A 43,071-nucleotide genomic window follows, 5' to 3' on the forward strand; every position below is an offset into this window, starting at 1 on the left:
GTTCCCCGCGCCCCTAGGTACCTAGGGGCGCGGGGAACTGCGCAACGGGGGTTCGGGGGCGGAGCCCCCGAGGAAGCGACGGGCCTCAGCCCAGGCGCTTCACCAGGGCCCGGTACTCGTCCCACAGTTCCGACGGCGTGTGGTCGCCGAACGTGTTCAGGTGGTCCGGCACCAGCGCCGCCTCCTCCCGCCACACCTCGGGATCGACGGTGAGGAGGAAGTCCAGCTCGGCCTCCGAGAGGCCGAGCCCCTCCGTGTCGAGCGCACCCTTCGCCGGCAGCACCCCGATCGGCGTCTCGACGCCCTCGGCCCGCCCGTCCAGCCGGTCCACGATCCACTTCAGGACCCGGCTGTTCTCACCGAAGCCGGGCCACACGAACTTCCCCGCGTCGTCCTTGCGGAACCAGTTCACGTAGTAGATCTTCGGGAGCTTCGCCTGGTCCTTGCCCTTGGCGACGTCGATCCAGTGCCCCATGTAGTCGCCCATGTTGTAGCCGCAGAACGGCAGCATGGCGAACGGGTCGCGGCGCAGCTCGCCGACCTTGCCCTCGGCGGCGGCGGTCTTCTCGGAGGCGACGTTCGCGCCGAGGAAGACGCCGTGGTTCCAGTCGAAGGACTCCGTCACCAGCGGGACGGCCGTGGCGCGGCGCCCGCCGAAGAGGATCGCGGAGATCGGCACGCCCCGCGGGTCCTCCCACTCGGGGGCGATGATCGGGCACTGCGCGGCGGGCACGGTGAAGCGGGCGTTGGGGTGCGCGGCCGGGGTGCCGGACTCCGGCGTCCAGTCGTTGCCCTTCCAGTCGGTCAGGTGGGCCGGGGTCTCCTCCGTCATGCCCTCCCACCAGACGTCGTTGTCGTCGGTGAGGGCGACGTTGGTGAAGACGGAGTTGCCCCACAGCGTCTTCATGGCGTTGGCGTTGGTGTGCTCGCCGGTGCCGGGCGCGACGCCGAAGAAGCCGGCCTCGGGGTTGATGGCGTACAGGCGGCCGTCCTCGCCGAAGCGCATCCAGGCGATGTCGTCGCCGATGGTCTCGACGGTCCAGCCGCGGACCGTCGGCTCCAGCATCGCGAGGTTCGTCTTGCCGCAGGCGCTCGGGAACGCGGCGGCCACGTACTTCGCCTCCCCCTGCGGGGGCGTGAGCTTCAGGATGAGCATGTGCTCGGCCAGCCAGCCCTCGTCGCGGGCCATGACGGAGGCGATGCGCAGGGCGTAGCACTTCTTGCCGAGCAGGGCGTTGCCGCCGTAGCCGGAGCCGTACGACCAGATCTCGCGGGTCTCCGGGAAGTGGGAGATGTACTTCGTGGGGTTGCAGGGCCACGGCACGTCGGCCTCGCCCTCCTCCAGCGGCGCCCCGAGCGTGTGCACGGCACGCACGAAGAATCCGTCGGAGCCCAGTTCGTCGAGGACCGGCTGACCCATCCGGGTCATGGTGCGCATGGAGACGGCCACGTACGCCGAGTCGGTGATCTCGACGCCGATGGCGGACAGGTCCGAGCCGAGCGGGCCCATGCAGAACGGGACGACGTACATCGTGCGCCCGCGCATCGAGCCGCGGAAGATCCCGCCGCTCCCCTCCTTGCCCCGGAAGACCTCGCGCATCTCCGCGGGGTCCTTCCAGTGGTTGGTCGGGCCCGCGTCCTCCTCCTTCTCGGAGCAGATGAACGTGCGGTCCTCGACCCGGGCGACATCGGTCGGGTCGGAGGCCGCGTAGTAGGAGTTCGGGCGCTTGATCGGGTCGAGCTTCCGGAAGGTGCCCTTGCGGACGAGCTCCTCGCTCAGTCGCTCGTACTCGGCCTCCGAGCCGTCGCACCAGACCACACGGTCCGGCTGCGTCAGTTCGGCGATCTCGTTGACCCACGAGACCAGTTCCTGGTGGGTGGTGGGGACGGTGGACGAAGGGGGAGCCGCGATGTCGCGCGCCACGATCGCTCCTAGATGAGGGGTTTTTTGTTTTTGTGCCCCGTGGGGGCTGCGACCCGGATGCTTCTCGTGACCGATCCCACCGGCCATTCCGGTGTATTTCGATCTCCCTGGCGCTCATCCGGTGCCGACCGCACTCATTTGATCATCCGACGGGTGCGCGCATATGTCCAGAGGGCCTCACACCTGAGCGGCGTGAGCATCACCACTCGGCATGCTTCTCACCGGGGGACCGGCGCGTAACCTACGGTTCCGTAGGTACGATGGATCCCATGACTGCGCCCAGTTCCGACGCCTCTACGGACACCCCTGTCGTCGACCGTGTCGCCGAAGCGCTCTCCCTGCCGCACCCGGTGAAACCGCACCTGCGCGGATGGCTGCACGCCGGCATGTTCCCGGTGGTCCTCGTCTCCGGCCTCGCGCTGACGGCCCTCGCCGGCTCGGCCCGCGCCCGCGGCGCCTGCGCGATCTTCGTGCTCACGGCCTGCCTGCTGTTCGGGGTCAGCGCGATCTACCACCGCGGGACGTGGAGCCCTCGCATGGACGGCGTGCTCCGCAGACTCGACCACGCGAACATCTTCCTGATCATCGCGGGCTCGTACACCCCACTGACGATGCTGCTCCTCCCGCAGGACAAGGGCCGCTGGCTGCTCTGGGGCATCTGGAGCGCCGCCCTCGCGGGCATCGCGTTCCGCGTCTTCTGGATCGGCGCCCCGCGCTGGCTGTACACCCCCTGCTACATCGCGATGGGCTGGGCGGCCGTCTTCTTCCTGCCCGACTTCATGCGGGCCGGCGGTGTCGCCGTACTGGTCCTGGTGATCGTGGGCGGGCTGCTCTACAGCGCGGGCGGCGTGATCTACGCGCTCAAGCGGCCCGACCCGTCGCCGCGCTGGTTCGGCTTCCACGAGGTCTTCCACTCGCTCACGCTCGCGGCGTTCATCGCGCACTACATCGGCATCTCGATCGTGGCCTACCGGCACGGATGACCGCGCCCGGCGAGGACGGCGGGAAACCCGGAGGCCGCGGGCCCGGCCCCCGTGCCATCCTGACGCGGTGAACGGACCGGAGATCCACATCGAATTCGCCCCCGGGCTACGGGTGTTCGTCCCGCACGGACGCCGGGCGGGGGCCACGCCGGTCACCACCGACGGCGTCTCCACGCTCGGGCACGTCGTGGAGTCGCTCGGGGTCCCGCTGACCGAGGTCGGGGAGCTGGTGGTGAACGGCGGCGCGGTGGCCGTGTCGCACGTGCCCGCGGCGGACGAGACCGTCGAGGTGCGCGCCGTCGAGCGGCCCCAGCCGGTGCCGGGCGCGCCGCTGCGGTTCCTGCTCGACGTCCACCTCGGCACGCTGGCGCGCCGGCTGCGGCTGCTCGGCGTCGACGCCGCGTACGAGTCGCTGGACATCGGCGACCCGGCGCTCGCGGCGCGCTCCGCCGCCGAGCGGCGGGTGATGCTCAGCCGGGACCGGGGGCTGCTGCGGCGGCGGGAGCTGTGGGCGGGCGCGTTCATCTACAGCACGCGTCCCGAGGAGCAGCTGCGGGACGTGCTCGGGCGGTTCGCCCCGCGGCTCGCGCCGTGGAGCCGGTGCACGGCCTGCAACGGGATGCTGCGACCGGCCACGAAGGAGGAGGTCGCGGGGCAGCTGGCGAGCGGGGCGCGCCGGTCGTACGACGTGTTCGCACAGTGCGGGGAGTGCGGGCGGGCGTACTGGCGGGGCGCCCACCACGCCCAACTGGAGGGAATCGTAGGCCGAGCCCTGGCCGAATTCGACCGCGCCTGAGCGGGGGCTGGTGGCGCAGTTCCCCGCGCCCCTAGGTACCTAGGGGCGCGGGGAACTGCGCAGTCTTTTGCCTTTAGGGGCGCGGGGAACGGCGCAATCTTTTAGGGGCGCGGGGAACTGCGCGATCAGCCACGACGCACCCGCACCTGCACCCGCAACAGATCGGGGTCGGTCGTCGGGACGTCGCACGRGAAGTTGCGGCAGACATAGGCCGTAGGGGCCCCACCGACCAGCACCCGGTCCGCGAGCAACGGCAGCTCCCCGCTGTCCGGGGTACCGACGGCGACGACCGCCCCCGGCGCCGTACCCAGCAGCGCCACCCGGTGGAGCTCCCGGGTGGCGGGATCCTCGGGCGCCCCCACGACGGCCACCTCCCGCGGCCCGTCCAGCTGCGCCTCCGCCGTCGCCAGCCCCCAGCCGATGAAGCGCGGGGCACGCGGCCCCAGCGCCTTCACCACACCCAGCGCCCGCTCCGCCGTGCGCCGGTGCGCCTCGGAGCCGGTCTGGGCCGCGTACCCCAGCAGCGCCCCGGCCGCGGCGCTCCACCCGGAGGGCGTCGCGTTGTCGGTCGGGTCCTGGGGCCGGCGGATGAGCTTCTCCGCGTCGGCCGCCGTGTCGTACAGCGCCCCCGACCCCTCGTCGGTGAACTGCGCCAGGACGTGGTCGAGCAGGAAGCCGGCGAACTCCAGCCAGACGCCCTCACCGGTCACCGAGGCCAGCGCGAGGAACCCCTCGGCGACGTCCGCGTAGTCCTCCAGCACGCCCGCGTGCGCGCCCGCCCGGCCGTCCTTGCTGGTGCGGGCGAGGCGCGCGTGCTCGTCCAGGTGCAGGCGCACCAGGAGGTCGGCCGCCCCGAGCGCCGCGTCGACCAGGTCGGGCCGGTCGAAGTACGCGCCGGTCTCGGCCAGCGCGGCGATCGCGAGGCCGTTCCAGGCGGCGACCACCTTGTCGTCGCGGCCGGGGGCGGGCCGCCGGTCCCGCGCCGCCTTCAGCCGGACCTTGATCGACTCGATGCGGGCGGCGTCGAACACGCCCTCGTCCTGCGGCAGTTGCAGGACGGAGGCGCCCTCCTCGAAGGTGCCCTCCGGCGTCACGCCGAAGTGGTCGGCGGCGAGCTGCGCGTCCTCGTCGCCGAGCACCTCGCGCAGCTGCTGCGGCGTCCACACGTAGTACGCGCCCTCGACGTGCCGGCCCGTGCCGTCGTCGCTGTCGGCGTCGAGCGCGGAGGCGAACCCGCCCTGCTCCGTGCGCAGTTCGCGGACCATGAAGTCGGCCGTCTCCAGGGCGACCCGGCGGGCCAGGTCCGAACCGGTGGACCGCCACAGGTGCGCGTACACCCGGCACAGCAGCGCGTTGTCGTAGAGCATCTTCTCGAAGTGCGGCACGACCCACTCGCGGTCGACCGAGTAGCGGGCGAACCCGCCGCCGAGCTGGTCGTAGATGCCGCCGCGGGCCATCCGCTCGCAGGTGTCGGCGGCCATCTGCAGCGCGCCCTCGGCGCCGGTGCGCGCGTGGTGGCGCAGCAGGAACTCCAGCACCATGGACGGCGGGAACTTGGGCGCCCCGCCGAAGCCGCCGTGCGCCGCGTCGTAGTCGCGGGTGAGCCCGAGCAGCGCCTGCGCGAGCTCGCCCTCGCCCGGCACCTGCGCGTCGCCGAAGCCGAACTCCCGTCCGGCGAGGTCGCGCACGATCTTCCCGGCCACCTCGGCGACCTCGTCGCGCCGGTCGGTCCAGGCGCTGTGCACGCCCTCCAGGACCTGCCGGAAGGAGGGGCTGCCGTGCCGCGGCTCGGGCGGGAAGTAGGTGCCGAAGTAGAACGGCTCGGCGTCGGCGGTGAGGAAGACGGTCATGGGCCAGCCGCCGTGGCCGGTGGCCGCCTGCACGGCCTCCATGTAGACGGCGTCGACGTCGGGCCGCTCCTCGCGGTCCACCTTGACGCTGACGAAGTGCGCGTTGAGGTAGTCGGCGGTCTCCTGGTCCTCGAACGACTCGTGGGCCATGACGTGGCACCAGTGGCAGCTGGAGTACCCCACGCTCAGCAGGACCGGCCGGCCCGTTCTGCGGGCCTCCTCGAAGGCCTCCTCCGACCAGGGCCACCAGTCGACGGGGTTGTCGGCGTGCTGCAGGAGGTAGGGGGACGTCTCGTCGGCCAGTCGGTTCGGCATGGGGTCCATCCTGCCGCAGTACCCACGGGGCGACGCGCATCACGGGGACACGTGGCGATCACCGGGTTCCGGCACGGGTGGAACGTGGGTAGGTCCTGGGTCCGGGCTGTTCGGACGGGCGTGCACATGCCAGTGGTGGCGCGGGTGGGTCTCTCGCCTTCCCCGCTCATCCGCAGGACACTCGACCGGGAAAGCCGTTGTCGGCGGAGGGGGACGCGATATGCGGGACGGCCATCGGGCGGAGGCCGAGCGGCTGTTGGTGCGGGCCGTCGAGGAGGAGGTCCGCCGTTCCGGCGGCCGGGTCGACGGGAGCGTCCTGCTGTCGCGGGCCCGGGCCTCGCTGGACACCATGGCGCGCACGGCCGACGAGGAGTACGACGCCTACACGAAGGCCCTGGACGAGGCCGAGGCGGGCCGGCTGTCCTTCGGGCAGCGCTACGCGCGCGAGGGCGCCGGGACCCCCCTGCTCGTGGCGGCCGCCGCGGCCCTCGCGGCCGTCGTGGCGGACCTCGCGCTCGGCACCGGGACGGGCGCAGCGGTGGGCGCCGGTGCGGTCGTCGGCGCGGTCGGCGCCGCGACGACGGTGGCCAAGGTGACCGCCTCCCACCTGCCGGCCGCGAGCCGCCGCGCGGGCGCCCTCGGCCAGCCGGGCGGCCCCGAACAGCTGCGCCTGGCCTGGCTCACCGCCCTGGAGGTCCGCGGCATCCGGCCGTTCTTCGACCAGCAGCGCGTCTACAACGCCGCCACCGGGGCGAAGAAGGGCGCGCCGCAGCTGCGGCGCACGGACAAGAGCGCGGCGGCCCGGCGGCGCAGCGTCCTGGAGCAGTCCTTCGGCCAACTCCCGGAGACCGACGACCTGTTCGCCGGACGCCGCCAGGAGCTGCGGCAGATCACGCAGTGGGTGCACGCGGCCCGCGCGAGCACGGAGACCCGGCCGACGGTGGTCGTCCTGCACGGGGCGCCCGGCTCCGGCCGCAGCACGCTCGCCGTCCGCGCCGCGCACGAGCTGAAGGACCAGTTCCGCGGCGCGTGCGTGGTGGACCTGCGCGGCGACAGCCCGGAGGAGGCGCCGCTGAGCACCCGCGACGCGCTGCTGCACCTGCTGAACCGGCTGGGCGCGCCCCGCGAGCAGTTGCTGTTCCGGGAGCGCTCCTCGCAGGACCAGCAGGTCAGACGGCTCGCCGAGCTGTACCACCAGCACCTGACCGGCCTGCCCGTGACGATCGTGCTGGACGACGCGGCCGACGTCGAGCAGGTGCGCACGCTGGTGCCCGAGCGCTCCGACAGCCTCGTCGTCGTCACCGCCCGCAAACCCCTGGACCTGCCCGCCGACCTGCCCGCCTGGGTGCACCAGCTCGCAGTGGAGCCGCTGGCGGCGCCGGGCGCCGAGGAGCTGCTGAAGGCCTGCGCGCAGGACGACTCCGCGCCGTACGACGCCGAGGCCTCGGACGAGATCAGGGAGCTGTGCGGCGGGCTCCCGCTGGCGCTGCGCGTGGCGGGCTCGTCGCTGGGCCCGCGCACCCCGCGCCGGCTCGCGAACGACCTGGCCGCGTACGGTCCGGTCGAGCCCGTCGAGCGGGCGCTGTGGCTGCGCTACACCGACCAGTCCGAGCCGGCCCGCCGGCTGCTGCGGCGGCTCGCGCTGGCGGGCCGCGCCTCGCTGGGCGCCGCCGCCGCGGCCGCCCTGCTCGCGGCGGACGAGCCGGAGGCGACCCGGCACCTGCAGGCCCTGTCCCGCGCGGGCCTGCTCGACCACGTGCGCGGCAGCCGCTACCGCCTGCACGACGCCGTACGCGCCTTCGCCCAGGCCCGTCTGCTCGACGAGGAGGAACCCGCCGAGCGCACCGCCGCGCAGGAACGTCTCATCGTGAACTACGGGGAGCTGGCCGACGCGGTGATCCGCCTGGTCGACGGCAAGACGTCGACGCGCGCCGACCAGTTCGGCCCGCACGGGTTCGCCTCGCTGGAGTCGGCCCTGCGCTGGCTGGACGACGAGTCGAGCTTCATCACGGCGGCCCTGCGGCACGCGGAGGGTGTGAACCAGGAGGCGGTGCTGAACCTCCTGGGCGCCCTGTGCGACTACTGCCTGCTGCGCGGCGACCTCTACCGCCTGGGGGAGATCAGCGAGCTGACGCAGGCCGTCGACCAGGGGCTGCTGGTGCGCTCGGTCCAGTGGCGCACGGGCATCGCGGCCCGCCAGCTCGGCGAACTCGACAAGGCCCGTACGACGCTGACGTCCGTGGTCGACCTCTACTTCGAGGCCCATCACGACGCGGGCGCGGCCCGGGCGCTGGGCTCGCTGGGGATCACCCTGCACCACCAGGGCAACCTCACCGGGGCGGCGGCGAAGCTGCAGGAGGCGCTGGACCTGCAGGCCTCCCCCGACCTCGCGGCGGACCGCGCCTGGACGATGCACGCGCTGGCGGCCGTCGAGCGGGACCGGGCCAGGCTCGGCGAGGCCCTGGACCTGCTCACCCGGGCCCTGGAGCTGCACCGCGAGGGCGAGTCCGTGCACGGCGAGGCGTGGGCGCACTTCCAGCTCGGCCAGCTGGGGCTGCGCATGGGCGACGTACCGCGCGCCGAGACCGAGCTGCGCGAGGCCCTGGCCCTGTACGGGCGCACGCGCGACGCGCGCGGCGAGGCCTGGGCGCTGACCCAGCTGGCCCGGGCCCGGATGGTCGACGGCGACCCGACCTCGGCCGTGGACGGTCTGCGCGCGGCGGCCGTGCGCCACCGCGAGAACGAGGACTCCCGGGGCGAGGCCTGGACGGTGTACTACCTGGGCCAGGCGCTGGAGGAGACGGGCGACCTGGACCAGGCCGTCCGTGAACTGGAGCGCTCCCGGACGATGTTCTCCCGCATCCGCGACGTGTACGGGCTGGCGTGCGCCCGCCACCACTCGGCGCGGGTGACCCGCGACCAGCGGGCGGCGCAGACGGGCTCCCTGCGCAACTCCGGCTTCGCCCGCCAGCTCCTGGTGGACGCGCGGGCCGACTTCCAGCGCATCGGCGTCGCCCACGGGGAGGCCTGGACCTGCCTGGAGCTGGCGGTGGTGGACGCGGGCAACGCCCGTACGCAGCCGGCCCTGACCCTGTGCGACGAGGCCGCCGCGCTGTTCGCCTCCTACGGCGACCGCCGCGGCGAGGACTGGGCCCGCTTCCTGCGCTGCACGCTGCTGCCGTACGCCTCCCCCGGCGGCGTCGAGGTCGGCACGGTCGTCGCCCAGGAGGAGCTGTCCCAGCTCGCGCGCACCGGCCACCCGGCCCGCGACGGGAAGCTCGACGACTGCATCGAGGCGTACCAGCTGTTCCTGGAGCGGGGCGCGGACCTGGAGTCCGGCTGGCAGGCCTGGCGCCTGGGCATGGTCCCGAACCGCCACGCACGCGAGGTGATGGGGGTGGCGGTCGCGGCACCGCGGACGTAGGGACGACCCGGTCCGGGCGATGCCCCGGGCATCACCTGAACCGGGCGGTCGCGCGCCCGGGGCTCAGCCCTTCGCGGGCGAGGCCTTCCCGGTGGGGGCGGGCTCCTTGGGGTCCGCCTCCTCCTTGAAGTCGACCTTGCCCATGTGCCGGTTCATGCTCTTCATCAGACCCCATACCGCCAGGGCCATCACCGCGAAGACGATGAAGCCGAGGACACCGGGGGTGACCTTGTTCTCGTCGACCTCCTTGGCGAGGGGGACGAGGTGCGTCAGTGCCAGGCTTGCGCTCATGTCAGACATTGTCCCGGATGCCCGCGAAGAGGTCGTCCTCGGGGAGGGAGGTGTCGACGAGGGACTTCGCCAGCTCGTACTCCTCGGTCGGCCAGACCTCCTTCTGGAGCTCCAGCGGGACGCGGAACCAGCCGCCGTCGGGGTCGATCTGCGTGGCGTGCGCGATGAGGGCCTTGTCACGGATCTCGAAGAAGTCCGCGCAGGGCACGTGCGTGGTCAGCGTGCGCTCGGCGCGCTCGAACTCGTCCCACCGCTTGAGCCAGTCCCCGTACGGCGACTCCATCCCCCGGTCCAGCAGGGCCCGGTGCAGCGCCTCGGTGCGGGGGCGGTTGAAGCCCTGGTTGTAGTAGAGCTTCTGCGGCCGGAAGGCCGGGCCGAACTCCGGCTCCGGGTACTTCTCGGTGTCGGCCGCGCCCTCGAACGCCACCATCGAGATCTTGTGGGTCATGATGTGGTCTGGGTGCGGGTACCCGCCGTTCTCGTCGTAGGTGGTGATCACCTGCGGACGGAAGGAGCGGATCTTCCGGACCAGCTCGCCGGCGGCCTTGTCGACGTCCTCCAGGGCGAAGCAGCCCTCGGGCAGCGGCGGCAGCGGGTCGCCCTCGGGCAGGCCCGAGTCCACGAAACCGAGCCACTCCTGCTGGACGCCCAGGATCTCGCGGGCCTCGTCCATCTCCTTCTTGCGCACCTCGTGGATGTGCTCCTCGACGTACGTGTCGCCCTGCAGTTTGGGGTTGAGGATGGAGCCGCGCTCCCCGCCCGTGCAGGTCACGACCAGCACGTCCACCCCCTCGGACACGTACTTCGCCATGGTGGCCGCGCCCTTCGACGACTCGTCGTCGGGGTGGGCGTGCACGGCCATCAGTCGCAGCTGGTCAGTCAAGACTCAATCCTCAGTAAGTCGGCGCCCTGGTGTGAAACGGGGCGGTCGTCACTTCTATAGTGACCGAATGGGCGGGTGAAAAATTCCGGGCCCCGGCTCCGCCCCCCGCCCCGGAAAGGACGACCATGAGTTCGGTGCAGTTGCCCGAGGGCCGCTACGGCCGCTCCGCGGACGAGCGCGCCGACCGCAAACTCAAGATCGTCGGTTCCGTGCTCGGGGTGGCTCTGCTCGCCCTGGTCGGTTTCTTCGCCCTCCACTACGTGGGCGGGAACAAGATCAGCGCCGAGGTCATCAGCTTCGAGCTCTCCGACTCCGCGGTGAAGGTGCACCTGGAGGTCCGCAAGGACTCGGGCGTCACGGGCTACTGCACGGTCCGCTCCCAGGCCGAGGACGGCGCCGAGGTCGGCCGCGCGGACTTCCGCTTCGACCAGGACGCGACCCGGGTGGACAAGGTCCTCACGCTGCGCACCACGGCCCCCGGCACCACCGCCGAGCTGCTCGGCTGCCACGCGGACTGACCGCGCACGGGGCGGGGCCGCGCACCGGCCGCGTACGGACGGGGCCGGTGGGGCGGGGCTTGCGTGACACCGACGGACATCGCTCCGACTCCTCATCCCTGACCTGCGCCGATGTAATTCTGGTGCCTTATGTCCTCCCCCTGGGGCCCGCGAATTGTTAGGCTCGTGGTTTCGCCCACCCGAGAAGGAACATTCTTCTGGGTAGGGCGATGCTTTGTATTCCCAGTACCTACGAGGAGCACCTGTGACCCAGACCAGCGAGAACGTCACCTGGCTGACCCAGGAGGCATACAACCAGCTCAAGGCCGAGCTGGAGTACCTGTCTGGTCCTGCGCGCACGGAGATCACAGCCAAGATCGCGGCCGCGCGCGAGGAGGGGGACCTGCGCGAGAACGGCGGGTACCACGCCGCCAAGGAGGAGCAGGGCAAGCAGGAGCTCCGGGTGCGCCAGCTGACCCAGCTCCTGGAGAACGCCAAGGTGGGCGAGGCTCCGGCGGCCGACGGCGCGGTGGCGCCCGGCATGGTCGTCACCATCGCCTTCGACGGCGACGAGGACGACACGCTCACGTTCCTGCTCGCCTCGCGTGAATACGCGAGCACCGACATCGAGACGTACTCGCCGCAGTCCCCGCTGGGCTCCGGCGTGAACGGCAAGAAGGTCGGCGAGGACGCCCAGTACGAGCTGCCGAACGGCAAGCTCGCCACGGTGAAGGTGCTCGAAGCCAAGCCGTACGCCGCGTAACCCCGTCCGCCGCGTCGCCCCGGCGAGCCCCCGGTGCCTGTGGCGCCGGGGGCTCTGCCGTGTCCGCTCAGCCGTCCGCCTGGCGGTACTTGCGCACCGCCAGGGTCCGGAAGAGGACGACGATCAGCACGGACCAGAGCACCGAGGCCCACACGGGATGCTGCATGGGCCAGGCACTGGAGTCCACCACCCCCGGGTTGCCGAACAGCACGCGGCACGCCTGCACCGTGGCGCTGAACGGGTTCCACTCGGCGATGTGCCGCAGCCAGGGGGTCATCTGACTGGAGTCCACGAAGGCGTTCGACACGAAGGTCACCGGGAACAGCCAGATGATCCCGCCCGAGGTCGCGGCCTCCGGGGTGCGCACCGACAGCCCGATCAGCGCGCCGATCCAGGTGAAGGCGTACCCCAGGAGCAGCAGCAGCCCGAAGCCGGCGATGATCCTGCCCGCGTTGGTCGGCTCCGCGGAGCCGGTGCGCCAGCCCACGAGCAGCGCGACGACCGCGAGGACGAGCAGGGTGATGGCGGTCTGCACCAGGTCGGCGACGGTCCGCCCGGTGAGCACCGCGCCGCGGGCCATCGGCAGGGAGCGGAACCGGTCGACGAGCCCCTTCTGCATGTCGTCCGCGATGCCGGCGGCGGAACCCGCCGTGGCGAACGTGACGGTCTGCGCGAAGATGCCCGCCATCAGGAAGTCCTTGTAGACGTCCGGGTCGGTGCTGTTCCCGATCTTCATCGAGCCGCCGAAGACGTACGTGAACAGCACCACGAACATCACCGGCTGGATGATCCCGAACAGGATCATCTCCGGGATCCGGGTCATCCGGATCAGGTTGCGCTTGGCGACGACCAGGGAGTCCCGGACGGACTGCCCGAGGGAGCCTCCCGGGATCGCGGTGCGCCCCGTCTCGGTCACGGCACTCACTTGGCTGCCTCCTTCTTGCGCTTGCGGCCCTTGGCGGCCTGGTCCTCGGTGGCGGCGCCCTCGCCGTTCTCCGTGTCCTTCGCCTCGGCGACGTGGCCGGTCAGGGAGAGGAAGACGTCGTCGAGGGTGGGGCGGCGCAGACCGATGTCGTCGATCTCGATGCCACGGGTGTCCAGCTCGCGGATGACCTCCGCCAGGAGCTTCGCGCCGCCGGTGACGGGCACGGTCAGACGGCGGGTGTGCTCCTCGACGGTGGTCTCGCCCTTGCCGAAGCCGCGCAGGACCTCGGTGGCGGTCGCGATGTGCTCGCGCTCGTGGACGACGACCTCCACGCGCTCGCCGCCGGTCTGCGCCTTGAGCTGGTCGGAGGTGCCGCGGGCGATGACCTTGCCGTGGTCGACGACGCAGATGTCGTGCGCGAGGTGGTCGGCCTCTTCGAGGTACTGCGTGGTCAGCAGCAGCGTCGTGCCGCCGGAGACCAGCTGCTTGATGACCTCCCACAGCTGCTGGCGGTTGCGCGGGTCGAGGCCGGTCGTCGGCTCGTCCATGAACATGACCGGCGGTGAGACGACGAGCGCCGCCGCCAGGTCCAGGCGGCGGCGCATGCCTCCGGAGTACGTCTTGGTCGTGCGGTCGGCGGCCTCGGTGAGGTTGAACTGTTCGAGCAGCTCGACCGCCCTGGCCTTCGCCTGCTTCGCCCGCATCTGGTAGAGCTGGCCGACCATGTGGAGGTTCTCGCGGCCGGTCAGGTATTCGTCGACCGCGGCGAACTGGCCGGACAGACCGATCGAGCGCCGTACCTCGTTCGGGTTCTTCAGTACGTCGATTCCCGCGACGACCGCCCTGCCGCTGTCGGGACGCAGCAGGGTGGTGAGGCAGCGGACCGCGGTGGTCTTGCCCGCTCCGTTCGGTCCGAGGAGGCCGAGGACCGTGCCCTCCGGGACATCGAGATCGACGCCGTCCAGAGCCCTTACGTCGCCGAAGGTCTTCACCAGACCTTCGGCGTAGATGGCGCCTGGCATGTGAGTCTCCCAAGTGGTTGGGGATCCAGCGGAAAAGTGGTGGGTGGGCGACCATGTTCGCCCGCTTCGCGCCGCCCGGCGAGCGAATATCGCTCCCCGCCGGGGCAGCCTGTGACGAGACACACACCATAACGCGATGTATCGCGTTTCCTCAAGTGGTTCTCCCGGCCGGTTCCGCCGCGTGCCGCTCCGCGCCGCACGGGCCGACGCGCCCGCCTTCAGTCGATGACCGTGTAACCCGCCTGCCGCAGCGCCGAGTTGACCTCGGCGCAGTGCTCGGGCCCCTTCGTCTCCAGGTGCAGCTCTACCTCCACCTCCGTGAGCCCCAGCCGGGGGTCGGTGCGTACGTGGCTCACGTCGAGGACGTTAGCGTCCACCACTGACAACACCCCCAGAAGTGTGGCGAGGGCGCCCGGGCGGTCCGTCAGCCGCAGCGTGACCGCGAGATAGCGGCCGTTCGCGGCCATGCCGTGCCGCAGGATGCGCTGCATCAGCAGCGGGTCCACGTTCCCGCCGGACAGCAGCGCGACGACCGGCCCCTCGAAGGCGTCCGGCTCGCTCATGATCGCCGCGACCGGGCTCGCGCCGGCCGGCTCGACGACCAGTTTGGCCCGCTCCAGGCAGAGCAGCAGCGCACTGGAGAGCGCGTCCTCGGAGACCGTGCGGACCTCGTCCACGAGATCGCCGATGAGGCGGAACGGCACGTCCCCGGGCCGTCCGACCTTGATCCCGTCGGCCATCGTCGCCGGGTTCTCGACCGACACCGGGCGCCCGGCCGCCAGCGAGGGCGGGTACGCGGCCGCGCCCGCCGCCTGCACCCCCACGATCCGCACGTCCGGCCGCAGCGCCTTCACCGCCACCGCGACCCCCGCCGCGAGACCGCCGCCGCCGATCCCCACGACGATCGTGCGCACCTCGGGGCACTGCTCCAGGATCTCCAGCCCGACCGTGCCCTGACCGGCGATGATGTCCGGGTGGTCGAAGGGGTGGATGAAGACCGCGCCCGTGCGCGCCGCGTACTCCTGGGCCGCGGCCAGCGTCTCGTCCACCACCGTGCCGTGCGAGCGCACCTCGGCGCCGTAGTGCCGGGTCGCCGCGACCTTGGGCAGCGGTGCGCCCGAGGGCATGAACACCGTCGAGCGCACCCCGAGCAGGGTGGAGGCCAGGGCGACGCCCTGCGCGTGGTTGCCGGCGCTCGCCGCGACGACCCCGGCGGCCCGCTCCTCGGGGAGGAGCCCGGCGATCCGCACGTACGCGCCGCGCAGCTTGAACGAACCCGTGCGCTGGAGGTTCTCGCACTTGAAGAGGACCGGCGCGCCCACCAGCCGGGACAGGTGCCTGCTGCCCTCCATGGCGGTCGTGCGCGCCACGCCCGAGAGCATCTTCTGCGCCCCCCGCACGTCGTCGAGGGTCACCGGCGGCAAGGAGTCGGCCGTGCGATAGCTCATGACCACCAGTCTCGCAGTTCACAGCGCGCGGCACCGGACGCGACCGACGGGCGAGATTGGGTTTGCCCAGCGCCCGTACGGTCCGCCTCCCGTCCGCGTACTCTGTCCCCCAACCCAGCCCCACGCATGAATAGAGCCCCCGGCCATGCCCACAACACCTGGAATGTCGATGGACATGACGACCGTCGGTGACACCGGTCTTCTCGAAACGCTGCAGCACGAGGTCGCGGTGTTCGCCCGCCGTGCCGAACAGACCCGGCTCGGCGGGGTCGGCCAGGTGCGCAACTCCATGGACCGCGCCGCGTACCTGCTGCTCAACCGCCTCGACAAGGAGGGACCGATGGGCGTCAAGGCACTCGCCGCGAGCATGGGCATCGACTCCTCCACGGTCACCCGCCAGGTCGCCCCGCTGGTCGACACCGGCCTCGTCAAGCGCACCTCCCACCCGGAGGACGGGCGCGCCGTGGTGCTCCAGCTGTCGCCGCGCGGGCTCTCCCGGCTGGACGAAGTGCGGTCCTCCAGGCGGCAGTTGATGGCCGAGCTGACCGAGGAGTGGTCCCCCGAGGAGCGCGAGGCCTTCTGCGCGCTCCTCACCCGCTTCAATGTCGCGCTCTCCACCCGGATGGCCGCGTCCCCGTCCGTGGACGCACCCGCCTCCACCTGAGGCGCCCTAAGGCGTCAACCTTCCGCACCGCGCGTACGCACCGGTGTCCGTACGCACCGGCCCGCCGCTCCGCACCGTCCCGTACCGTCCCGGGCGGTCCCGCACCGTCCCGTACCGGCCTGCCCCGTCTCGTACCGGCCTCTTGACCAGGGGCCCGCGCCTGGCCTCATATGAGACCGGGTCCCGGCGTGCGCGGCCGTCCTCGGCGTACGTCCCCGGGGGCCCGGTTCCCCACGGTCGGGAGGCGCGGTGCGAGAGCGGCAGGCGTCCCGGAACGCCCGCCGCACCCGGGAGTTCGAGGCGTTCGTCGCGGGTGCGGGAGGGCGGCTGCTGCACACCGCGACCCTGCTCACCGCGGAGCCGCGCAACGGCAACCCGCGCGCGCGGCGCCTGCTCACCGCGTCCCTGGCCCACACGTACGCCGTCTGGGACCGGCTGCACGGCGAGGACCCCTACGACCGGACCCGGCAGTACCTGGCGGTGCGCTTCGCGCGCGGGGCCTGGCACCAGTACGGGGGCCCGGTCCGGGTGCTCCTGCGCGGGCGCGCCGTCCCGGACGGCGTCCTGCGCAACCTCACCCCCCAGGAACGGCTGATCCTGGTCCTGCGCATGTACGAGGGCGTCGCGGAGGAGCAGGCCGCGGCGCTGCTGGGGCTGCCGGCCGAGCGCGTACGGGTGATCTGCGCGCGGGCCATGGCGACGCTGCTGCACCCGCCGCGCGAGGGCGCCGCGCCGATCGCGAAGGTGGTGCCGTCATGAGCCCGGTGAGCCGCAGGGAGGCCGACGTCCGGCGGATCCTGGACGGGTCGCAGCCGTCCGTCCCCCCGGACCTCTGTACGGAGGCGGTCCGCAGGGGCGGCCGGATGCTGCGCCGCCGGAGGGCCGCCCGCCGGCTGGTGTGGCTGCTGCTGCTCGCGGCGGCCGTGGCGTTCGTGGTGTGGATGTCGGTCGCCCGGCCGTGGGTGGAGCCGCCGTCGGAGACGACTCCACCGCTGACGGGCTGGTGAGCCGGCGGGTGGGCCGGGTGGTCGGCGGACCGGGGTCCGCCGGGGCCCGTCGGGGTGCCGCTAGCCCAGGGCCTGCTTGAGGTCCTCAAGGAGGTCGTCGACGTTCTCGATGCCCACGGAGAGGCGCACCAGGTCGGCGGGCACCTCCAGGAGGGACCCGGCGACGGACGCGTGCGTCATGCGCCCCGGGTGCTCGATCAGGGACTCGACGCCGCCCAGGGACTCCCCCAGGGTGAACACCTTGGCGCGGTTGCAGACCTCGACGGCCGCCTCCTCGCCGCCCTCGACGCGGAAGGAGACCATGCCGCCGAACGACCGCATCTGCTTGGCGGCGGTCTCGTGGCCGGGGTGCTCCGGCAGGCCCGGGTACAGCACGTGCGTCACGCGCGCGTGCCGGGTGAGCATCTCGGCGACCTTGGTGGCGTTCTCGCTGTGCCGGTCCATGCGGACAGCGAGCGTCTTGATGCCGCGCAGCACCAGCCAGGCGTCCATGGGGCCGGCCACCGCGCCCATGGCGTTCTGGTGGTAGGCGAGCTCCTCGCCGAGCTCCTGGTCGGCGACCACGAGCGCACCGCCGACGACGTCCGAGTGGCCGCCCATGTACTTGGTCAGCGAGTGCACGACGACGTCCGCGCCGAGCGAGAGCGGCTGCTGGAGGTAGGGGCTGGCGAAGGTGTTGTCGACGACCAGCTTCACCCCCGCCTCGCGCGCGACGTGCGAGAGCGCGGCGATGTCGGTGATGCCGAGGAGCGGGTTGGAGGGGGTCTCCACCCAGATCGCCTTGGTGTTCGGGGTGATGGCGTCCCGTACGGCCGCGGGGTCGCTGGTGTCGGCGACCGACCACTCCACGCCCCACCGCGAGACGACCTTCGCGAACAGGCGGAACGTGCCGCCGTACGCGTCGTTGGGGATGACCACGTGGTCGCCGGGGCCGAGCAGCGTACGCAACAGGCAGTCCTCGGCCGCCAGTCCGGACGCGAACGCGAGCCCGCGGCGGCCGCCCTCCAGGGCCGCGAGGTTCTCCTCCAGGGCCGTCCTGGTCGGGTTGGCGCTGCGGCTGTACTCGTAGCCGCCGCGCAGGCCGCCGACGCCGTCCTGCTTGTAGGTCGACACCTGGTAGATCGGCGGGACGACCGCGCCGGTCAGGGGATCGGCGGTGTTGCCCGCGTGGATCGCCACGGTTTCGAAATGCTGGCTGATGTGCCTGTCGCTCATGGGCACCGAGGGTAGTCCGCCCACGGGCGTGGTGACGGCGGACGTGGCGCGGGGCGCGCCACCGCCGGGCCCTTCCCGGGTCCTTCCCAGGGTTTTCCACAGGATTCGCCGACCTGGTTGGCCAATTGTCGGACGCGTCTGGTTCGCTTGTGGCATGGAGATTCTCTGGGTCCTGATGGCGCTGCTCATGATCGGGTTCGCCCTGGGGCCGATCATGATGCGCAGGCGTGCCGGCATCCAGCAGGTCGCCCCCGGCGACCCGGACGCCGCCGACCCGGCGAACTACGGCTTCCTGCGCCAGGAGGAGCTGGACATCCGCATGCCCGGCCCCGACGAGGACCTGCTGGAGGTCCTGGACCTGGTGCAGCGCACGCAGGACCACCGCGCGGCCTCGCAGCTCCTGGCCGGTACGGAGACGGAGGGCGAGCGGCGCTGGCAGCGCGTCCAGGCCTTCGCGGGCGCGGCCTCGCTCGAACTGCAGCAGCGCCCCGGCGGCGTGAGCGACAGCCCGGGCGGGCAGTGGCTGCGGGTGTGGCGGGCCGAGCAGGCCAAGGACGCGGGCGGCGCCGCCGTGCACGCGGAGTTCCTGGTGCAGCAGGCGTGGCGTACGTCGTCGCCGGGGACGGACGAATTCCGGATCATCATGGAGGAGGCGCGGTCGGCCTGCGGCGACGCGGCGCTGCTGGCTCCGGGCGACCCGATCCCGTACATCATCGAGCTGTCGGTGGCCCGCGGGCTGGGGTACTCGCAGCCGGAGTTCGAGAAGCTCTGGCTGAAGATCCTGGACCGCGACCCCGCGCACATGGGGGCGCACCTGGCGGCGCTGCACTACTGGTGCGAGAAGTGGCACGGCTCGCGGGAGACGGCGTACTCGTTCGCGGAGGCGGCCGCGGCGCGCGCCCCCAAGGGCTCGCTGCTGGCGGCCATGCCGCTGTTCGCGGTCTTCGAGCACCTCCCCGAGGTCAACCTGGTGAGCGGCTTCTACGAGAGCGAGGTCGTGACCAGGGCGATCCACGGCGCGCTGTACGCGGTGCACTCCGCGCGCCCCGACGACCCGATGCTCGCCCACGTCCGCCATCTGCTGATCTTCTTCCTGGTCCGCAGCGAGCGCTGGTCGGAGGCGATGGACCAGCTGGTGCACGTGGACGGCCACGTGGGCGCCCTGCCCTGGACCCTGACCCGCGACCCGGCGGCGGACTACGCGGTGTACCGCGCGCTGGCGGTGGCAGGCTACGAGGCGAACGGCGGAAGCCCGGCAACACTGTCGCGCTGAGCGCGCGACGGGGAACCGGCCGCCCGACGGAATCAGGCGGACGGCTCACGGCTGAAGGTGCTCATGTTGGCGCAGTCGTCGGGGTCGCCCACCCACGCGTACAGCCGTGGATCGGCACGGTCGCCACTGATGTCGAACCCGGATCCGTAGGTACCAGGGACGCCCACCTCGTAGTCGTTGATCTCGTCGAAGGCGAGCCTGACGTCGAAGTCGTCGCGACCGCCGTCGCCGAGCTCCCACCGCCCACCGCCCCTCCTGCGGTCCACGGGCCCCGTCGCCTCGTCCAGATCGGCGGGCCACGCCACCGTCGCGAAGGAGCCGTCGGCCCGCAGGGTCACCGAGCTCCCCGACGGGTTGCGGTAGGTGCCGAACAGGTCGGCGGCGGCCAGGTCACCGGGCCGGCCGCCCTCCCCGGCACACGCCTCGTACCGGGCGAAGCACCCGGTCACGGTGGACGCGAGAACCACCACGACCGCACAGGGCCACACCCCGCGCCTCCACCACATCACGCCCCCGCACCCCTCATACCTCCCGCGCATTGTTCCACCGCAGCTCACACCGCGATCGACCGCGGCACGGCAACGCGCCGGCGGTCACGAACCGACCGCCCCGCCACGGGGAGAAGGAAGGGAACTGCGGCTTGTCGAACACCCGCCTCGAACCGTCGTCCTTCAGCTGAGAACCGTTCCCCCGCGCCGAAAATCGGTGGTCCCCCGCGCCCGGCGGCCCGACCCTGTACCTCATGGAACGACCTCAGCATGAGATCCGCGCGGCCTACGGGGCGTCCACTGTCACCGTCTATCAGGCCTACTCCCCGGAGCTGGGTCTGCCCGCCGTCCGTGAGGGGCGGTTTCCGAGTGCGTGGAAGCGGGACAGGATGACGTGGATCAAGCCGTCGTTCCTGTGGATGATGTACCGCTGCGGCTGGGGCACCAAGGAGGGGCAGGAGAGCGTCCTCGCCGTCGAGATCCGCCGGGACGGCTTCGAGTGGGCGCTGCGGCACGCCTGTCTGTCGGGTTACGTCCGCGGGGTGCACCCCGACCGGGACGCCTGGCGGCGTCAGCTGAAGCGTGCGCCCGCCCGCGTGCAGTGGGACCCCGAGCGGGACCTGCACCTGCGCCCGCAGCCGTACCGGTCCCTGCAGCTGGGGCTCTCGGGTGAGGCCGTACGGCGCTACGCGGACGAGTGGACGGTCGCCATCCGCGACGTGACCCCGCTCGCCCGCGAGATCCGCTCCCTCGTCGGCAGGGGTGACCTGGCCTCGGCGACCCGGCTGCTGCCGCAGGAACGCCCGTATCCCGCGGCGGACGAAGCACTCGCCCACCTTCTGGGATGACGGGACGGGGTCCCGGTCCCGTGCCCCGTGAGTGCCGTGTGAGACGGGGAGGTGGCTGAGAGCGCAGCGGGGCGCCGGCCACCGGTTGTGATCCGGTGGACAGCGCCCCGTCCGGGTGCGTGCGGGTGCGGTCAGCTCTCCGCGCGGGCCGGCAGGCGCCAGCCCGGGCGCGGGAAGTGGCAGGTGTAGCCGTCCGGGTAGCGCAGCAGGTAGTCCTGGTGCTCGGGCTCGGCCTCCCAGAAGGGGCCGACCGGCTCCACCTCGGTGACGACCCGGCCGGGCCACAGCCCGGAGGCGTCCACGTCCGCGATCGTGTCCTCGGCGATCCGCTTCTGCTCGTCGTCGACGTAGTAGATCGCCGAGCGGTAGCTGAGGCCGATGTCGTTGCCCTGGCGGTTCTTGGTGCTCGGGTCGTGGATCTGGAAGAAGAACTCCAGGATCGCGCGGTAGTCGGTCACCTCGGGGTCGAAGAGGATCTCGATGGCCTCCGCGTGCGTGCCGTGGTTCCGGTACGTCGCGTTCGGCACGTCCCCGCCGGTGTAGCCGACCCGGGTCGCGGTCACGCCCGGGAGCCGGCGGATCAGGTCCTCCATCCCCCAGAAGCATCCGCCCGCCAGCACGGCCCTCTGCGTCTGCGCAGCCATCGCGACCCTCCATCTTCCTGTCATCCAGATCATCCAGGTCCCGGCACCGCCCGTCTCGCACCCGGCCGGCACCCTGCCCACTCCCCACAACGCATCGAGGGGCCGGGCGATTCCGCACACCACCGGCGGACGGGAAAGCAGCCGGCCCCGTCGTCGTCCGTCGAACGTTTCGAGCCCGGTCGAAAAGAACAGCGGCCACATCCCTCCCGTTCTACGATCCCTCGCATGCTGATTCGTCGGACATTACGGATGATCATCGTGCTGGCCCTGGCCCTCGCCGGAGCCGTCGGGGGCGGGGTGGCGACCGCGCAGGCCGAGGACGGCCGGTCGCCGCACGAGCGGCAGTTGCTGTTCCACAACCACTCCTACGGCGTCCTGGACCGGGAGACCGCCGACGCCATCGAGCACTCCGCCTACCTGCGGGACTTCGCCAACTTCCAGGTCCGCACCACCACCGGTACCGGCGGGCAGACCTGGACCGGCCGCTACCTGATGGGCCGCGAGACCTACCTGGAACTGTTCGGGGTCGGTGACCTCCCGGGCCAGGACGGCACCCTGGGCTCCGCCGGGCTGGGCCTGTCGACCGAGCGGGCGGGCGACCTGGCGACGGTCACCGAGCGGCTGAAGGACGAGGGCGTCGCGGAGCCCGTCGGGTTCCTCCAGACCCGGGACTTCGGCGACGGTGTGCCCGTGCCCTGGTTCGACGCCGTCCTCACCACCACCACGTACGACGCCTTCGGCGCCTGGGCGATGGAGTACCGGCCGGAGTACTTCGCCGATCCGCGCGGCAACACGGAACCGGCGGCCTTCCCCGGTGACGTCGGCCGCGAGCGCTACCTCTCCGACGACTACCGCACGCATCTGATGCGTGACGTCACCGCCGTCCACCTCGCGGTCACCGAGGGCGATCTCGCGGACACCGTACCGCTGCTGCGGGCCGGCGGGTTCACCGTCAGGACCGTTACGGGCGGCGTCGTGGCGGAGCGAGGGGGAACCACCGTCCGGTTCGAGGCCGTGCCACGCGGGCGGGCGGGACTGCAGCGGGTCGAGATGTCGCTCAACCGGCCGCTGAAGGGCCGCCACGTGGAACGGATCGGCAACTCGACCCTCACGGTCGGCCCCGGCAGCAGCGCCACGTGGGCGTTCCGCGACAACGGCACCCGGTAGACGGCGAGCGGCCGGCAGGTGCGCCCCCRCCGCCAGGAGGAGGCGCACCTTCACGCCGGGCCCGTCACTTGGCGGGCTTGTAGAACGTGTACGTGGCCGAGTACGGGACGCTGACCTGGTCGGTGCCCGTGCAGGCCGTCGTGGGGGCGACGCCGCCCGCCGTGCCGAGGCGCTGGATGTAGGAGACGTCCGCGAAGACGCCGGTGCCGCGGGTGGAAGTCGCCTGGAGGAGGAGCTCGGGGATGGTGCCGGTCTTGGGCGACGTGGCGACGGCGGCGGCGTTCACGGCGCTGCCGTCCACCGTGGACACCCAGACGGGACCGCGCGAGTGGAGGGCGACGGAGCGGCGGGAGGGGTCCTTCCTGGCCCAGAGGGTGGCCGCGGGCTCCAGCAGCTTCCAGGCGCCGTCGGTGCAGGTGTAGGTCTGGACGCCCGAGGCGGAGTAGACCCCGGTGAGCCGGTTGCCGTCGGGGACCTTCAGGACGTCGGGCACCTCAGCGCCGACGCGCAGCCCCCGCGAGGACTGCGCGGACGACGCGGACTGCGTCGACTGCGCCGACTCGGACTGCGCGGCCGACACGCCGGTGAGCGTGCCGACGGTGACGGCGGCGAGGGCCGTGGTGGTGAGAGCGAGACGTTTGGCGGACTTCATCGGATGGGTCTCCAGGACGATTCGTTGCGAGGGGGGATCGCATTCGGAGCCGCGTACGAGGCCGTACGCGGGATCACGGGTGGCCGCGGACACCGTTCCGCCGTACCGGAATCGTGGACGGGACGACGGAGCGGTCCGCCGGACCGACCGCGCGGCGCGGTGATGCCGGAGCCGGACCGGTCGGGTCCGATCGGATCGGGTTGATGCGGGCCGGGTCGGATCGGGCCGGGTCGAGGGGGTGCTGCCAGGCCCACCAGGCCCAACGGGCCCACCGGCCCTTCAGCCGTGGCCTACCAGGCCCCTCAGCCGAAGCCCGGCGCGCCCGAACCACTCCGCTCTGCTCCGCTGCGCCCGGTACGGAGCACCGCGCCGCAGAGTCGGGAGTATCACCGGTCCGGTCGCGGTCCGGGGAGGGCCCCGGGGGCACATGGGCGGCCACACCGCCCCGCACCCCGGGGCGTCCGGCGTGCCCCCGGAGCGGCAGGCAGCAGGTGGCGGGGCACGTCACCCGCGGTACGGCGGAGTCGGGGCCGATGCCCGCGAACGCGAACGCCGGGCCGACGACGGGCCCCGCCGTCTACTCCACCTCGATGCCGTGGTCCTGGACCAGTTCCTCCAGGCCGCCCGGGTAGCCCTTGCCGCCGAGGACGAAGTCCCAGTCCCCGCCCGCCCTGCGGCGGAAGGAGCCCAGGACCAGCGCCGTCTCGCCCGGCCGGCCGTCGGAGACCTCCAGCTGTCCCAGTTCGGACATCGCGGGGTCGAGCAGCCGGATGCGGGCGTCGGTGAAACCGGACAGGTCCGCGTCCGGGTTCGCCTCGGGGTCGACGGCGGCCACCAGCACGAGCCGGTCGGCCCCCTGCGGCAGCCCGTCGAAGGAGACGCAGACCGCGGCCTTGTCGGGGGCCACGGCGGGCAGGGCGCGCACCGAGCCGTCGGGGGTCTGCGGGTTGTTGAAGAAGACGAAGTGGTCCTCGCTGAGGACGCGGTTGCCGGAGCAGACGAGGGCGCACACGTCCAGGGCGACACCGCCCGCCCACGACATGCCGAGGACGTTGTAGTCGTCGGGCAGACGGGTGGCGGGGTCCGGCGCCGGTTCCGGGGTCGTACCGCCGCCCGGCCGGCCGCCCTCGCCCAGCCGCCCCCGCAGCCCGTGCCGGTGCAGCAGGTCGACGAGCTCGGGGCCCGCGACGAGTTCCAGCGGTTTGCCGTTGGCGAAGGTGTGCGAGCCGGGCCCGAAGCGCGAGGTCGTCACCAGGACGCCCTTGTTGGCGCCGGTGTCCTGCACGGTCCCGTACAGGTCGCGCACGGCGGTGGGCGGGACGGTGTTGCGGTACCGCTTCACCTGCACGACGATCTTGCCGCCCCGGATCGGCGCCGGGTCCAGCGCGTCCACGTCCACCCCGCCGTCGTTGGAGCGCTGCGTCGTCACCGCCTGCATGCCCATGGCCCGGAAGAGGTCGGCGACGAGGTTCTCGAACGCGATCGGGTCCATCGTGTACAGGTCGGGCTCCTCGTCGCCGCCGTGGGCGACGACGCGGTTGCCGATGTCCTGCGGCCGCCGGGCCGGCCGTACCGGCGCGAGCTGGTCGGGCCGGGCCGAGAGCTGCCCCCGCAGCCCGTCGGTCAGGCAGCTGACCGCCTCCACCTGGGCCAGGTGCAGGCCCCGGAAGGACGCCTGCGGGGCCATGACGGTCGCGACGAAGATCTGGCCCGGCCGCCCCGTCGTCGGGTCGTGGCCGTCCACGAACCCGTTCAGGGCCACCGATTCGAGCGCGCCCAGCTCGTCCGCGGCGAAGAGCTCGTGCAGGACGAGCAGCGCGCACTGGGCGAGGACGTCACGGTAGAGGGCCCGCCGCTGCCCCACGGGGCGCGGCATCTCCTTGTCCTGGTCGGTCGCGGACACGTACCGGACGGACTTGGCCTCGGGGACGATGCCGATGCCGGGCAGCTCCCAGTCCAGCACCAGCTGGCGGGCCGCCGGGTCGTAGGCCGCCGCGACCTGGCGCGGGAAGCCCTCCGGCCAGGCCTGCGAGGCGTAGAGGGCCGCCGAGAAGTACTCGACCACGGCGTCGGGGTCGCCGCGCCTGACGCCCTCGGTCACCTCGACGACGTCCGCGTTGTGCCGGCGCACCTCGGCCAGCTGCCCGTCGGCCCACTGCTGGTACTGCTGCCGGTAGGCCGCCAGCTGCTGCTGCCGGGCGGCCTCCGCGGCCTGGGCGGCGTGCCAGTCGTGCTCGAAGCGCGCCCGCGCCTCGGCCTGCGCCTGGGCGCGGCGGCCGGCGGTCCAGCCGCTGGTCTGCGCCTGGTAGTGGTGGGGGTCCGGCATCCGGACCGGCTGTGCCAACGGCCCCGGGGCGAAGGGCTGGACCTCCTCCGGCCGCATGAGCGAGGCGGCCCGGAAGGGCGGCGTACGGCAGCCGGCGGCGAGGAGCCCTTGCAGGGACTCCACCTGCGCGTCCAGTTCCTCGGTACGCCGTTGCGCCTCCGCCTGCCGGTACTGGCGGTGGCTCTGGGCGGCCCGCCGCTGGTAGGCCTGCGCCTGCTGCGCCTCGCGCCTGCGCTGCCTGGCCTCCATCTCCAGCTGACGCTGCTGCTGCCGTTGGACTTCGGCCCAGACGCCGACGAAACCAGTGGAGCGACGACTCATGTGCTGCAGGCCCTCCCCGAAAAGCATCTGGTTGTCCCCACAACCAGCTGTGACGGGACGACTCTAACCAGCGATCACGGTTCGGCGCTCCCCGGAGGACAGGGGCGCAGCCCCTGTCCTCCAGGGGCGCGGGGAACTGCGCGCCCAGCCACGACGCACCCGCAGCCGAACACGCACCCCAGTAACACCGACCGCGGAGCTAAATGGTCGCGACGTCGATCACGAACCGGTACCGCACATCACTCGCCAGTACCCGCTCGTACGCCTCGTTGATCTCGGACGCGCTGATCAGCTCGATCTCCGCGCCGAACCCGTGCTCGGCACAGAAGTCCAGCATCTCCTGGGTCTCCCGGATGCCGCCGATGCTCGACCCGGCGAGGGTCTTGCGGCCGCCGATCACCGAGAAGAGGTTCAGGGAGACGGGCTCCTCGGGCGCGCCCACGTTCACGAAGGCGCCGTCCGCGCGCAGCAGGGACAGGAACCGGTCCAGGTCCAGCGGGGCCGAGACGGTGGAGAGGATGACGTCGAACGTGCCGCGCAGCTCCTCGAAGGTCTCCGGGTCGCTGGTCGCGTAGTAGTGGTCGGCGCCCAGCTTCAGGCCGTCGTCCTTCTTGCGCAGCGACTGCGAGAGCACGGTCACCTCGGCGCCGAGCGCGTGCGCGATCCTGACGGCCATGTGGCCGAGGCCGCCCATGCCGAGGATCGCGACCTTCTTGCCGGGGCCGGCGTTCCAGTGCTTGAGCGGGGAGTACGTGGTGATGCCGGCGCACAGCAGCGGCGCGGCCTCGTCGAGGGCCAGGCCCTCGGGGATGCGGACGGTGTACGCCTCGTCGACGACGATGTGCGTCGAGTAGCCGCCGTAGGTCGGCTCGCCGTCCTTGCCGACGGCGTTGTACGTGCCGGTCATGCCCTTGACGCAGTACTGCTCCAGGCCTGCCCTGCACTGGTCGCACTCGCGGCAGGAGTCGACCATGCAGCCGACGCCGACGCGGTCACCGACCGTGAACTTGGTGACGCCGGGGCCCACCTCGGCGACGACGCCGGCGATCTCGTGGCCGGGGACCATCGGGAAGATGGCCTCGCCCCAGCCCTCGCGGGCCTGGTGGATGTCGGAGTGGCAGATGCCGGCGAACTTGATCTCGATGAGCACGTCGTGCTCGCCGACCGGGCGACGCTCGATGGTCGTGCGCTCCAGCGGCGCCTTGGCGGCGGGAGCGGCGTACGCGGCGACAGTGGTCATGCGGAGGGTTCTCCTAGGGAGTGGTCCTGCGGTCCTGCGCCCGGCCTGCCTTCCCGGCCGGGTACGCGTCCAGCGTGCCCGGCGTCCCGGCCGCCACCCAGACCACGCTTCTTCGTACGTCCGCTGGTCCTACCACTGGCGGGGGCAGGCTCGTGTGCGTACGACCGGGAATACTGGACGTATGGACGAACAGCCCTTGCAGGGATCCACCGGACGGACCGGACGCGAGCCGGGAGGGCCGCTGGACAGGCGCGCCGAGCTCAGCGAGTTCCTGCGCACCCGCCGGGCGCGGCTGCAACCGCAGGACGTGGGGCTGCCGGTCTTCGGGCGGCACCGCAGGGTGCCGGGGCTGCGCCGCGAGGAGCTGGCCCAGCTGGCCGGGGTATCCGTGGCGTACTACACGCGCCTGGAACAGGGCAACGGGCGCAACGTGTCGGCGGAGGTGCTCGACTCCATCGCGCGCGCCCTGCGGCTGAGCGGGGCCGAGCACGCGCACCTCACGCACCTGGCCAAGCCCAAGCAGCACAAGAAGAAGCCGTCGGCCCGGCCGCAGCAGGTGCGGGTGGCGATGCGGCAGCTGATCGACAGCTTCGACAGCGTGCCCGCGTACGTCGTCGGGCGGCGCTCGGACATCCTCGCCTGGAACCGGATGGCGGCGGCCGTCTTCGGGGACTGGGCGCAGCTGCCGGAGTCCGAGCGGAACTGGGCGCGGATGGTGTTCCTCAGGCCCGACTACCGCGAGCTGTTCGTGGAGTGGGAGCAGAAGGCGTCCGACATCGTGAGCTTCCTGCGGATGGACGCGGGGTTCCGTCCGGACGATCCGCGGCTGTCCTCGCTGGTCGGCGAGCTGTCGGTGAAGAGCGAGGAGTTCCGGCGGCTGTGGGCGACGCACGACGTCAAGGAGAAGAGCCACGGCGTGAAGCGGCTGCACCATCCGCTGGTCGGTGAGCTGTCCCTGTCGTTCGAGAACTTCCGGCTCGTGGACGACGACGAGCTGTCCCTGGTGACGTACCACGCCGAGCCGGGGTCGCCCTCGGCGGAAGCGCTCCGCCTGCTCGCGAGCTGGGGAGCCGACGCGACCCGCGCGGGCTCGGCGGCCGGCCCCCACCCGTAGCCTCTCGCCCTGAGAATCGGGGCGCAGCCCCATTCTCAGGGGCGCGGGGAACTGCGCGACCGGCCCCCACGCACCCGCGGCCGAAGACTGCCGGCCCGTCCGGGAGGACGCCCGTCACCCCCGGTACGGCGGAGCCGCACCCCACGTCCACGACGGAACCGGCTGCTCCGCCGGAGGCACCGCGTCGGGCGCCGAGAAGTGCACGGCCAGCCGCGTCCCCCACTCCGCGTACGCGACGAACGCCGAGCGGAACTCGGCGTCCGTGGGGAGGCCGGCCTCGTCCGCCGCGTCCTGGAGCAGGTTCACCCAGCGGCGCCGCTGGACCTCCGTGATGCCCTTGCCCAGGTGCCTGGCGACCATGTGCCCGTGGCCTCCTTGCGTCTCGGAGTAGGCGGGCGGCCCGCCGAAGACCTCGCCGAACCAGGACGCGACACGGGCGGCGTGCTCCGCGGCGAGGCCCTCGAAGACGGGCGCGAGGACCTCGTCCTTGAGGACCTTGTCGTAGAACACCTCGGTGAGCCGGGTGAAGGCCTCGGCGCCCCCGGCCCAGGCGTACAGCGTGGGCACGGCCGCCCCCGTGCCCCGTACCGCCGTGGGCTTGTAGTGGCGCATCTCCTCGACGGACCCGGCGAAGGGGCCGACCTCGGCGACGAAGGCGGTGAAGAGCTCGGACTCGCGGAAGCCCTCGGCGGCGTCCTCGGTGGACGTCCAGGTGATGCGGAGCACGAAGTGCTCGAAGTCCTCCTCCGAGCGCGCCAGTTCGTAGTCGACGCACTGGGGGGCGGCCGCCAGGTGTACGGCGGCCCGGTTGTAGGCGGCGAGGAACTGCGCCGACTGCTGCTCGGGAATGAGGTACCTGATGTATTCGACGGTGTGGGCGGTCATGTCCCCCGCCTACCCGGACGGCCCGCCGGCAGCACTGCTTCCGGCGGGCCGTTCACGCGTGTCCGCGCCTCAGCGCGCGCGGCGACGTTCGGTGGACCCGACGGTCACTTCCCGTAGTACGCGTTGTAGATCGAGATCGTCGACTTGTTGCCCTTCTTGTCGGTGATCTTGGCGTGGAACGAGATCGCCTTGCCCTTGGCGGGGTTAGTCACCGCGACCTTGCCGTTCGTGACGGTGAGCTTCTTCCAGGTCTGGCCGTAGTCGTACGACGCGTACACCGCGAGCGACTTGAGGTTGCTGCCCGCGGCCGAGCCCTGGACGGTCACCGGCACGGAGACCTTCTTGTCCGCCGGCGCCCTGCTGTCCAGGCCGACGGCCGCGTCGAAGCGGACCGAGGACGCGGGCAGCTTCGCCAGGTCGGCCTTCTTGGAGCGGAAGGTCCAGCTGGCGTCGACGCGGGTGGAGGCCGCGGCGACCTTGACGCTGCGCTTGACCGAGGTGGTCAGCTTGTACGAGGCCTCACCGGCCGGGACGTCGAAGCCCTCGCCGTACAGCGGGTCGTCGTTCGTACCGACCTTGGTGCCGTTGCGGTAGAGGTTCGTGGTGACCGACGAGTAGAGCGAGGCGCCGGCATGGGTCTTGCCGTCGGCGAACAGCGGCAGCGAACCGTAGATGCTGTTGCCCTCGCGGTAGAGCCCGAAGTCGGAGCCGATCCGCGGGCCGAAGACCGCCGTGTTGAAGGTCTTCTCGTACGTCTTGCCGGCCTGGAACGTCTGCGGGGTGCCCAGCGAGTAGTAGGCCTCCAGGGCCGGGTCGCCGTTCCCGGCGGCGGCGCCGTACTGCTCGAACTCCAGGCCCCACTTCACGCTCTCGCCCGTCGACAGGTACAGGGTCCGGGCACCGGGCAGCTTCTGCGGGGAGGGGGCGCCGACGGTGAAGTCCGTCGGCAGCTCCCCGATCGGCAGCAGCACGCCGGTCTTGCCGGAGGCCGCGGCACCGAGGTGGTTCTTCACCGCGGCGAACTCCGCGGCCTTGTAGTGCCGGACCTTGTCGCCCTGGAACCGCTTCACCTTCGCCGTGGTCGCCACGTCGTACTCGGCGTCGGCCCCCTTGGTCCACTGGCCGCCCCAGGTCTGGGAGAGACCGGTGACGTCCCCGCCGAGGTGTGCCACGCGCAGGTCGGCGAATGACTTCATGGCCGCCCCGACTCCGAAGACGGCGGGTTCGTAGAGGTAGGAGACCGTCGCCGACAGCGGCTTCGCCGTGGCGTCGGGCACCGTGATGTCGGCCGCCCGGGTCGTCCGGGCGTCCAGGGTGATCGTGACGTCCTTGCCGACGTCCAGCTTCGGCTGGAGCAGCCAGTCCAGGCCGCCCTCGAAGTTCTCGAAGTCCTTCGCGATCCAGGCGTCCAGCAGGTACGTGCCCTTGGGCACGCGCACGGTCACGGCGCCGTCGCCCTCCGGTGCGGCGAAGCTCAGGTCCTTGGCCAGGCCGGCGTACCCGATCAGGTCGGTCAGGTAGCCCGGCGCGGGCCGGCCGTCCGGGCCGATGTGCTTGAGCGTGACGTCGTACGACTCCACCTCGCGCTGCACCGCCGCCGCCGTGCGGACGCTCTGGCCGCCGCCGGTCGCCGTCACGTACGCGGAGTAGGCGCCGTCCACCGTGCCGCCCAGCTTCGTGTTCACCGTGAGGTCGGCGGAGGCCGTGCCGCCCGCCGGGACGGTCAGCGTCCTGGCGCCGAGCGTGAAGAAGCCGGCCGGAGCCGCCTGCCCCTTCGGGTCGGTGGCCGCCACCGTGAGGTTCAGCGTGACGTCGGTCTTCCCGAGGTTGCGGTACGTGACCTTCTCGGTGACCGGGGTGTCGTCGGTGTGCGGCCACTGCTGGAGGCCGAAGCTCACCGAGGACGGGACGGCGACGACCGTCTGCTTGATGGCCTTGTCGACCTGGATGCGGCCGGCGCCCTGCTGGAAGGCGGTGTACGCGCCGCCCTTGGCGGAGCCGGTCAGCGCGCCCTTGAGGTCGGTGTACGTCCAGTCGGGGTGCTGCTGCTTGAGGATCGCCGCGGCGCCCGCCACGTGCGGGGTCGCCATCGAGGTGCCCGAGATGGTGAGGTAGCCGGCCGGCTTCTCGCCGACCTCCTGGGCGATGACGCTGCCCGCGGCCGAGGCGGCCGTGATGTCCACACCGGGCGCGGTGACGTCGGGCTTGATCTGCCCGTCCAGGCCCGGTCCGGTGCTGGAGAACGAGGCCAGCTCGTCCTTGTCGTCGACGGCGCCCACGGTGAGCGCGCTCTCCGCGCTGCCCGGGGAGCCGATCGTCTGCCCGCCGAAGTCGCCGCTGTTGCCCGCGGCGATCGCGAAGAGGATGCCCTTCTCCTTCGACAGCCTGTTGACCTGCGCCTCCAGCGGGTCGATGCCGGGGGTGTCCCCGCCGCCGAGGCTGAGGTTCACGATGTCGGCGCCCTGCTCGGCCGCCCAGTCCATGCCGGCCAGGATGCCGGAGTCGTCGCCGTAGCCGTCGTCGTCGAGGACCTTGCCGTTGAGCAGCTCGGCGCCGGGCGCGACGCCCTTGTACTTCCCGGCGGACTTCGCGCCCGTACCGGCCGCGATGGACGCGACGTGCGTGCCGTGGCCGTACCGGTCGACCGCGTCGGCGGCGGTGGAGAAGTTCTTCTCGGCGACGACCTGGCCCTTGAGGTCCGGGTGGGTCGCGTCGACACCGGTGTCCAGGACGGCGATCTTGACGCCCTTGCCGTCGTACCCGGCGGCCCACGCCTTGTCGGCGCCGATCTGCGCGACGGACTTGTCCAGGGCCGCCTTGCGGACCCCGTCGAGCCATACGTGGGCGATGCCGGAGGCGGTCCGCGCCCCCTCCGTCCGGGAGTCCGTGACGGCGGCCCACAGGTCGGGCGCGTCGTCCTTGGGCGTCAGGACCGCGTCCGCGTTCAGTGTCCCGAGGGTGCGGCGGACCTTGGTCCCGCCGGCGTCCCGGACGTCCGCCTTCGCCGCCGCGGCCGTGCCGCGGTAGCCGACGATCAGCTTGAGGCCGTGCTTCTGGGCCTTGCGGTTGGCGGACCGGTTCAGCTCGGTGACGTCGAAGAGCCGCCGGTCGAGCCTGCCGTCGGCGACGAGCCGCGCGGCGTCGGCCGGCACCACGAGGGTGTGGCCGTCGGCCCTGCTGATCCGGACGGGTATCCCCTCGCGGCCCTTCGCCCGCTCCAGGGCGACGACACGGCCCTTGGCGTCGACGACCACCCGGTCGCCGGTGATCAGGGTGATGCGGTGCCTGGGCGTGCCTTGTACGGCCGATCCGCCGGCCGCATCCTTCGCCGTGCGCTCTGCCGTGCGCTGCGCCGTCGCCGACGCCGGGCCGGTCATGCCCGCCGCCAGGGCCACGGCCGCCGCCGTGGCGATCGTGGCCGCGCACGCTCTGTTCACTTGTCTGCGCAAGTCTCCCCCTGGAGAGCAGGTCCGGGACGAATCCTCGTTCGTCCGGCCGGGGGACATCCCGTACGCATGGTCGTGCGCGGTCCCCCCGGGATACTCAGTATGCCGGGGGGTGATCAGGCGCTCAATAGGCTTGCTGTCCTTATGAGTTGACGTTCTCCTTGACCGTGATCCGCCCCTTGCGGAGGGTGGCGACCCGCGGGGCCTTCCCGGCGATCGAGGAGTCGTGGGTGACCATGACGAAGGTCAGCCCGTGCTCCTTCCACATGGTGTCGAGTACGTCCATGATCTCGTCGCGCATGGATTCGTCGAGGTTTCCGGTGGGTTCGTCGGCGAGCAGGACCTTGGGCTGCTTCACCAGGGCGCGGGCGATGGCCACGCGCTGCTGCTGGCCGCCGGAGAGCTCGGCCGGCAGGTGGCCGAGCCGCTCGGCGAGCCCGACCGACTCCAGTGCGGCGGCGGCCCTCTCCCGCCGCTCCCTCGCCTTCACCTTGAGGGGGACGAGGGCGGTCTCCACGTTCTCCTGGGCGGTGAGGGTGGGGATGAGGTTGAAGCTCTGGAAGACGAAGCCGATGTTCTCGCTGCGGACCTTGGTGAGTCTGCTCTCGGACAGCCCGGCGAGGTCCGTGCCGTCGAGTTCGACGCTTCCGGAGGTGGGCCGGTCGAGGCCGCCGAGCATCTGGAGGAGGGTGGACTTGCCGCCGCCCGTCGGGCCCTGGATGACCAGGCGGTCGCCGTCGGCGATGGTCAGGTCGATGCCGGCCAGGGCGTCCACGGTCTTCTTGCCGCGGCGGTACTGCTTGGTCGTGCCTCTGAGTTCGTACATGGGGTGACTCCTGGGGTTCGGCTCCGCCGGGCGCGGGGTCTGGCTCCGCCGGGTGGGGGAGGGAGGGTGCGGGTCGTGTGTGGCTGGTCGCGCAGTTCCCCGCGCCCCCAAAGGGGCGGGCGCGGGGCTCCCGAGTGGGTCGGTTACTCGACTCGGCGTAGGGCGTCCGCCGGGCGGAGGCGTGCGGCTCGCCAGCCGCCGAAGGCGCCTGCCACGAGGCCGCCGGCCACCGCCAGGCCCACCGCGATCGCGATCGTGTCCAGGGCCACCGGCGCCGTGAGGGCCACGTCGAGGGCCTTGGACGCCGTCTGGCGGGCCGGGCCGCCCATACCGCCCCCGCCGGGGCCGGCGCCGCCTCCCGGGCCGCCCAGGCCCCCGCCGGTGGAACCGAGTTCGGCCTGGAGCGTCGGGCTGACCGCGGTGACGGCGTACGCGCCGCCCAGGCCGAGCGCGATGCCCAGGACGCCGCCCACGAGGCCGTTGACGACGGCCTCCCCGACGACCTGCCGGGTCACGCGGCCGGACTTCCAGCCGAGTGCCTTCAGCGTGCCGAACTCCCGTACGCGGCGGGACACGGCCGACGACGTGAGCAGGCCCGCCACCAGGAACGCGGCCACGAGCACCGCGACCGACAGCCACCTGCCCACGTTCGAGGCGAGGTCGGAGGCGGTGGACAGGGAGCCGGAGACGGTGTCCGCGAGGTCGGCGGAGGTCGTCACCGTCGTACCCGAGATGTTCTTCCCGATGGTCGACTTGACGGTGTCGATCTGCTGCGAGTCGGACGCCTTGACGTAGATCGTGGTGACCTTGTCCTTGGAGTCGCTCAGCGTCTGCGCCTGCTTCAGCGGGATGTAGAGGTTGGCCGCCGCGTCCCCGCTGTCGGGGGTGGCGATGCCGATCACCTCGTACTTGACGCCCTTGACGGTGACGGTGTCACCGAGGGCGAGCTTCTTCTCCTTGGCGTAGGAGCTGTCGGCGACGACCACCTTGGCGTTCGTCTCCGAGGTCTTGAAGGTGCGGCCGCTGGTGATCTTCGAGGAGGTCAGCGGGCCCAGGTCCGGCTCGGTGACGTCCGTGCCGTAGACCGAGTAGCTGTTGACGTCGAAGTCGGCGCCGCCGCCCTCGACCCGGCCCTGCGGGGACTGCTGCCCGCCGCCGGGGCCGCCGCCCTGCTGGTTGCCGCCGCCCTGCTGCTGGTCCTGCTGGAACTCGCCGCGCCGGAACTGCCCGCTGACCTTGACGACCTGGAGGCTGAGCCCGCCGACGGCGTCCGAGACGCCCTTCTGCGCGCCGACCTTCGTGACCGTGCTCGACGCCAGGGTCTGGAAGCCCTGCACCATGACGCGGTCGCTGCTCTGCTCCTCGTCGGAGTCGCTGCCCCGGGCGTCGAACTGGAAGCGCGGGCGCTCCCCCGTGGCCGACTGCGCCTGGGCCGCCTTGGTGACCGTCATGTCCGTGCCCAGCCCGTACAGCGACTGGAGGACCTTGCCCTGCGCCTTCTCCATGCCGGACGACACGGAGCTGACCACGATGACCAGGGCGATGCCCAGGGCGAGTCCGGAGGCGACGACGAGCGCCGCCTTTCTGCGGCGGCGCAGTTCGCGCCTGAGGTAGGTGAAGAACATGGCCGCAAGTTAGGGACGGCGCGTGATGGCGGGATAAGCCCCGTATAAGAGAAGGATGAGAAGGCCGTGCGGGCCCTCCGAAAGCACCCCGAAAGCCCCGCGGAAGCCTTGCGGAAGGCCCTGGGAAACGCGGAGGGCGGCCGCCCGGTACGAGCAACCGCCCTGCGTGTGGAGCGCGTTCGGGTCAGACGGCCGAACCGGCCTTCCACGCCGCCCAGTCCATGTTCCAGCCGTTGAGGCCGTTGTCCGGGGCGACGGTCTTGTCACCGGTGTTCCGCACGTCCACGACGTCACCGACGATCGAGTTGTTGTAGAACCAGGCGCCCGCGGTGTCCGGGTCGTTCGCGCCCTTGGTGTCCGACAGGCCCACGCAGCCGTGGCTGGTGTTGACGCTGCCGAAGATGGACTTGGCGCCCCAGTAGTTGCCGTGGATGAACGTGCCGGAGTTCGACAGGCGGATGGCGTGCGGCACGTCCTTGATGTCGTACTCGCCCTTGCCGTCGTCGTCGGTGAAGCCCACCGTCGCGCCGTTCATCCGGGTTTCCTTGAACTTCTCCGACATCACCATCTTGCCCTCGTACGTCTTGTTCTCGGGCGAGCCGGCGGAGATCGGGATGGTCTTGATCGTCTTGCCGTCCTGCGTGACCTTCATCGTCTTGGTCTTGGCGTCGACGATGGAGACCTGGTTGCGGCCGATCTTGAAGCTGACCGTCTTCTGCTGCACGCCGAACACGCCGTCGGCGCCCTCGACGCCGTCGAGGTTCAGCTTCAGCGTGACGGTGGAGTTGCCCTTCCAGTACTCCTCGGGGCGGAAGTCCAGGCGGTTGGCGCCGAACCAGTGCCCGACGACCTCCTGGCCGCTGCTGGAGGAGACGGTGATGCCCTTCTGGACGTCCGCCTTGTTCGTGATCGCCTTGTTGAAGTTGATCGACACCGGCATGCCGACGCCGACGGTGGAGCCGTCCTCGGGCGTGAAGTTGCCGATGAAGCTGTTGGCCGGGGAGACCGTCGTGAACGACGCGTTCTCGTGCGCGGCGCGGCCGTCGGCGTCCTCGGCGGTCGCGGCGATCTTGTAGACGGTGCCGCGCTCCAGCTGGCCGGTGGGCTGCCAGCTCTTCTTGTCGGCCGATATCTCGCCCGCGACGGCGGCGCCGCCCGCGGCCTTCATCGTCACCTCGGTGAGCGTGCCCTTGGCCACGGTGACCTTGGCGTCGTTGTTGATGGAGGCGTTGTCGGCGCCGTCCTTCGGCGTGATCCTGATCTGGGCCTCGGAGGTCTTCTTGGCCGCCGCCTCGTCGACCTTCGACTGCGAGGAGCCGTTGCCTTCGCTTTCGCCCTTGGGGTTCTCGTCGCCCCCTCCGCTGCACGCAGAGAGCACCAGCACCCCGCCGAGCAGTGCGGACGCGACCGTCAGGCCCCTGCGCCGCTTACTGTCCGTCATCACACGCTTCTCCATCGTTGCCGAATCCCCAAAACCACAAGAGTCCCCGTAACACCTTCAAACGCTACGACCGCTTCGTCCCGTTCCACATCCTTCGCAGGTGTGGGGCACGCCACGTCGATCCACGGGGATACGCCTGGTGCGGGTGTCGGTCACTGCGCACCGTGAGACGACGGAACCCCGGGTGGCGGTTGCCGCCCGGGGTCAGGATTTTCCCGAGCGGACTCAGCCGGCCGTCACACGCCCGTCCAGGTCGTCATCATCCTCGTCCAGGTCCCAGTCAGGCGAATCGGGGTCGTAGTCGATCTCCTCGCTGCTCCACGAGGCCTGTGCGAGTTCGACCCCGGGGACCTCTCCGACCAGGTCGAACGGGTCGACGAGGTACGCGAGCGCCTCCGCCGTGTCTTCCGTCACCGTGCTCTCGGCACTGGCCCGTTCCTCCGCCGGGATCTCGGGATCCGCGGCCATACGCTCCAGTGCGGCCTTGGTCAGGGCGTTCTCGTCGTCGACCTCGATGACCAATTCGACGCTCAACCGCACAAAACGTGGTGTCTCAGATGTGCTCATACCCCGGAGCGTACGGCTCATGGCCACCGTGACTTTCCTGTGACCCGCACCTTTCACTAACATCGCCCCACACGGCCAATTCGCCAGCGTCACAAGGGGATCGATATTCCGTGTCCGCACGTCGATCGTTGCTGACCGCCACCGCCGCGGGGACCCTCCTGGGTGCCCTGTGGTTCGTCCCGTCCGCCAAGGCGACGGACGACCTGCCCCCGCAGCCCGCGCAGCACAGAACACAGACGACGACCACCAGGGTGGTCAACACCGCGGCACACACCTCGTCGGGTACGTCACAGGTGTCGGCGCGGTCCGCCACCGACACGACCACGAGCACGGCCGCGGACACGAGCACGAGCACGGGCACGACGGCCGACGGTGCCCCGGCCGGCCCGCAGACCAGACTGGCCGACACGGGAAGCTTCGACACGACTCCGTACGTGGCGGGCGGCACCGTGCTGCTGGCCCTGGGGGCGGGCTTCGTCGCCTACTCGGTCCGCAGGGAGCGCATGACCCTGTGAGGGCGCGGGACCGTGCCACCGCACGGCCCGCGCCGCCCCTGCGTCAGGCGGAGCGCCGGCCGCCTGCCTGACCGCCACCGCGCGCCGCGCGCGACCCGGCCGCGCCGCGCCCCCGCGAAGCGCCCCCGCTTCCGGTGCGGGCACCGCCACCGGTCCCCGTGCGGGCACCGCCGCCGGTCCCGGTGCGGGCGCCGCCGCCCGACCCGGTACGCGTACCGCCGCCGGTCCCGGAGCCCGTGCGGGCGCCGCCACCGCGCCGCGACCGCGACTTCCCCTGCGAGGGCTGCGGGGCGGTCGGTTCCGGTACCGGGATGACGACCGGGACGCCGGACGGCTCCCGCGCCCCGGTGATCCGTACGAGCTCGTCGTCGCTCGACTTGACGCGGGCCGTGTGCGGGCTGATGCCCGCGTTGGCCATCAGCTGCGTCATCTCCCGCTTCTGCTCCGGCAGGACCAGCGTGACCACGCTGCCGGACTCCCCCGCGCGGGCGGTACGGCCGCCGCGGTGCAGGTAGTCCTTGTGGTCGGTGGGCGGGTCGACGTTCACGACCAGGTCGAGGTCGTCGACGTGGATCCCGCGCGCCGCCACGTTGGTCGCGACGAGGGCGGTCACCAGGCCGGTCTTGAACTGGTCGAGCGTGCGGTTGCGCTGCGGCTGGGAGCGGCCGCCGTGCAGGGCGGAGGCGCGTACGCCGCTCGCGAGCAGCCGCTTGGCGAAGCGGTCCGCCGAGCGCTTGGTGTCGACGAAGAGGATGACGCGTCCGTCGCGGGCGGCGATCCGCATCGCGACGGCCTTCTTGTCCGTCTCGTCGGCGACGTGCAGCACGTGGTGCTCCATCGTGGTCACCGCGCCCGCGGAGGGGTCGACGGAGTGCACGACGGGGTCCGTGAGGAACATCCGCACGAGCTTGTCGATGTTCTTGTCCAGGGTCGCCGAGAACAGCATGCGCTGCCCGTCCGGCTCGACCTGGTTGAGCAGCGCCGTGACCTGGGGCATGAACCCCATGTCGGCCATCTGGTCGGCCTCGTCCAGGACGGTGATCGCGACCTGCGCGAGGGTGCAGTCGCCCCGGTCTATGAGGTCCTTGAGCCGCCCGGGCGTGGCCACGAGCACCTCGGCGCCGCGCCGCAGCAGGGTGGACTGCTTGCCGATGGAGAGCCCGCCGACGACGGTCGCGAGCCGCAGGTTCACGGCGGTGGCGTACGGCGTGAGCGCGTCGGTGACCTGCTGCGCGAGTTCGCGCGTGGGCACCAGGACGAGCGCGAGCGGCGCCTTGGGCTCGGCGCGCCGGCCGGCCGTGCGGGCGAGCAGCGCGAGGCCGAAGGCGAGGGTCTTGCCCGAGCCGGTGCGGCCCCGGCCGAGGATGTCGCGCCCGGCGAGGGAGTTGGGCAGCGTCGCGCCCTGGATCGGGAAGGGCTCGGTGACGCCCTGCGCGGCGAGGGTCTTGCCGAGCGCGGCCGGCATGTCCAGCGCGTCGAAGGACTCGACGGAGGGCAGGGCGGGCGTGAGGGTCCGGGGCAGGGTGAACTCGCGCGGCGGTGCGGACTGCACGGCGGGCTTCCTGCGCGCGTTCCTGCCGCCGCCGTTGGCGGGGGCCGCCGGGCCCGCGCCACGGGTGCCGCGGGAGCCGCGGGAACCACGGGAATTCGCCGGACGCTGGCCGGCGGGTCGTTCAGGACGTTCGGATCGAGTCATGCTGGGTCTGGAATTCCTTCCTTGGCCGCACGGTTCCCCGTGCTGTCACGGATTCCGCGCTCACGGTGTTTCGTGCTCGCGGTTCCCCGTGCGCAAGGACACAGGGACAGCACAAGCCGGGACCCGCACCCGAAGGTGCGAGCCCCGGCTCGCGTACTGCGCGTCCCGGAATTAGGCGGGGACGATGTTCTCCGCCTGCGGGCCCTTCTGACCCTGCGTGACGTCGAAGGAGACCTTCTGGCCCTCCTGCAGCTCACGGAAGCCCGAGGTGGCGATGTTGGAGTAGTGGGCGAAGACGTCGGCGCCGCCGCCGTCCTGCTCGATGAAGCCGAAGCCCTTTTCGCTGTTGAACCACTTCACGGTGCCAGTAGCCATGTCATTTCTCCTTGGATAGGTGCGGCTCCCATCCGGAAATGACCGGAAAAACAAAACGCGCCTGAGAGAGAATCCTTTCAGGCGCACAAGTTAATGGGTACCAAAAACGCTTCGAGAGAACCCTAACACACGGACGGGCAGGGCCGCCGTGATCCACACGACAGCCCCGCCCGTGTCCCGCCCGTGCGCCGACCGGTCGGACCAGCGGGCCGGTCAGGCCAGCGGGCCCGTCACGGCCTCCACCGCCGCGACCAGGTGGCCGCCGCGCACGAAGGCGTCCGCCGCGGCGAGGTCCGGGGCGAGGAAGCGGTCCGGGCCCGGGCCCGCCACCCCGGCCTCGCGGGCGGCGGCGACGGCGGCCCGCGAGGCCGGCGCCGGGGTGAGGCCGGTGCGCAGCTCGACGGCGCGGGCGGCGGCGTACAGCTCGACGGCGACGACCCGGGTCAGGTTGTCGACGGCCGTACGGAGCTTGCGGGCGGCCGACCAGCCCATCGAGACGTGGTCCTCCTGCATCGCGGAGGACGGGATGGAGTCGGCGGAGGCCGGGACGGCGAGCCGCTTCATCTCGCTGACCAGGGCGGCCTGCGTGTACTGGGCGATCATCAGGCCGGAGTCGACGCCGGCGTCGTCCGCGAGGAAGGGCGGCAGGCCGTGCGAGCGGTTCTTGTCGAGGAGCCGGTCCGTACGGCGCTCCGCGATGGAGGCGAGGTCGGCCGCCGCGATGGCGAGGAAGTCCAGCACGTACGCGACCGGGGCGCCGTGGAAGTTGCCGTTGGACTCGACCCGGCCGTCGGGCAGCACGACCGGGTTGTCGACGGCGGCGGCCAGCTCGCGGTCGGCCACCAGCCGGGCGTGCGCCATGGTGTCGCGTCCGGCGCCCGCGACCTGCGGGGCGCAGCGCACGGAGTACGCGTCCTGGACGCGCGGGGCGTCGTCCTGGTGGTGGCCGGTGAGCTCCGAGCCCTTGAGCACGGCCAGCATGTTGGCGGCGCTGGCGGCCTGGCCGGGGTGCGGGCGGATGGCGTGCAGTTCGGGCGCGAGGACCTTGTCGGTGCCGAGCAGCGCCTCCAGGCTGAGGGCGGCCGTGACGTCGGCGGACTTGTAGAGGGTGTCGAGGTCGGCGAGGGCCATGAGCAGCATGCCGAGCATGCCGTCGGTGCCGTTGAGGAGGGCCAGGCCCTCCTTCTCGCGCAGTGCGACGGGCTCGATGCCGTGCGCGGCGAGCAGGTCGCCGGCCGGGCGGACCTCGCCGTCCGGGCCCTCGGCGTCCCCCTCGCCCATCAGGGTCAGGGCGCAGTGCGAGAGCGGGGCGAGGTCGCCGGAGCAGCCGAGCGAGCCGAACTCGTGGACGACCGGGGTGATCCCGGCGTTCAGGACGTCGGCCATGGTCCGCGCGACGGACGGGCGCACGCCGGTGCGGCCCGAGCAGACGGTCTTCAGCCGCAGGAACATCAGGGCGCGGACGACCTCGCGCTCGACGCGCGGCCCCATCCCGGCGGCGTGCGAGCGCACGATGTTGCGCTGCAGCTGCGCCCGCAGCTCCGGGCTGATGTGCCGGGTCGCGAGGGCCCCGAAGCCGGTGGACACCCCGTACACGGGCTCCGGTTTGGCCGCCAGGGCCTCCACGACCTCGCGGGCCGCGGCGAGCGCCGCCAGCGCCTCCTCGGAGAGCTCGACGCGGGCGCCGCCGCGCGCCACGGCCAGCACGTCGGACGCGGTGACCCCGGCCGTCCCCACCACCACAGTGTGCATATCCATATTCAGGAGCGTACGCAGTGAATGCGGCGGTGTCACTACCGGGGGCCGGGTGCGGTCCTTACCCGCGACTCATCTGCGGCCGCGGAACCTGCGGCGCTCGGTGGCCGCGGGCGGGGGCGCGTCGGCGAGGCGCACGACGGGGTCGTCGGGGCCCTCCCGGCCGGCGACGACGGGCTTGGCCGCGCGGACGGCCTTGGCGCGGTACTGGGCGGCGTCGGCGAGGCGGAAGAGGCGGCGGGCCGAGTGGACGGGACCGAGCGGGTCCCCGGTGGAGGCGACCCCGCAGGCGACGCCCTCACCGAGTTCCAGCTCGGCGGCGCGGCGGCACAGCTCGTCGGCGATGCGGACCACCTCGTCGGCGGTGGGGCCCACCGCGACCAGGCAGAACTCGTCGCCGCCCAGGCGGGCGGCGAGCGTGCCGGGCAGCATGGCGCCGCACAGGGACAGCACCGACCCGAAGCGCTCCAGGAGCCGGTCGCCGACGGCGTGCCCCTGGGTGTCGTTGACCCGCTTGAGCCCGTTCAGGTCGCACACCACGAGGCTGACGACCACCCCCTGGGCGCGGTGGCACTCGACGGCCTCGTCCAGCCGCACGTCCACGGCCCGGCGGTTGGCGAGGCCGGTGAGCGCGTCGGTGAAGGCGAGCCGGCGGGCCTCCTCCAGGCGCTCGGTCTGCGCGATGCCGGCCGCGACCACGGAGGCCAGGACGGTCGCGAAGTCGGCCTCGGCCCGGCCGAAGACGGGGGCGCCGACCGGGCGGGCGACGTACAGCTCCCCCCAGGCGCGGCCGTGCAGCACGATCGGCGCGACGACGCAGCAGCCGCGCCCGCGCCGCCTGAGTGCGGCGACGCGCTGGTGGCAGTACTCGGCGCGCCCCTCGGCCGGGCCCTGCGCGGTCTCCACCCAGGCGTTGGGCTCGCCGCCGCCCACCCAGCGCTCGTGCAGGAACTCGGTGATCTCGGGGAAGCGGTGCACGGGGTACGTCTCGGACTCCGGGAACTCCTCCTCGCCCGGGGCCCGCTCCCCCGTGTTCACCAGGACCCGCAGCCGCCCCAGCTGCCGCTCCCACACGGACAGCGCGGCGAAGCTGCCGCCCAGCGCCCGGCAGGCGCCGTCCGCCGCCGCGCGCCACGACTCGTGCGGGGCGTGCGCGGCGGCCATGCCCTGCGCCAGCGCCACCACGGCCCTCAGCCGCACATCGTCACCACCCATCACACTATGTTAGGTAGTTTTGTACGACTTTGGGACATCGAGCCGTGGACGGGTCTTCCCCCCGCGGCGGCCGACTGGAATGATCGGGGCCGGAAGTTAACCCTCGTTAACCGGGAGAGCGCGATGACGGAGCAGGGCGGGCTGGACGAGCGGGACGGGGCGGGCGCCGAGCTGCGGTTCGGGGAGTTCGTGGCGGTGCGGCGGCACGCGTCGTTCGTCGCGGAGCTCGTCCTCGACCGGCCGAAGGCGATGAACGCCGTGTCCTCCGCGATGGCCCGCTCGATCGCCGCGGCGTGCGAGGCGCTGGCCGCCGACCGGGACGTCCGCGCGGTGGTGCTGACCTCGACCCACGAGCGGGCCTTCTGCGTCGGCGCCGACCTCAAGGAGCGCAACTCGTTCACGGACGCCGAGCTGGTGCGCCAGCGGCCGGTGGCGCGGGCCGCGTACACCGGGGTGCTGGAGCTCCCGATGCCGACCGTGGCCGCCGTGCACGGGTTCGCGCTCGGCGGCGGGTTCGAGCTGGCCCTGGCCTGCGACCTGATCGTGGCGGACGGCACGGCCGTGGTGGGCCTTCCCGAGGTGTCCGTCGGCGTCATCCCCGGGGGCGGCGGTACGCAGCTGCTGCCGCGGCGGGTGGGGGCGGCG

37 protein-coding genes are annotated in these 43,071 nt (G+C 72.2%); 14 read left to right on the forward strand and 23 right to left on the reverse strand.

Annotation, left to right across the window (positions count from 1 at the left end; all coding sequences use genetic code 11):
• Positions 1-85: 85 nt before the first annotated feature.
• Positions 86-1,924: a phosphoenolpyruvate carboxykinase (GTP) gene (locus FGF04_RS14800; protein ID WP_149511764.1), complete on the reverse strand. Its 1,839-nt coding sequence runs from the start codon at positions 1,922-1,924 to the stop codon at positions 86-88.
• Between the two features lie 269 nt (positions 1,925-2,193).
• Between FGF04_RS14800 and trhA the strand changes: the two genes are divergently transcribed.
• Together trhA and FGF04_RS14810 are read left to right on the forward strand one after the other, a co-directional pair.
• Entirely contained in the window at positions 2,194-2,907 is a 714-nt protein-coding gene (gene trhA, locus FGF04_RS14805) for a PAQR family membrane homeostasis protein TrhA (RefSeq protein WP_149511765.1), read from the forward strand.
• Between the two features lie 67 nt (positions 2,908-2,974).
• The gene (locus FGF04_RS14810) at positions 2,975-3,703 is read left to right on the forward strand and encodes a Mut7-C RNAse domain-containing protein (protein ID WP_149511766.1); all 729 of its coding nucleotides are present in this window, start codon (positions 2,975-2,977) and stop codon (positions 3,701-3,703) included.
• Positions 3,704-3,828: 125 nt separating this feature from the next.
• Here the strand turns inward: FGF04_RS14810 and FGF04_RS14815 are convergent, their stop codons facing one another.
• The gene (locus FGF04_RS14815; RefSeq protein ID WP_149511767.1) at positions 3,829-5,868 is read right to left on the reverse strand and encodes a thioredoxin domain-containing protein; all 2,040 of its coding nucleotides are present in this window, start codon (positions 5,866-5,868) and stop codon (positions 3,829-3,831) included.
• Between the two features lie 220 nt (positions 5,869-6,088).
• Here FGF04_RS14815 and FGF04_RS14820 point away from each other — a divergent pair, with 220 nt between their 5' ends.
• A complete protein-coding gene (locus FGF04_RS14820; RefSeq protein ID WP_149511768.1) occupies positions 6,089-9,292 on the forward strand; it encodes a tetratricopeptide repeat protein in 3,204 nt (1,067 codons plus the stop codon).
• Positions 9,293-9,355: 63 nt separating this feature from the next.
• On the opposite strand, the gene FGF04_RS14825 is transcribed toward FGF04_RS14820, so the two are convergent.
• A complete protein-coding gene (locus FGF04_RS14825; RefSeq protein ID WP_149511769.1) occupies positions 9,356-9,583 on the reverse strand; it encodes a hypothetical protein in 228 nt (75 codons plus the stop codon).
• Between the two features lies 1 nt (position 9,584).
• Entirely contained in the window at positions 9,585-10,445 is an 861-nt protein-coding gene (mca, locus tag FGF04_RS14830; RefSeq protein WP_188114124.1) for a mycothiol conjugate amidase Mca, read from the reverse strand.
• 146 nt (positions 10,446-10,591) lie between these two features.
• Here mca and FGF04_RS14835 point away from each other — a divergent pair, with 146 nt between their 5' ends.
• A complete protein-coding gene (locus tag FGF04_RS14835) occupies positions 10,592-10,984 on the forward strand; it encodes a DUF4307 domain-containing protein (RefSeq protein ID WP_149511771.1) in 393 nt (130 codons plus the stop codon).
• A 244-nt stretch (positions 10,985-11,228) separates the two neighbouring features.
• Positions 11,229-11,726 (forward strand): transcription elongation factor GreA, encoded by a 498-nt coding sequence (gene greA, locus FGF04_RS14840; protein WP_149511772.1) that lies wholly within the window; start codon positions 11,229-11,231, stop codon positions 11,724-11,726.
• Positions 11,727-11,793: 67 nt separating this feature from the next.
• Here greA and FGF04_RS14845 read toward each other — a convergent pair whose 3' ends face one another.
• The 3 genes from FGF04_RS14845 to ilvA all read right to left on the reverse strand — a co-directional run bounded on the left by FGF04_RS14845 (position 11,794) and on the right by ilvA (position 15,121).
• Positions 11,794-12,651 carry an ABC transporter permease gene (locus FGF04_RS14845; RefSeq protein WP_149511773.1) on the reverse strand — a complete coding sequence of 286 codons (858 nt, stop codon included), beginning with the start codon at positions 12,649-12,651 and terminating at the stop codon, positions 11,794-11,796.
• Positions 12,648-13,673 carry an ATP-binding cassette domain-containing protein gene (locus tag FGF04_RS14850; protein ID WP_149511774.1) on the reverse strand — a complete coding sequence of 342 codons (1,026 nt, stop codon included), beginning with the start codon at positions 13,671-13,673 and terminating at the stop codon, positions 12,648-12,650. The genes FGF04_RS14845 and FGF04_RS14850 overlap by 4 nt, the downstream gene beginning before the upstream one ends.
• A 218-nt stretch (positions 13,674-13,891) precedes the next feature.
• Complete coding sequence (gene ilvA / locus FGF04_RS14855; protein ID WP_149511775.1) at positions 13,892-15,121, reverse strand: threonine ammonia-lyase; 1,230 nt, start codon at positions 15,119-15,121, stop codon at positions 13,892-13,894.
• 163 nt (positions 15,122-15,284) lie between these two features.
• Here ilvA and FGF04_RS14860 point away from each other — a divergent pair, with 163 nt between their 5' ends.
• The 3 genes from FGF04_RS14860 to FGF04_RS14870 all read left to right on the forward strand — a co-directional run bounded on the left by FGF04_RS14860 (position 15,285) and on the right by FGF04_RS14870 (position 16,792).
• Positions 15,285-15,785 carry a MarR family winged helix-turn-helix transcriptional regulator gene (locus tag FGF04_RS14860; protein ID WP_188114125.1) on the forward strand — a complete coding sequence of 167 codons (501 nt, stop codon included), beginning with the start codon at positions 15,285-15,287 and terminating at the stop codon, positions 15,783-15,785.
• Positions 15,786-16,034: 249 nt separating this feature from the next.
• The gene (locus tag FGF04_RS14865; RefSeq protein ID WP_149511777.1) at positions 16,035-16,544 is read left to right on the forward strand and encodes a sigma factor-like helix-turn-helix DNA-binding protein; all 510 of its coding nucleotides are present in this window, start codon (positions 16,035-16,037) and stop codon (positions 16,542-16,544) included.
• Positions 16,541-16,792 (forward strand): hypothetical protein, encoded by a 252-nt coding sequence (locus tag FGF04_RS14870; RefSeq protein WP_149511778.1) that lies wholly within the window; start codon positions 16,541-16,543, stop codon positions 16,790-16,792. Before FGF04_RS14865 ends, FGF04_RS14870 begins: the two co-directional genes overlap by 4 nt.
• A 60-nt stretch (positions 16,793-16,852) precedes the next feature.
• Here FGF04_RS14870 and FGF04_RS14875 read toward each other — a convergent pair whose 3' ends face one another.
• Positions 16,853-18,007, reverse strand: a complete 1,155-nt coding sequence (locus tag FGF04_RS14875) for a cystathionine gamma-synthase (protein ID WP_188114092.1) — start codon at positions 18,005-18,007, stop codon at positions 16,853-16,855.
• A gap of 154 nt (positions 18,008-18,161) precedes the next feature.
• Here FGF04_RS14875 and FGF04_RS14880 point away from each other — a divergent pair, with 154 nt between their 5' ends.
• Entirely contained in the window at positions 18,162-19,280 is a 1,119-nt protein-coding gene (locus FGF04_RS14880) for a hypothetical protein (RefSeq protein ID WP_149511780.1), read from the forward strand.
• Positions 19,281-19,312: 32 nt separating this feature from the next.
• Here FGF04_RS14880 and FGF04_RS14885 read toward each other — a convergent pair whose 3' ends face one another.
• Entirely contained in the window at positions 19,313-19,750 is a 438-nt protein-coding gene (locus FGF04_RS14885; RefSeq protein ID WP_149511781.1) for a hypothetical protein, read from the reverse strand.
• A gap of 272 nt (positions 19,751-20,022) precedes the next feature.
• On the opposite strand from FGF04_RS14885, the gene FGF04_RS14890 reads away from it, so the two are divergent.
• Positions 20,023-20,616, forward strand: a complete 594-nt coding sequence (locus FGF04_RS14890; protein WP_149511782.1) for a DUF4291 domain-containing protein — start codon at positions 20,023-20,025, stop codon at positions 20,614-20,616.
• Positions 20,617-20,747: 131 nt separating this feature from the next.
• Here the strand turns inward: FGF04_RS14890 and msrA are convergent, their stop codons facing one another.
• Positions 20,748-21,260: a peptide-methionine (S)-S-oxide reductase MsrA gene (gene msrA, locus FGF04_RS14895; protein ID WP_149511783.1), complete on the reverse strand. Its 513-nt coding sequence runs from the start codon at positions 21,258-21,260 to the stop codon at positions 20,748-20,750.
• Between the two features lie 249 nt (positions 21,261-21,509).
• Here msrA and FGF04_RS14900 point away from each other — a divergent pair, with 249 nt between their 5' ends.
• On the forward strand, positions 21,510-22,427 hold the full coding sequence (locus FGF04_RS14900) for a DUF5829 family protein (RefSeq protein ID WP_149511784.1): 918 nt from the start codon (positions 21,510-21,512) through the stop codon (positions 22,425-22,427).
• A 64-nt stretch (positions 22,428-22,491) separates the two neighbouring features.
• Here FGF04_RS14900 and FGF04_RS14905 read toward each other — a convergent pair whose 3' ends face one another.
• From FGF04_RS14905 to FGF04_RS14915, 3 genes are all read right to left on the reverse strand, one after another.
• The gene (locus FGF04_RS14905) at positions 22,492-23,079 is read right to left on the reverse strand and encodes a DUF3455 domain-containing protein (protein ID WP_149511785.1); all 588 of its coding nucleotides are present in this window, start codon (positions 23,077-23,079) and stop codon (positions 22,492-22,494) included.
• A gap of 577 nt (positions 23,080-23,656) precedes the next feature.
• Positions 23,657-25,726: a restriction endonuclease gene (locus FGF04_RS14910; protein WP_149511786.1), complete on the reverse strand. Its 2,070-nt coding sequence runs from the start codon at positions 25,724-25,726 to the stop codon at positions 23,657-23,659.
• 199 nt (positions 25,727-25,925) lie between these two features.
• On the reverse strand, positions 25,926-26,966 hold the full coding sequence (locus FGF04_RS14915) for an NAD(P)-dependent alcohol dehydrogenase (RefSeq protein WP_149511787.1): 1,041 nt from the start codon (positions 26,964-26,966) through the stop codon (positions 25,926-25,928).
• Between the two features lie 181 nt (positions 26,967-27,147).
• On the opposite strand from FGF04_RS14915, the gene FGF04_RS14920 reads away from it, so the two are divergent.
• On the forward strand, positions 27,148-28,080 hold the full coding sequence (locus FGF04_RS14920; protein WP_149511788.1) for a helix-turn-helix domain-containing protein: 933 nt from the start codon (positions 27,148-27,150) through the stop codon (positions 28,078-28,080).
• Between the two features lie 114 nt (positions 28,081-28,194).
• Here FGF04_RS14920 and FGF04_RS14925 read toward each other — a convergent pair whose 3' ends face one another.
• From FGF04_RS14925 to FGF04_RS14950, 6 genes are all read right to left on the reverse strand, one after another.
• Positions 28,195-28,965 carry a group II truncated hemoglobin gene (locus FGF04_RS14925; protein WP_149511789.1) on the reverse strand — a complete coding sequence of 257 codons (771 nt, stop codon included), beginning with the start codon at positions 28,963-28,965 and terminating at the stop codon, positions 28,195-28,197.
• A 104-nt stretch (positions 28,966-29,069) separates the two neighbouring features.
• The gene (locus FGF04_RS14930) at positions 29,070-32,402 is read right to left on the reverse strand and encodes a S8 family peptidase (RefSeq protein WP_235882338.1); all 3,333 of its coding nucleotides are present in this window, start codon (positions 32,400-32,402) and stop codon (positions 29,070-29,072) included.
• A 151-nt stretch (positions 32,403-32,553) separates the two neighbouring features.
• Positions 32,554-33,237: an ABC transporter ATP-binding protein gene (locus FGF04_RS14935; protein ID WP_149511790.1), complete on the reverse strand. Its 684-nt coding sequence runs from the start codon at positions 33,235-33,237 to the stop codon at positions 32,554-32,556.
• A gap of 143 nt (positions 33,238-33,380) precedes the next feature.
• On the reverse strand, positions 33,381-34,862 hold the full coding sequence (locus FGF04_RS14940) for an ABC transporter permease (RefSeq protein WP_149511791.1): 1,482 nt from the start codon (positions 34,860-34,862) through the stop codon (positions 33,381-33,383).
• Positions 34,863-35,046: 184 nt separating this feature from the next.
• Positions 35,047-36,318 (reverse strand): L,D-transpeptidase, encoded by a 1,272-nt coding sequence (locus tag FGF04_RS14945; protein WP_149511792.1) that lies wholly within the window; start codon positions 36,316-36,318, stop codon positions 35,047-35,049.
• A gap of 210 nt (positions 36,319-36,528) precedes the next feature.
• Positions 36,529-36,870, reverse strand: coding sequence for a hypothetical protein (locus FGF04_RS14950; protein WP_149511793.1), 342 nt, complete (start codon positions 36,868-36,870; stop codon positions 36,529-36,531).
• Between the two features lie 110 nt (positions 36,871-36,980).
• On the opposite strand from FGF04_RS14950, the gene FGF04_RS14955 reads away from it, so the two are divergent.
• Positions 36,981-37,385 carry an LAETG motif-containing sortase-dependent surface protein gene (locus FGF04_RS14955; protein ID WP_235882339.1) on the forward strand — a complete coding sequence of 135 codons (405 nt, stop codon included), beginning with the start codon at positions 36,981-36,983 and terminating at the stop codon, positions 37,383-37,385.
• A gap of 43 nt (positions 37,386-37,428) precedes the next feature.
• Here FGF04_RS14955 and FGF04_RS14960 read toward each other — a convergent pair whose 3' ends face one another.
• The 4 genes from FGF04_RS14960 to FGF04_RS14975 all read right to left on the reverse strand — a co-directional run bounded on the left by FGF04_RS14960 (position 37,429) and on the right by FGF04_RS14975 (position 42,426).
• On the reverse strand, positions 37,429-39,081 hold the full coding sequence (locus FGF04_RS14960) for a DEAD/DEAH box helicase (protein ID WP_149511794.1): 1,653 nt from the start codon (positions 39,079-39,081) through the stop codon (positions 37,429-37,431).
• Positions 39,082-39,252: 171 nt separating this feature from the next.
• Positions 39,253-39,456 (reverse strand): cold-shock protein, encoded by a 204-nt coding sequence (locus FGF04_RS14965; RefSeq protein ID WP_003969786.1) that lies wholly within the window; start codon positions 39,454-39,456, stop codon positions 39,253-39,255.
• A gap of 213 nt (positions 39,457-39,669) precedes the next feature.
• Positions 39,670-41,208, reverse strand: a complete 1,539-nt coding sequence (hutH, locus tag FGF04_RS14970) for a histidine ammonia-lyase (protein WP_149512281.1) — start codon at positions 41,206-41,208, stop codon at positions 39,670-39,672.
• A gap of 75 nt (positions 41,209-41,283) precedes the next feature.
• Complete coding sequence (locus tag FGF04_RS14975) at positions 41,284-42,426, reverse strand: GGDEF domain-containing protein (protein WP_149511795.1); 1,143 nt, start codon at positions 42,424-42,426, stop codon at positions 41,284-41,286.
• A 123-nt stretch (positions 42,427-42,549) separates the two neighbouring features.
• On the opposite strand from FGF04_RS14975, the gene FGF04_RS14980 reads away from it, so the two are divergent.
• Positions 42,550-43,071: enoyl-CoA hydratase/isomerase family protein (locus FGF04_RS14980; RefSeq protein ID WP_149512282.1), on the forward strand; the 522-nt coding region annotated here is incomplete at its 3' end.

Origin of the sequence: Streptomyces apricus (assembly GCF_008369065.1) — a bacterium.
In the GTDB taxonomy this organism is placed as follows: domain Bacteria; phylum Actinomycetota; class Actinomycetes; order Streptomycetales; family Streptomycetaceae; genus Streptomyces; species Streptomyces apricus.

Excerpts from the sequence above, each read along its gene's own strand:
- trhA (WP_149511765.1), top strand. The coding sequence starts at position 2,194 with ATGACTGCGCCCAGTTCCGACGCCTCTACGGACACCCCTGTCGTCGAC.
- FGF04_RS14820 (WP_149511768.1), top strand. The coding sequence starts at position 6,089 with ATGCGGGACGGCCATCGGGCGGAGGCCGAGCGGCTGTTGGTGCGGGCC.
- FGF04_RS14825 (WP_149511769.1), bottom strand. The coding sequence starts at position 9,583 with ATGAGCGCAAGCCTGGCACTGACGCACCTCGTCCCCCTCGCCAAGGAG.
- mca (WP_188114124.1), bottom strand. The coding sequence starts at position 10,445 with ATGGCCGTGCACGCCCACCCCGACGACGAGTCGTCGAAGGGCGCGGCC.
- FGF04_RS14835 (WP_149511771.1), top strand. The coding sequence starts at position 10,592 with ATGAGTTCGGTGCAGTTGCCCGAGGGCCGCTACGGCCGCTCCGCGGAC.
- FGF04_RS14850 (WP_149511774.1), bottom strand. The coding sequence starts at position 13,673 with ATGCCAGGCGCCATCTACGCCGAAGGTCTGGTGAAGACCTTCGGCGAC.
- ilvA (WP_149511775.1), bottom strand. The coding sequence starts at position 15,121 with ATGAGCTATCGCACGGCCGACTCCTTGCCGCCGGTGACCCTCGACGAC.
- FGF04_RS14860 (WP_188114125.1), top strand. The coding sequence starts at position 15,285 with ATGTCGATGGACATGACGACCGTCGGTGACACCGGTCTTCTCGAAACG.
- FGF04_RS14870 (WP_149511778.1), top strand. The coding sequence starts at position 16,541 with ATGAGCCCGGTGAGCCGCAGGGAGGCCGACGTCCGGCGGATCCTGGAC.
- FGF04_RS14875 (WP_188114092.1), bottom strand. The coding sequence starts at position 18,007 with ATGAGCGACAGGCACATCAGCCAGCATTTCGAAACCGTGGCGATCCAC.
- FGF04_RS14880 (WP_149511780.1), top strand. The coding sequence starts at position 18,162 with ATGGAGATTCTCTGGGTCCTGATGGCGCTGCTCATGATCGGGTTCGCC.
- FGF04_RS14890 (WP_149511782.1), top strand. The coding sequence starts at position 20,023 with ATGGAACGACCTCAGCATGAGATCCGCGCGGCCTACGGGGCGTCCACT.
- msrA (WP_149511783.1), bottom strand. The coding sequence starts at position 21,260 with ATGGCTGCGCAGACGCAGAGGGCCGTGCTGGCGGGCGGATGCTTCTGG.
- FGF04_RS14900 (WP_149511784.1), top strand. The coding sequence starts at position 21,510 with ATGATCATCGTGCTGGCCCTGGCCCTCGCCGGAGCCGTCGGGGGCGGG.
- FGF04_RS14905 (WP_149511785.1), bottom strand. The coding sequence starts at position 23,079 with ATGAAGTCCGCCAAACGTCTCGCTCTCACCACCACGGCCCTCGCCGCC.
- FGF04_RS14910 (WP_149511786.1), bottom strand. The coding sequence starts at position 25,726 with ATGAGTCGTCGCTCCACTGGTTTCGTCGGCGTCTGGGCCGAAGTCCAA.
- FGF04_RS14915 (WP_149511787.1), bottom strand. The coding sequence starts at position 26,966 with ATGACCACTGTCGCCGCGTACGCCGCTCCCGCCGCCAAGGCGCCGCTG.
- FGF04_RS14920 (WP_149511788.1), top strand. The coding sequence starts at position 27,148 with ATGGACGAACAGCCCTTGCAGGGATCCACCGGACGGACCGGACGCGAG.
- FGF04_RS14925 (WP_149511789.1), bottom strand. The coding sequence starts at position 28,965 with ATGACCGCCCACACCGTCGAATACATCAGGTACCTCATTCCCGAGCAG.
- FGF04_RS14935 (WP_149511790.1), bottom strand. The coding sequence starts at position 33,237 with ATGTACGAACTCAGAGGCACGACCAAGCAGTACCGCCGCGGCAAGAAG.
- FGF04_RS14940 (WP_149511791.1), bottom strand. The coding sequence starts at position 34,862 with ATGTTCTTCACCTACCTCAGGCGCGAACTGCGCCGCCGCAGAAAGGCG.
- FGF04_RS14945 (WP_149511792.1), bottom strand. The coding sequence starts at position 36,318 with ATGGAGAAGCGTGTGATGACGGACAGTAAGCGGCGCAGGGGCCTGACG.
- FGF04_RS14950 (WP_149511793.1), bottom strand. The coding sequence starts at position 36,870 with ATGAGCACATCTGAGACACCACGTTTTGTGCGGTTGAGCGTCGAATTG.
- FGF04_RS14960 (WP_149511794.1), bottom strand. The coding sequence starts at position 39,081 with ATGACTCGATCCGAACGTCCTGAACGACCCGCCGGCCAGCGTCCGGCG.
- FGF04_RS14965 (WP_003969786.1), bottom strand. The coding sequence starts at position 39,456 with ATGGCTACTGGCACCGTGAAGTGGTTCAACAGCGAAAAGGGCTTCGGC.
- hutH (WP_149512281.1), bottom strand. The coding sequence starts at position 41,208 with ATGCACACTGTGGTGGTGGGGACGGCCGGGGTCACCGCGTCCGACGTG.
- FGF04_RS14975 (WP_149511795.1), bottom strand. The coding sequence starts at position 42,426 with ATGGGTGGTGACGATGTGCGGCTGAGGGCCGTGGTGGCGCTGGCGCAG.